The sequence below is a fragment of the Pseudomonas sp. Sample_10 genome (genome assembly GCF_004321495.1).
In the GTDB taxonomy this organism is placed as follows: Bacteria; Pseudomonadota; Gammaproteobacteria; order Pseudomonadales; family Pseudomonadaceae; genus Aquipseudomonas.
Map to the genome: position 1 here is coordinate 1 of NZ_RCOE01000120.1, position 56,359 is coordinate 56,359.

Consider the following 56,359-nt stretch of genomic DNA (forward strand, 5'->3'; position numbering starts at 1 on the left):
ATGAAAGGGCACTTTGTTGTTGCGCACAGTTGAGCCAGGGTTCAGCGCGAACGAAAAGTTGGGGGCAGGCGATTGGCGTGGCATATGCGCTGAGTCCAATCGAAATCGACCTATTGCGGTCAATCCATCTGAGGCGATGAGTTGGAGGGTGTATACCAGTGAACTCTAGAGACGACATGAACGTGTTTTTGCTTCTGAGGCGTGAAGGGGGTGTCGAGTGTGCCCAGTGCTATCGAAACCCAATCGGAAGATTCGCCTTGAGAGCGTGACCAAAACAAAGTTGAACCACATTGCGCGCAGAACTCGCGTAGCACCGATTCTGATGAAGAATACTTAGTGATGTGGCCAGCGCCGTTGAGTATCCGTAGTGCGCTACGGGGCACGCTACCATACGAAGCGAATGCTGCACCGTGACCTTTGCGGCATTGATTACAGTGACAATGGCTCACTGCTTTTGGCGTAGTCAGTAGCTCATAACTGATTGCTGTGCAAAGGCAGCTTCCCTGATAGGCCACTGTCATGCGTTCGTCCCTGTCGCTGGAAAAGACACCAGCTTAACCACCTTGATCTGATCAGTCGAACGTCCGCTTTTTGGCCGATAGTTGCCAGTCACGGCTACCTGCGGTATGCCGCTCAATTACCTGCTATCACTCTCGCTTGCCCATGGATTCTGCTCGCATCCTGCGAGGGGGGAAGCCCAAACACCTTTGCATAATCCCGGCTGAACTGCGTCGCGCTTTCATAACCAACTTCGAAAGCAGCAGCCATGACACTCTTCGCATTCGCCACCATCAGTGTTCTGGCCTGGAGCAGGCGCACGCGCTTTTGGTACTGCAACGGGCTCAGGTTGGTCACGGCCTTGAAGTGGCGGTGAAACGCCGAGACGCTCATCGACGCTCGCTCGGCCAGGCGCTCGACCCCTATAGGCTGGGCGAAGTCCTGGCGGATCCACTGCACCGCAAGGTTCACACGGGCCATCGCGCTGTCGGGCGCTGCGATCTCTCGCAGCATCCAGCCAAGGGGGCCCTGGAGCACACGGAAAATGATTTCCCGCTCGTAAACCGGGGCCAGCGCGGCGATGGCATCGGCGTCACCCATGAGTCTCAACATTCGAACCCAGGCGTCCATGAGTTCAGTGGTCATCGATGCGACCGAAAACCCTGAGTAGGCGTCGACTCGATTGGCAGGTTTGGGCAGGTCGGCGAACAGGTTGGATAACACCGTCGGGTCGAGCGTCAGGCTGACGGCAAGATACGGCTCCCCGGTTTCGGCGGGGTGCACCGAGCCGACGGCGGGCAGGTTGATGGACATCACGAAGTAAGTCGCGGGGTCATACCGCAGCGTGCGGTCGCCCACGGTCATGCTTTTGCTGCCTTGCAGAATCACGTTGATCATCGGGTCATAGACCGCCGCGAGCATGTGCTCGGGAATCTTGCCCTTGACCATGGCCACGCGGGGAATACCGGTTTCGGTGCGCCGGTTTTCAGCCTTGGCCGCGAGAGACCTGAGTTCGTTCAGTTGATTGTCCATGCCGGCCATGCTGAGGGCAGAAGCTGATGCGCTGCAAGTAAAAAGCAGAAACAGGCAGGTTTCGAGCAGGAACGGGTGCGTTCTGCACTGGGGAGATCAGTACGCTGGGTCCTCATTCCAAGCACTGAGGAACAGCACATGAGCGTCATCGTCACTACGGGCGGGAGTCGCGGCATTGGTGCCTGTGCCGCCGAGCATATTGCTCGGCGGGGCATGGGCGTCATCCTGACCTACAACCGTCATCCAGAGGAGGCGGCTCGCGTCGTGGAGGGCATCGAGCATGCGGGAGGCAAGGCGGTTGCGCTCAAGCTCGATGTGTCTGATGTCGCAAGCTTCTCCGAGTTTCGCGAGTCAGTGACACTTGCCTTGCGCGAGACCTGGGGCCTCACCACCCTCAGTGGCTTGGTCAACAATGCCGGATATGGTCTGTTCAACCCTTTGGCCACCGTCAGCGAAGCGCAGTTTGATGGCTTGTTCAACGTTCATCTCAAAGGCCCGTTCTTCCTCACACAGACATTGCTGCCGTTGCTGGCGGACGGTGCGAGTATCGTCAACCTTACCAGCGCGACCACTCGCGTCGCCACGGCGGGTGTCGCGCCTTACGCAGCGTTCAAGGGCGGGCTCGAAGTGCTCACGCGTTACATGGCCAAGGAGTTTGGCGAACGACGGATTCGGGCCAACGCCGTGTCACCCGGCGCGATCCGTACCGAACTTGGCGGCGGCCTGAACAAAGAATTCGAGGCTTTGCTGGCGGCGCAGACTGCGCTGGGCAGAGTAGGCGAAGCGGAGGACGTTGCGCGAGTGATTGCCACGTTGCTGTCGCAGGACGGCGGCTGGATCAATGCCCAGACCATCGAGGTCGCTGGCGGCTACAACATCTGAGGATTACTCCATGCTGGATCATGTCTTTTTGTCGGTAAGCGACATCACCCGTTCCATCCGTTTCTACGAAGTGGCGTTGACCCCGTTGGACATCACTGCGCGACTGGACTACGACGGCAAGGATGGCCCGCCGGGGCATCCCGACCTCAAAGGCTTCGGCGCAAATGGCCGGGTGTTTTTCTGGCTACGCGAAGGGATCGTTGAAGGCCGTGCCGCCCATGTGGGGTTCGTCGCCAAAAGTAAGGCTGCGGTGGACGCCGCCTACGCCGCAGCCATGAAAGAGGGCGCTGTCGACAACGGCGCGCCAGGCGCACGTCTGCACTACGACCCGGATTACTACGCCGCCAACGTGCTGGACCCGGACGGATACAGCCTCGAATTCGTTTATAAAAAATGGCAGCACGTCCAATGAGCACACTGCTGATATACGGCGCCACCGGCTATACCGGTCGCATGGCCGCTGAACGGGCGAAGGCGCTGGACCTGCGCTTCGAAATTGCCGGGCGTAATCACCTGCGTCTGGCGGCCCTCGCAACGCAACTGGATGTGCCGTTTCGGGTGTTCGATGCCGACGCGGACGCGGCGGGCTCGCTGTCTGGTATCTCTGTCCTGCTCAATTTCGCCGGACCCTTTGCGCACACCGCAGAGGCGTTGATGCGCGCCTGCATCAAGGCCGGGGTCGACTATCTGGACATCACGGCGGAGATCAACGTCTATCGGCTGGCCGAGCGTCTGGGCGCAGATGCCGTTTCGCATCACGTCATGCTCTTGCCGGGTGTGGGGTGGGACGTCGTACCGACCGACTCACTGGCGGTGCATGTCGCCAGGCGTGTCGAACAGCCCTTTGCGCTGAGCATCGCGCTTCAGGTCCCAGGTTCGATGTCCCGTGGCTCGGCCCTGAGCGTCAGCGAAATCATGGGGGCGGGGATAATGGCGAGGGTCGACGGAGAACTGGTCGCGACACCTGATGCAACGCCGCGTCACTTCGATTTCGGTGATGGCCCGGTCCTGTGTGCGCCTCTGTCGTTTGGTGATCTGGTGACAGGTTGGCACTCGACAGGCGTCCCGAACATCGCGATGTTCGTGCACATTTCAGGCGACGCGTTTCCAGAAGGCGATCTGTCGCAACTGCCCGATGGCCCGACGCCCGAGGAAAGGGAGGCGTATCGCGCCCGAGCAGTGGTTGAGGTCATTGGCGTTGACGGCGTAATCGCCCGCTCTGTAATCGAAACCGTGAACGGCTATTCCTACACGCCACTGGCCGCAGTGGAAGCGGCGCGGCGGGTATTGGAAGGTGAACGTCTGTCGGGATTCGCTACCCCCGCCAACGTCTTTGGTAGCGGGTTTGCCGAGAGTATCGAAGGGACGTCGATCTCGGATTTTTGAGGCGACTCACCCGAGTGCCATCAGCCTGCGGCGGGGAGGGGAGACTTGAATCTCGCCGCATCCCGCGCAGGAGGCAGGCCAAACAATCTTGCATATTCACGGTTGAATTGCGAAGCGCTTTCATATCCAACGGCATAGGCGATTGATGTCGCGTCCAGCGTGTCGAACAGCAGCAACCACCGCGCCCGGAGCAAGCGCAGGCGTTTCTGATACTGGATCGGTGTCATGGCCGTTACTGATTTGAAGTGCCGGTAGAAGGCGGCAACGCTCATGTCCGCCATGCGTGCCAGCGGCTCTACCCGAAACGGCTCGGTGTAGTGGTCTCGAATCCACTGGGTGACGCGGCGGATCTGCGTCAACCGCCCATCCGGCCGCGCGACGTCACGCAGAATGCCACCCAACGGTCCCTGCAAGGCGCGGAACAGAATCTCCCGTTCGATCATCGGCGCCAGGATCGCCGCTTCGTGAGGGTGATCCATGAGCCGCATCATGCGCAGCCACGCATCGATCATTTGCGCAGGCGCGAGAACGCCTTCAAAACAGGCATCCTGCAATGGCCTTGGCGTTTTGCCTTCGTCCATCAAAAGCGTGGCGATCACATCCGGATCCAGCGTCAGGCTGACCGCCAGATAGGGCTGCTCAACTGTGTCTGCGTGAACCTGTCCTGTGGCGGGCACGTCCAAAGGCACCAGAAAATACCGGCCTGCAGAATACCTGGAAACTTTTTCCCCAATCGACAAGGTCTTAGTGCCCTGCAGAACCAGGTGCAGCATCGGTTGATAGACCTGACTCGCACAGGCCTCGGCACGCACCATCGCCACGCGGGGTAACCCGGTCTCGGTCCACTTGTCTTGCGCACGCATCACGATGCAGCGCAGTTCTGCCATTGATTGTTCCATGCTGTCCACCGTGAGCCATATCCCGGGCCATGGCAAGCCCAGTGAGAAGAATAGGCAAGCATGTGCGATTAACCGGCAAACGTCGGCGTCCTCGCTGCCTGAATACTGATGGCAAGCGGCGCGTTGCCTTGCAGTCTTTCATGACCCAAGCGCGACGCAGCCACCTGTCACGTAACTTCAAAAGGGCAAGTCATGAAACTCGAAGGAAAAATAGCGGTTGTCACCGGCGCATCCAAGGGCATCGGCGCCGGGATTGCCAAGGCTTTGGCGGCGCAGGGCGCAACGGTCATCATCAATTACGCCACCAGCCAGGCGGATGCCGATGCTGTGGTTGCCGGGATTGAGGCTAATGGCGGAGCAGCGCTAGCCGTGCAGGCAGACATGAGTCAGGCGACCGATGTGGTGCGCCTGTTTGAAACGGTCCGTGAGAACTACGGCACTCTGGATATCCTGGTCAACAATGCCGGTGTGGCTGTGTTCGAGATGATCGATGACCTGACCGAAGATGCCTTCCATAAGCAATTCAACCTGAATGTGCTGGGCTATCTGCTGGCAGTGCGTGAGGCCGTCAAACTGCTGGGGTCGAACGGTAGCATCATCAATATCAGCTCGATCCTCAGTACCGACCCCTATCTGGCATCGAGCGTCTACTCGGCTACTAAAGGTGCAATCGATACCTTGACCTTCGCACTGGCCAGGGAGTTGGGCGCACGCGGTATCAGGGTCAACTCGATTCTGCCAGGCCATACGAACACCCCGGCTACCGATGGCAACTTTGCAGGAGAGTTCGGAGAAAAGCTGTTGGCTGGAACACCGTTGGGACGCTTTGGGGAACCTGAGGACATCGCACCATTGGCCGTGTTTCTGGCATCTGAAGATTCGCGTTGGGTGACGGGCGAATCCATCCGTGCTTCGGGCGGTGTTCGTGGTGTGGGGTACTGACTTGCCTGGCTAAATCTCCATCGTTGCGGCGTTGTTCGGTGCCTTGGGCACGTCGATACCACTCATTCTGTCAGCAATCCCCGAGTGACCTTCGAGGGTGACAGGGCACACCTGGATGCGGTTATGAAGGCGCAGCCTGTGCTGAAGAACGACCCGGCACGCCATTGCCTCATGAATACCGCTACGCCGTTGAGTTGGTCAGGCTCGGCGCGGGATAGGGCATCCAGCGGGTGACGGTCGACAACGTCTGGCGGGCAGGCGACTCTGGTGTGCTAATAGGCGCTTAATCGCGAAGGGGACCTGACGTGTCCGGGCGTGACTTGTACGTCGCGCTCGGTTTCAAGAGGCTGCTTTCGCCCCATAACTGCCGCTCAGCAGCGGCAGAATTCGGCCATTATCAGCAATTTGGGTGCGGCTACATTGGAGGTCGTTGCAGCTTGATCCACTCTTGCACTGTCGGGCGCTGCCATTGGCGCTGGGCGTAATCCTCCAGTTGAGCCGGTACGGTGTCCCCATTAAGAATCAATCGGTTCAGCATCAATGCGAGATCAACATCGGCGATCGACCATTCGCCAAAGATGTAGTTCGGGCTATCGGTAAGCAGCGATTGAGCGACATCAAGCAACTTTTGCTTGGCAGATTCAGCCGATGCGGACAAAGGTCCGTATTTTTGGCCATAGAATATAACCAGCGTTGAGCGCTCCTGGCGGATGGGTAGCAAATCACTGCGTAGCCACGCTTGAATTTGTCTCGCCGCGGCACGCTGTTGCGGGGGCTGTGGGTAAACAGATGTTTGGGGGAACACATCTTCCAGGTACTCAGTGATTGCCGATGATTCCGACAATGCAAAATCACCATGCACGAGGGTGGGCACTCTCTGAGTCAACGAAAGACGGGCATAATCACTGGTCTGGTTCTCCAGTGTTGCCAGGTTCAAGGTACTCATTTCGAACTCAATTCCCTTTTCTCTAAGTGCCACAAAGCATGACAGCGCGTAGGGACTGGTGAATTGAGAATCAACGTAAAGGCGCAGTCTCGGGTCATTCATAGCGACATCTCCATATGCAGAATGGAACACGCTAAAACATCCGACGCTTTAAATAAAATGCGTGTTTTTTATGGGGGCATTCCTGTCAGGAATGCGGTATTGCCGCGAATCACCTCTAATTTTCTAGACTCTTTCGAAGGTTTCCTCTTGGCCGCTTTCTGCCCATCCCGGAGGATCAAAACGATGCCAGTCACGCAGGTGGTTGAAGATACGTTTCATCGTGTGATTATGAGTATCTTGGGGGCTTGGGTGCGAGGGTACCTTCTTCAGTGATTGGCTGCTATGAGGCGGCGTTCTTCAACCAGTCGCACATGGGCACTCGGTTGATCCGCCAGAATCAGAAATTATGAAGAACTATCGGATGGACTTTTAAAATTACTCGAGCGGCAGCTCCTGGCCGTTTCTGTTGAAGATCATCCTTGAGCCTGACTTGGAGCCTTGCATGAAAGTTGGCGTTATTTCCGATACCCACGGCCTGCTCCGTCCAGAAGCTCTGATGGCTTTGCAGGGCAGTGGGTTGATCATTCACGCGGGCGACATCGGCAAGCCGGAAATTCTTGAGCAACTGGCAGCCATTGCGCCGTTGCATGTGGTGCGCGGGAACAATGACTTGGGCGCACCGTGGGCGGAGCAACTCGTTGATCACCTGGGTTTCGACGTCGAGGGCTGGCAGACCTTGCTGGTCCACGACATTGCCGATGTACCGGCCTTGCTTGATGAAGGCACGAGGCTGGTGATTACCGGGCATTCTCATAAACCACTCATCGAATGGCGCAATGAACGGCTGTACCTCAATCCAGGCAGCGCGGGGCCGCGGCGGTTCAGGTTGCCGGTGACGTTGGCGTTGCTTGAGGTGGAAAAGGGGTCGATTGAACCGCGATTGGTTGCGTTGTTGGAGTGAGCTGACGAATAACCCTATTTTGATCCTGCGAAAAGTCGGGCGCTGAGAGCGCCCGATTTCATTCATTTCGCCGCTTGCGCCCGCAATCGTCGCCCAACCACATCCATCAAATCACAACCATCGCGCAACGGAATGGCCAGCAGTTTGGAAAAGTCCGACAACACCACCGTGTCGCAACCAATCTCGGCGCGAAAGGCGATGTTCTCCAATACCTGAGTGACTGTGCGAATGCGGTAATCCGCCATGGCTTGCAGGACGTCGAGCGGGGCTTCGGTATCAATGAGCAGGGAGGCCGGAATCAGGTCGAGTCCGGTAAGGGGCATGTATCGATTCATTTTCAATGTTCTCTGTTTGATTTGGCTGAAGGCCGTCACTTATCGTCGCCAAACGAATGGGTGGCAGCTGTGCGCAGGTTGGCGAACCGGAAACAGAAAAACCGGCAGACCCTGAGGTCTCCCGCGCACAGCCGCCATTACAGCGGCTTTGCGGGTGCGATGATACCTGCAATGAAGCCGATAGCCTTCGCATTTTCTGTTATCAGGTCGCCAAACCCGAATCGCCATTTGGGGCGACGGCACCGACTATAAGCCTCACGAGATCGGTAGGGTAGGTGAGGCATTCCGAACTTCATGTAGGACCAGAGTCGCCGCATTCTCGGATCTTTCACATCACTTCCCTACAAAACTAAACACGTCCCCCAAAATGTACGTTGCCCCTCGCTCATAACTCACCGAAGCTATCCTTCATCAGCCCTCACGCCGTCGAGATGGACCTCCACCCCATGCAAACTGCCACTGCCGCCCAACATCCCCTCTGGAAAACCTACCTGCTTTTCCTCGCGCCCATGGTGCTGTCGAATTTCCTGCAATCCATGTCCGGCACCGTCAACAGCATCTACATCGGCCAGATGCTCGGCACGCAGGCGCTGGCGGCGGTGTCGGGGATGTTTCCCATCGTGTTCTTCTTTATTGCCCTGGTCATTGGTTTGGGCGCGGGTGCAGGGGTTTTGATCGGGCAGGCGTGGGGCGCGCGTGAGGTGCATCTGGTCAAGGCCATCGCCGGGGCGACGTTGATGTTGGGGGTGTTGATCGGCTTGGTGGCGGCGGTGGTCGGGAGTGTGTTTGCGCGGTCTTCGCTGGTGGGGTTGGGGACGCCGGCGGACGTGCTGGACGATGCGGTGGCGTATGCCCATGTGATGTTGTGGTTCATGCCGACGCTGCTGGTGTTTGTGTTGTTCACGCAGTTGTTGCGCGGGGTGAGCGATACGATGTCGCCGTTGTTGGCGCTGGTGGTGTCGACCGTTATTGGCCTGGCGCTGACGCCGGCGTTGATTCGCGGTTGGCTTGGGTTGCCGCCGCTGGGGATTCAAAGTGCGGCGTTTGCCGGGTTGGCGGGTAACCTGGCGGCGATGGGGTGGCTGGCGTGGCGCTTGATTCGTCGGGGCCATCCGTTGGCGCCGGACCGCGAGTTTTTTGCGTCGATGAAGCTCGATTGGGGGATTCTCGGCAAGGTGTTGCGCATCGGTTTGCCCACCGGGTTGCAGATGGTGGTGTTGTCGCTGTCGGAGCTGGTGATCCTGGCGCTGGTGAACCAGCACGGTTCCCAGGCGACGGCGGCTTATGGCGCGGTGACGCAGATCGTCAATTACGTGCAGTTCCCGGCGCTGTCGATTGCGATCACGGCGTCGATCCTTGGCGCGCAGGCGATCGGGGCAGGGCGCATCGAACGCATCGGGCCAATTCTGAAGACCGGATTGATGATCAATGTATGCCTGACGGGTGGCTTGATCGTGCTCGGGTACGTGTTGTCGAGTTGGTTGCTGGCGTCGTTCCTCACCGAAGAAACGACGCTGAATATGGCTGAACACCTGTTGCACATCATGCTCTGGAGCCTGTTGGTGTTCGGCTTCCAGGCGATCATCGGCGGCATCATGCGCGCCAGCGGCACGGTAATGGTGCCGGTGGCGATTTCGATTGTGTGCGTGTTGGGCGTGCAACTGCCGGTGGCGTATTTGCTGGACGCGCGGTTCGGCTTGCCAGGGGTTTGGATGGCGTTTCCGGTGGCGTATCTGGGGATGCTGGCGTTGCAAACGCTGTACTACAAATTGGTGTGGCAGCATCAGAAGATTGAGCGGTTGGTGTAGCAGGGCGGCAGGGCTTGTGTATCGCTATGTAAGATCGGCGGTGAAAATACAGGTCATTACAAATCCGGTACGGGGTGGATACATCGAGGTGGCACTGTTTACCCAGGTCACTTTTGCACCTTGAATCGGAGTTTTCCCATGAATAAATGGCTGCCTGCCCTGGCCCTCGGTTGTGCCATGGGCCTGTCGCTTTCCAATGTCGCCCACGCTGCCGAACCGGCCAGCCCTTCGGTGGAGCATATGACGGTTGCCTACCGCAGTATCAAGGTTGATGACCTGTCGATTTTCTATCGTGAAGCCGGGCGGCCGGATGCGCCAACTTTGTTGCTGCTGCACGGCTTTCCCAGTTCTTCGCGTATGTATGACCCGCTGCTGTCACGGTTGGCGCAGCACTACCACCTGGTGGCGCCGGACTATCCTGGGTTTGGTCACAGCGATGCCCCGGATGCGAAGTTGTTTGTTTATACCTTCGATCATCTGGCCAGTGTTATGGAGCATTTCACCGAAGCACTGGGCCTGAACAAATATGCGCTGTATGTGCAGGACTACGGCGGCCCGGTTGGATTCCGAATGATGCTCGCCCATCCCGAACGCCTGCAGGCACTGATTATCCAGAATGCGGTTGCGCACGAGGATGGGCTCGGGCCGCTGTGGCAGAAACGGCGTGAGTTCTGGGCCAATCGAGCCCCGAACGAGGCGGGGTTGCGAGCGAGCTTTTTCTCGTTGGCGACCACTCGGCAGCGGCACGTCGGTGCCAATCCTGCGATAGAAGTTTTCAACCCGGATTTGTGGACCGACGAATACAACTTCCTGAATCAGCCAGGACAAGCGGATATCCAAAGTGATCTGTTCTATGACTACCGCAACAATGTGGCCAGCTATCCGAAGTGGCAAGCCTGGCTACGCGAGCACCAACCACCGACGCTGGTAGTGTGGGGCAAGTTCGATCCGTCTTTTGACGTTGCCGAAACCGAGGCTTATCGACGGGATCTCCCGGCCGCGGACATTCATGTGCTGGAGGCCGGTCATTTTGCACTGGATGAAAAACCCGGGGAAATTGCGCGGTTGGTCGGGGATTTTCTTGCCAGGCATGTAGGGAAATAACCCTCAAGCGTCACGGTTGACTGGGCTGGCCCCATCGTGAGGAGGCTCGCCTGCAGGGGATCGGCGGTACGCAGGGAGGTCTTGATGACGGCCACCATCGCACCGACAATCAGGGGTGGGGGAAGTCACCGGCAGGCGCGATCGCCTGGGGAGGTTTTCCAATGAACCCCTTGTCCCATTCCATCCTGCAGGATCGAGCAGCCGCAGGGCGGCGGTTGGTGGAGCCGTTGCTGCATTACGCCCATCGGCCTGATGTCATCATTCTCGCCTTGCCCCGTGGCGGTGTGCCGGTGGCCTATGAAGTGGCCAGGGCACTGGGTGTTCGCCTCGACTTGATGCTGGTGCGCAAACTCGGCGTGCCGTCCCGTCCGGAGTACGCCATGGGCGCGATTGCCAGTGGCGGCATTCAGATTCGCAATGAAGAAGCACTGCACTTTCATCCCATCGACAGGGCTGCTTTCCAGGCCGTGGTCGACCGCGAGAGCCGCGAGCTAAGGCGTCGAGAACAGGTCTATCGGGGATCGCGTGCGCCGGTGCAACTCAAGGACCAGGTGGTGATCCTGATCGACGACGGCCTGGCGACCGGCGCTTCGATGCGGGCGGCGGTGCAGGCGGTTCGATTGCAGGCGCCGTCGCGCATTGTGGTGGCCGTTCCGGTGGCGCCGGTTGAAACGGCCGAGGCGCTGCGCAGGGAAGTGGATGAACTGGTGTGCCCATTGTTTCCGGACTGGTTCACATCGATTGGGCACTGGTACGTGGATTTTTCCCAGACGTCGGACGCGGAGGTCATCGAGTTGTTGCAACGGGCGTGGGTGCAGGAGGCCGACTCGCCTGACGCCAAAGGTTGATCACCACGTCGCTTGCTCTGGTGAAGATTTGCTGTCATCGTTCGCGCTATTGGTAATCTTTCTTATTTGAGAAATTTTTTCGTATGCGCGATTTTTCCGTGGCCGGCGACGATCTTGCGCGTCGTCAGCAGACTTTCACTGAGCTCTACAGCAATCATCATTCATGGTTGCATGGCTGGCTGCGGAAAAAACTGGGCTGCTCGCAACGGGCGGCGGACCTCGCGCACGATGCCTTCATTCGGGTGCTGACCCTTGCCGAACCGCAGTCCATCAAGGAACCCCGGGCCTTTCTGGCGACGATGGCGGGGCGCTTGCTGATCGATGGCGCGCGGCGCCGACGGATCGAGCAGGCGTACCTTGAGGCGTTGGCGTTGCAGGCACAAGACGCCGGCATGCCCGATCCGGCGGCGGTGCACGCGGCGCTTGATGCGCTGGAAAAAATTTCCGCCATGCTCGCCGGGTTGCCGACCAAGACCCGCGAAGCTTTTCTGCTTAGCCGCCTGGACGGCCTGACCTACAGCGAAATCGCCATCGAACTGAAGGTGTCGGCCAGTACCGTGAAAAATTACGTCGCGAGTGTGTTGGTGCATTGCTACAACGCCTTGTACACCGAGGATTCGCCCGCGTGACGAGCCTCGATAAACCTACCGAGAAAATGATCGCCGAGGCCGCGCACTGGCTTGCGTTGCTGCACGACGAAGCGGTCACTGATCGCGACTGCGAGGCGTTCGATGCCTGGTGCAAGGCCGACCCGCGCCACGAACTGGCGCACACACGCATGCGGGCATTGTGGTCGAGCCTGGATGAGTTGCCGGCGGCACCGGCGCGGGTTGCACTCAAGCAGGCCTTTGCGCAACCGCGTCCGAAAGCCACAACCCGTGGCGCTCAGGTGTTCGGTCTGTTGAGCGTGCTGTTCTGTGGGTGGTTCAGCCTGGAGAACTGGCCCCTGTGGTTTGCCGACCAGCGCACCGACGTAGGTGAACGGCGGGAGGTGGCGTTGGCCGACGGCAGCCGGGTGCAACTCAACAGCCATTCGGCGCTGGACGTGAAATTCGACGGCCAGCAACGGGTGGTCGAGTTGCTCACCGGGGAGATGTGGGTGGAGGTGGCCAAGGACGCCAAGCGGCCGTTCGTGGTGCGCACCGAACAAGGCACGGCGACCGCGCTGGGTACGCGTTACCTGGTTCGTCGCACGGACGATGGCGCCACCGTGGTCACGGTTCTGGAGTCGGTGGTCGCAGCCAAAGCCAATGGTGCCGAGGCGATCAAGGTCATGGCGGGGCAGCAGACGCGGCTCAAGGACGGGCAGGCGCAAGCACCACAAGCCATTGGCAACGCTGAGCCGGATGCCTGGACTCGCGGTTTGCTCAAGGTCGACGATCGGCCGGTGAGCGAGGTGCTTCAGGCCCTCGCCGGCTACCGTCGCGGACTGGTGCGTTTCGATACGCAAGCGTTGCAGGGCATGCGCGTTTCCGGGGTGTTCCGCCTCGACGATACCGACGCGGCACTGGCGACATTGGCGGACAACCTGCCGATCAAGGTGGAGTACTTCACGGATCTGTTAGTGGTGGTCAAGCCGCTGTAGTTCGCCAAAATCAATGCAGGAGCGAGCCTGCTCGCGATTGTGGAGTGTCAGCAATCATCCTTTTGGCTGACACGGCTCTCATCGCGAGCAGGCTCGCTCTTACATTTTTAATGCAAATCACTCGTATTCGTTGTCCGTTTTCTCGACATGGCCGTCATGGATAGTAACGCTCCCCATTTCACAGGACTTTCCATGTCACGCTTTGCTCGTCCCTTGCATCCCTTGGCGCTGTCGGTCGCGATGGCTGTTGTCGCGGTGCCCCTGCACGCCGCTGAACCAACATCGCCCGAAACCGCAACCAGCGCAGTGCGCAGTTTCGCCATCCCGGCCGGGGATTTGGGCCAGGCGCTGAACAGTTTCGCCGAGCAAGCCGACCTGACGCTGGCGTTCGACCCGGCGTTGACGCGCGGTAAAACCAGCGCTGGCCTGAGCGGTCAATTCAGTGCGCCGCAGGCGCTTAGCCGATTGCTGCAGGGCAGCGGCCTGAGCGCCATCGCGTTGTCGGCCACGCGTTATCGCATCGAGCCGACCCCCGAGCCAGTGGCCGGTACGCTGATGTTGGGCGCCACCGATATCAACGGTGCCTGGCAAAGTGAAAGCCCTACCGGCCCGGTGGCAGGCTACGTCGCAACCCGCGCGCTGTCAGGGACCAAAACCGACACGGCGTTGATCGAGACACCGCAATCGATTTCCGTGGTGACCAAGGATCAAATGCGCGCGCAAGGCGCCGAGAGCCTCAATCAGATTTTGCGCTACACCGCTGCGGTGGTGCCGGAAACCCGCGGCTCCACGGCTTCGCGTCTGGATCAGATGACCATTCGTGGCTTCTCCCCGGCCACTTATCTGGACGGCTTGCGCATGCCCGGTAGCCGGGATGCTTCACCGCAAAAGGATGCCTTCGATCTGGAGCGGGTAGAGGTGCTGCGCGGTCCTTCTTCGGTGCTCTATGGGCAGGCCAGCCCCAGCGGCGTGCTCAACATGGTGAGCAAGCGTCCGCTGGATACGCCGTTCCACGAGATCGGCATCGAGTACGGCACCTTCAACAAAAAACGTACGACCTTCGACACCACCGGCCCGCTGGATGATCAGGGCGTTTACTCCTATCGCGTTGCCGGCCTGTACGACGAGGCCGACGGCCAGCTCGAACACACTGAGACCCAGCGTCAGGCGCTGTCGTCGGCTTTCACCTGGCGTCCAAGCGATGACACTTCGCTGACGTTGCTCGGGCACTTCCAGAAAGATCCGAAAGCCGCCTCGTACGGCTCGGTGCCGGCCTGGGGCTCGGTGTTGCACAGCCCGTTGGGGCGCAGCATCGACGTCGATTTCTACGACGGTGAAGAGGATTTCGAGAAGAGTGACCGGGAGTATTTCTCTCTTGGCTACCTGTTCGAACACCACATCAACGACATCTGGACCGTGCGCCAGAATCTGCGTTACCTGCAAAGCGAAGGCGATTACCGCAGCATCTACAACAGCAATCTGCGGGCCGATTACCGCACGTCCAATCGCTCGACCATTGCTACAGATGTGAACCTTGATTCCTGGACCGTGGACAACCAGTTGCAGGCCAGATTCGACACCGGCGCGGTGCAGCACACGGTGCTGTTCGGCGCCGATTACCAGAACACCAGCACCCACACCAAGTCCGGTTTCGGCACCGGGCCGACCCTGGATATTTTTGACCCGGTGTACGGTGCGCCAGTCACCACACCGGCGTTCACCTCTGACGCCACGCAACGCAACGAGCAAAAAGGCCTGTACCTGCAAGAGCAATTGAAGTGGGAAAAATGGGTGTTGCTGTTGGGCGGTCGCTACGACTGGGCCGACAATAACAACAGCACCACCAACCTGCGTACCAACGGCAAGACCAAGACATCGCTGCAGAGCGAAGCCTTCACCGGTCGCCTGGGCGTGGTGTACCTGTTCGACAACGGCATCTCGCCATATGCCAGCTACTCGGAATCGTTCGAGCCGCAATCAGGCACCGGCTACGGCGGTTCGGTGTTCGAACCCACCGAAGGCAAGCAGTACGAAGTGGGCATCAAGTACCAGCCGCCGGGCAGCAACAGTTTCATCACCGCTTCGGTCTTCGACCTGCGCCAGAGCAACGTGCCGACACTTGACCCGGACCCGACCCACATCTGCGGAACCGGTCGCTGTCAGGAACAGACCGGTGAAGTGCGCTCCCGTGGTTTCGAACTCGAAGGCAAGGCCAGCCTCAACGACAACCTGGACATCACGGCCGCCTACGCCTATCTGGATAACCGGATTACCCAGTCCAACAGTACCGTCAGCTACGCACCGTTGACCGACATCGCCGTCGGCCCGGCCGTGCCCGCCAAAGGCACCACGACCTATGGCGTACCGCGTCACACGGCTTCGGCCTGGGCTGATTACACCTTCCACGATGGCGTCGCCAAAGGTTTCGGCGTCGGCGCCGGTGCCCGTTACGTCGGTTCATCCTGGGGTGACACGGCCAACACCTTGAAGGTGCCGGGCTACACGCTGTTCGATGCTTCGTTGCACTACGACATCCCGCACCTCAACAGCCTCAAGGACAATCTGCGCCTGGCCTTGAACGCCAGTAACCTTGCCAACAAAGAGTATGTGGCGTCCTGCTATTCCTACTCCTGGTGCTGGTATGGGGCACAACGCACAGTGCAGGCGAGCGCGACTTATCAGTGGTAAACGTTTAACTGGCACACTGAAACGGGCTGCCCATGAGGCAGCCCGTTTTTTGCGGTGGCATAAACGGTGGTTCTTTGCTTTAGTCCACCTACTGTCAGCTTACCCGCACACCGGAGAGTCCCATGAACTCTCGAGCATCACGTTTTATTGCATTGGCCTCCGTGCTTTTGTTCGGTGCGTTTCCTTGCGCCTATGCAGTCGAATACACCGACGTGAATCCCACGGCCAGTACCCTCAGTTTCACTTACAACCAAATGGGGTCACGGGTGTATGGCACCTTCAGCAAGTTCGTTGGGGTCCTCGATTTCGATACAACTCATCCCCAGGATGCACATGCGAAGTTGACCATTGACCTCGACAGTATTGAAGTGGATGACAGTGATGCCAGGACTGAACTTCCAAAGCCTGCCTGGTTCGACACGGCGACTTATCCGAAGGCAATCTTTGAGTCGACTCGGGTCAAAGACCTCGGCAGCAACCGTTATTTGATCACCGGCAGACTTACTCTCCGGGGGCTCACTCGGGAGGTGGAAGTGCCGGTGCTGCTGAAAGCGGGAAGTGCCGTTGGCATTTTTGATGGCGAGTTAACGCTCAAACGCAGTGACTTCAAGATCGGTGCGGGTGAATGGGCAGACAGCGTTGTTTCCAATGACATTTACATTCGTTTCCGGATAGTTGCCCCCGAGCGCTGAAGTGGGGTGAGTTTCACCAAACGTGGGAGGTCTTGCCAAAGCGTGTCGGCCTGGAAGAAAATGAGAGTCATTATCAAATAAATCTGTATCGGGCCTTTTTCATGTCCTCCGCCGACCACTCGCTGCAACACGCCGTGCATACGCTTTATGAGGATCACCACAGTTGGTTGTGTGGCTGGTTGCGCAAGCGGCTCGGCTGCAACCACAGCGCGGCAGATCTGGCCCAGGACACCTTCATTCGTGTGCTCACCCAACGCAAGACCCAGGAGCTACGCGAGCCGCGCGCCTACCTGAGCACCATCGCCCGTAGTCTGATGATCGACATGTTCCGTCGCCGGGCGCTGGAGCAGGCATATCTTGAAACCCTGGCCAACATCCCGGAGCCGGTGGCGGTTTCCCCGGAAACCCGTTCGCTGATCATCGAAACCCTGATGGAAATCGACCGTTTGCTCGACGGTCTGGGTGAGCGCACTCGAGAGATTTTCCTGCTGGCCCAGCTCGATGGCCTGAGCTATGTCGAGATCGGTCGACGTCTTAATGTCTCGGTGACCACGGTGAAGAAACACGCAGTCCGCGCCCTGACGCATTGCCTGTTGCTGATCGAGGACTGAACCGTGGCCCGTGCACAACCGCTGGATTTCGCCACCCTCGAAGCCGCTGCGCGCTGGTATGTCGACTTGCGCGGCGAGGGGCCGGACGATGGCTTGCGCGAAGCGCATCGGCGCTGGCTCGAGCGTGATCCTCGTCATGTGCAGGCGTGGGAGCGCCTCGCACGTTTGCAGGACAAGCTTGGGCAGCTATCTCCCGCCGTCGCTCGCCCGACCCTGGCCAGCGCCCGGGCCAAACGCCGGGACGTGCTCAAGGTGTTGTCGATTCTGTTGATGGCGGGCGCCGCCGGGACACTGGCCTGGAATACCACGCCGCTGCCAACCTTGATGGCCGACCAGCGCACCGGTACCGGTGAACGTCGTCGGGTGCGACTGGACGATGGCAGCCAGCTGCAACTCAACACGGCGACGGCCGTGGACATCCGCTACAGCGCCCACTTGCGTGAAGTCCGTTTGCTGCAAGGCGAAATCCAGATCGAGACAGCGCGTGACGCATCGGCGCGGCCTTTTGTGGTTCATACCGCCGAAGGCAGCATCCGCGCACTGGGCACCCGTTTTGTCGTGCGGCATGACACAGAGCAAACACTGGTCAGTGTGCAGGAACATGCGGTCGAAGTGCGCAGCGCGGTTTTGTCCGGCCCGGCGGTACGCGTCGACGCCGGTCAGCAGGTGAGCTTTCGCCGCGATGCCGTCGACGCCGTGCAGCGAGCTAGCGCGCAATCCGATGCCTGGACCCGCGACATGCTGGTCGTCAATGACTGGCGCCTGGAAGACTTCGTCCGCGAACTGCAGCGCTATCGTCCGGGCCACTTGGGATGTGATCCGGCGGTGGCGGCACTGCGTATCTCTGGCGCTTTTCATCTGACCAGTACCGATACCATTCTGGACAACCTGACGTCGACCTTGCCCGTGCGCATTCGCCGGTACAGCCGTTACTGGGCCAGTGTGGAGCCGGTCTGAGTGATTAACCGAAAAAAACTTGCCGGAGGGGTTATTGATTTTGATTCTCGTTCGACTTGGTAGTTAGAGGCGCATTTAGACGCTGCCATTGACTGCCACACGGGCGAAAGGAAACTGCATGACCCCTCGCAATTCCCCATTGAGCATTTCTGCAATTGAGCCAACTGTCAGACCCTTGAGTCGCGCCGTGCATGCCGCATTGCTCGGTATGGCGCTGGTCGTCCCGTTGGGCATGGCGATCGTGGCACAACCAGCGTGGGCGCAAACCAGCACTGAAGCCGAATTCGATATCCCGCCAGGTCCGCTGGGCGCGGCATTGACCCAGTTTGCCGGCACCGCCGGGGTGACCGTGTCGTTCGAGCCGGCCTCTGCCAATGGTCAGAGCACCGCGGGGCTGCAAGGGCGTTATTCGGTGGAGGCGGGGCTGCGTCAGTTGCTCGCCGGGAGCAAATTGCAGGCTGTGCGTCACGACAACGGCAGCTATTCGCTATTGCCGTTGGTGGGTGATGGCGCAGCGCTGCAACTGGGGGCCACCAGCATTTCCGGCGCTGTGGTGGAGTCCGCTTACGGCCCGGTGGACGGCTTCGTCGCGACCCGCAGTGCCACGGGCACCAAGACGGACACGCCGATTCTGGAAATCCCGCAGACCATCAACGTGGTCACCGCCGACCAGGTCGAAGCCCAGGGCGCCCGCAACCTGACCCAGGCCTTGCGCTACACGCCAGGGGTGAACACGGGCGGTTACACCGACCGCAATTCGATCGCCGATGAAATCACCAGCCGGGGTTTCGCACCGACGCCGCTGTACTTCGATGGCGCATACATCCCTTACGCCGGCAGCCTCGGCGGCGCGCCGCAAATCGATCCCTATACCCTGGAGCGCATCGAAGTGCTCAAGGGGCCGTCGTCGGTACTCTATGGGCAGAACCAGCCCGGCGGGCTGATCAACATGGTCTCCAAGCGTCCGACCACCGAGCAGCGCAGCCAGGTCAAACTGGGCGCAGGCAGCTACGACCGGGTCAACGGTGCCTTCGACACCAGCGGCCCGATCGACGAACAGAAGCAGTTCACTTATCGCCTGATCGGTGTCGCCAACAAGGGTGGCGAACAAGTCGAGCACAACAGCAGTGAACGTATGCTGCTGGCGCCGAGCCTGACCTGGGCGCCGACCGAGGACACCTTCCTGACGGTGCTGGCGCAGGTCCAGCGCGATGACGGCGTGCCCGATTATCAGTCGCTGCCACGGATCGGTTCGCTCAACCGCGGCCCTGACGGCGAGAAAATCAATCGCGACTTTTTCTCCGGTGACACTGACTTCAACGATTACAAACGTGACCAGTACATCTTCGGATATGACTTCAGCCACAACTTCAGCGAAGACCTGAAATACCGCTCCACGGCGCGTTACACCGACGTGCGCGACCGCTACAAGGGCTTTTACCTGCGCAGTTTCGTCACTGATGCCGGCGTGACCGATTACACCCGGGCCAACCGCGCCAAGGTCGACTGGCACCAGCACAACATCGCCTGGACCGTCGATAACAACCTCGAATACACATTCAACACCGGTGCCCTGGAGCACACTACGCTGGCGGGGGTGGACTATCGGCATTTCACCCGCAAGTACGACGGCTACAACGCCAACAACGTGTTGCCGGTCAACCTGTATGGCAAGAACAACTACGACACCAGCAGCGTGACGCCAACGCTCACCACCCAATGGGACAACACCTTGCGCCAGACGGGTGTGTATCTGCAGGACCAGATCAAACTGGACCAGTGGATCCTGACCATCGGTGGCCGCCAGGACTGGGCGGAAATCGACAACAAGGATTTGCTGGCGTCGACCCGTGAATCCAAACGCGACAACAAGTTCACCGGGCGTGTCGGCCTGACCTATGTCACTGATTTCGGCCTGGCGCCCTATGTCAGCTATTCCGAGTCGTTCCTGCCGACAATAGGCACCGGGGCGCCTGAGCGTGGCGGCAAGGCCTTCGAGCCGACCGAGGGTCAGCAATACGAAGTGGGTGTGAAGTACCAGCCGTTCGAGAAGACCCTGATCACCGCTTCGGTGTATGAGATCAAACAGAAGAACGTGCTGACCGGCGATGATGACTATCCGGAGTACATGTCCCAGGGCGGAGAGATGCGTTCGCGCGGTGTCGAGCTGGAAGTCAAATCCAGCATCGACAACGTCGATATCCTGGCCGCCGTCAGCTACATGGACTCGTTCTACACCAAGGACACCTGGGGCAACGAAGGCCACCGCAACGAAGCCCAATCGCCGGTTTCAGCGTCGATGTGGATCGACTATCACTTCACCCAGGCCACCCTCAATGGCCTGACCTTTGGCGCCGGCGCGCGCTACACCGGACGCAAGCCGGGGGATGCGGCCAACTCGTTCGACGTACCGTCCTGGGTCGTCTATGACGCTACCGTCAGCTATGACATGGGCAAACTCGACCCAAGCCTGCGTGGTTTGCAAACTCGCCTGAACGTGCAGAACATCTTCGACCGCGAGTACGTGTCGGACTGCAACTACTCGTTCGGTTGCTATTACGGGCAGGAGCGGGTGGCGTCGGTGGAGATGACTTACGACTTCTGATGTTCTTCGCTGCAACTGACTGTGGGAGTGTAGGAGCCGGCTTGCTGGCGATGGCGGTGTATCAGTCAACACAGATGTTGAATGTCAAGCCGCTATCGCCAGCAAGCCGGCTCCTACAGGAAAGGTGACCGCTGCGTTATTGTAAAAATGCAGCGCTCAAATCATCGGCGGCAGTTTGTCGAGCATCTTGTCGAGGGTGATCGGGTAGTCCCGGACGCGAATCCCCGTCGCGTTGTACACCGCATTGGCGATGGCTGCGCTGACTCCGCAGATGCCCAGTTCACCCACGCCCTTGGCTTTCATCGGCGATGAAACCGGATCGTCCTCCTCGAGGAAAATCACTTCCTGATGCGGGATGTCGGCGTGCACCGGCACTTCGTATCCGGCCAGGTCATGGTTGACGAAAAAGCCCAGGCGCTTGTCGACCGCCAGTTCTTCCATCAATGCCGCACCGACGCCCATGGTCATCGCACCGATCACCTGGCTGCGTGCCGAAGTCGGGTTGAGGATGCGCCCGGCAGCACAGACCGCGAGCATTCTCCGCACGCGGGTTTCGCCGGTGGCACTGTCGACGGCGACCTCAACGAAGTGCGCGCCGAACGTCGACTGCTGGAATATTTTACTCAGCTCGGCAAACTCGATCGAATCCTCGGCCACCAGTTCTCCGCCTCGCGCGGCCTCTTGAAGCGGCACACGTCTATCGCCGGTACTGACTTCGCCATCGGCGAATGTCGCCTCGTCCGGTTTCATGCCCAGGCGTTGCGCAACGGCTGCGCGAAGTTTTACGCACGCCGCGTAGACCCCGGACGTCGAACAGTTGCCACCGAACTGGCCACCGGAACCGGCCGACACCGGAAAGCTCGAATCGCCGAGGCGCACCAGCACTTTGTCGAGGGTGACACCCATCATTTCTGCCGCGGTCTGGGCAATGATCGTGTAGCTGCCGGTGCCGATATCGGTCATGTCGGTTTCGACGGTGACGATGCCTTGATCATTCAGGCGAACCCGGGCTCCGGACTTCACCAGCAGGTTGTTGCGAAAGGCGACGGCCATGCCCTGGCCGATCAACCAACGGCCCTCGCGTTGCGCGCCCGGCTGCGCCTGACGACTGCTCCAGCCGAAACGCTCGGTCCCCGTACGCAGGCATTCGATCAAGCGGCGCTGCGAGAAGGACCGTTGCGTGTTCACCGGGTCGACCTGGGTATCATTGAAAATGCGAAACTCGACCGGGTCGATCTTGAGCTTTTCCGCCATTTCGTCCATGGCGATTTCCAGCGCCATCATTCCCGGCGCTTCGCCGGGTGCGCGCATGGCGTTGCCCTCCGGCAGGTTGAGGGTCGACAAACGCATGGACACCCGGCGGTTTTCCCCGGCATACAGCAATTGACTCGGCTGCGAAGCGCGCTCGACCTTGCCACCCGGCAGGTCACCGGACCAGCCTTCGTGGGCCATGGCCGTGATCTTGCCGTCAGCCGTGGCGCCAATGCGGATGCGCTGAATGGTGGCGGGGCGGTGCGTGGAATTGTTGAACATCAGTGGCCGCGCGAGCGCGACCTTCACCGGCCGGCCGGCCAGTCGCGCACCGAGCGCCGCCAACACCGCGTCGCAGCGGATAAACAGCTTGCCGCCGAAACCGCCGCCGATGTACGGCGAGATCAACCGTACATTTTTTTTCGGTATGCCGAGGGTGGTGGCCAGATCGGTCACGGACCAGTCAATCATCTGATTGGAGGTCCATACGGTCAGTTTGTCGCCGTCCCACGCAGCCATCGAGGCGAAAGGTTCCATCATGGCGTGGGCCTGATCGGGGGTGGTGTAAGTGGCGTCCAGTTGCACCGGCGCGGCGGCGAAAGCCCCCTCGAAATCGCCATGCACGGTATCGGGCATTTCCTTGGTCTGTTTGGCCGAATCGCGGGTTGCCGCAAGATCGAACACGCCCTTGGCTCGTACATAGTTGACCTTGACCAGTTCAGCGGCAGCCCGGGCCTGTTCAAAGGTCTGCGCTACGACCAACGCGACGGCCTGGTGGTAGTGCTCGATTTCAGGCCCGCCGAGTAATTTGGCAGTGTTGTATTTGCCTTTGCCGAGCTTGCCGGCGTTGGCCGCCGTGACAATGGCCAACACCCCCGGCGCTGCTTGGGCAACCTCGAGGTCCATCGAGGCGATACGGCCCTTGGCGATGGCCGAACCGACCACCACGCCATACGCCTGATTCGGCACGGCGGTGTGATGCTCATAGGCGTAGGGTGCCTGGCCGGTGGTTTTCAGTGGGCCTTCGATGCGCGTAGTGGCTTTGCCGATGACCTTCATCTGGTCGATCGGGTTGCTGGTGGCGGGCGTGTCGAATTTCATGCGTGCTCCTTCGCTTGGGCCATCACCGCAGCGAGCGTGCGCTCGACCAGGGTCAGCTTGAAGGCGTTTTCGTGGGTGGGTGTGGCGCCGGCGAGCAGCTTTTCGGTGAATGCTTTCGCACCTTGGGGCATGACCGACTCCGCGCTCTCGACACGCCACGGCTTGTGCGCCACGCCACCCAGGGCGACGCGTCCGCTGCCGTTGCTCTGGATGATCGCGCCAACAGAAACGAGCGCAAACGCGTAGGACGACCGGTCCCTTACCTTGTGATAAATGTGGGTGCCGCCGATCGGCGCTGGCAGGGTGACAGCGGTGATCAATTCATTGGCCATCAGCGTGGTTTCGATGTTCGGTGTGGTGCCGGGCAATCGATGCAAATCGGCCAGGGGAATGACGCGGATAGTGCCGTCGGGTCTCACCGTCTCGACCTCGGCATCGAGCGCGCGCATGGCCACGGCCATGTCGCTGGGATGGGTGGCGATGCAGGCCTTGCTGACTCCAATGATGCCCAGTTGCCGGCTGAAGCCGTCGATGGCCGAGCAGCCGCTGCCGGGCTGGCGCTTGTTGCAGGCCTGATGCGTGTCGTAGAAGTACGGACAGCGTGTGCGTTGCAACAGGTTGCCGCCAGTGGTGGCGACATTGCGCAGTTGCCCCGAGGCGCCGGCGAGCAGGGCGCGGGCAAGCAAGCCGTAATCTTCGCGCACCCGCGGATGGGCGGCGAGATCGGTGTTCCTCACCAGTGCTCCGATGCGCAAGCCACCCTCTGCCGTGACTTCGATGCGGTCGAGGCCGACATCGTTGACGTCGATCAGATGCGCGGGGGTTTCGATGTCCAGTTTCATCAGATCCAGCAGATTGGTGCCACCGGCGATGAACCGCGCGTTGCTGACCTGGGCTGCCAGCAACGCCGCTTGAGCCGGGGATTTGGCGCGCAAGTAGGTAAAGGGTCTCATGCGCTGGCCTCCGCGACTTCCGTGATCGCCTCGATGATGTTGGAGTACGCCCCGCAACGACAGATGTTGCCGCTCATGCGTTCCTGAATTTCACTGGCGATCAGCTGGGGAGGTTTGGTGAGGCTGGGGCTGGCGTGACTGGGAATGCCGTCACGAATCTCTCCCAGCACCGCGACGGCGGAACAGATCTGCCCCGGCGTGCAGTATCCGCATTGGTAGCCGTCGTGCTTGATGAACGCGGCTTGCATGGGGTGCAGCTTTTGCGGCGTGCCGAGGCCTTCGATGGTGGTGATCTTCGAGCCTTCGTGCATGACAGCCAATGTCAGGCACGAATTGATCCGCCGGCCATCGGCGATCACCGTGCAGGCGCCACATTGGCCGTGGTCGCAGCCTTTTTTGCTGCCGGTCAGATGCAGGTTTTCCCGCAGGGCATCGAGCAGGGTCGTACGGGTGTCCAGGTCGAGGTTGCGTTGTTGGTCATTGACCCAGAACTTCACGGAGGCTTTGACCGGCCGCGCGGCATTGGCGGCGGATGCCTGCGCAGAAATGAACGGCGGCAGTGCCACGCTCGCCGCCGTCACTGCACCCACAATCAGAAATGTACGTCGGGAAATCGTCATCAGGTCTATTCCTTTGCGTAATTTGCGAGTGCAGTGCACTGCGGTACTTTTGCAGTTCACATCAACAAGAGTGACCATCGGATTCAGGAAAAGGTTTATGCGGTTTTCGGCTATAGACTCATGCGCTTAGTTCATGAATCCAGAAATGGCGCGGAACGGGTTAAGATGTCCGCCCGCATCGAACGCTGCACACCGCCCCGGAGCCACCCCCCGCAATGCCCCAGATCAAGCACTTCAAAACGTCGTGCCCCGAGCACATCAACAGCCAGATCCTGCAGATGGTGGTCGACAACCTGACCGACATCAGCATGGTCGCGATACCGCCGAGCAACCTGCTGTACAACGTCTATCAGTACGCGATTGGCTACGAGGTGCACCTTTATCTGGAAGCGTTGAACGGCGCGAAGGGCATTGATGTGGAGTTGATCGTCGCCACCGATCCTGACGATCCAGACCAAGTCATCGGCTTCTTGCTGTACTTGCCGGTCAAGGATGATCCCGACGCCTGCGGCGTGGCGTACATGGCGGTCCAGGCCGAATATCGGCGCCAGGGCATTGCGCGCCGGATGCTGCGGGAAATGGTCGGCCGTTATCCGCACGCCGAACTAACCTGCGCGGTGGCCAAGGTGCCGTACTTCGAAGCGATGGGTTTTCAGGTGATAGGCGTGCGCGCGACCCAGGTACTGATGAACACCCGTGACCATGGCAGCGACGGCTTGATGGCGCTGCTGGATGTGGCACCGATCTACAGCTCGCTGGAGGTGCGGCAGATTCATACGTATTTGCTGCAAAAACACGGCAAGCGGGCGATGGTCGATGCGGAAAAACAACGCGACCGGCACCTCGATCAGTTGACGTTCAAGGCCCATGCGTTCGTGCGTGAGCGGTTGGGCGACGACGCAGTGCCGACCAGCGGTCCACGACTGCGTCTGGTCTGATCGAGCTCTCCAGGCATGACACAGCACTCTGTGGGAGCTGGCTTGCCAGCGATGGCGTCCTGACGGCCGACCAATCTCTGTCAGTTGCACTCCAACACCTGTAGGAGCACGGCTTGCCGGCGATGGCGTCCTTGAGATCGCCATCGCGAGCAAGCTTTGCTCCTACAGGGGATCTTTATTGGTCAAAAATCCCGATCACACCGGGATCCACAGTGGGAGCTGGCTTGCCAGCGATGACTGAGTATCGGCCGACACATTGATTGACTGACTCACCGCCATCGCTGGCAAGCCAGCTCCCACAGGGTAAAGTGGTGATTCTGGAGGTAAAAAAAGAGCCTCAAAGCTCTTTGATGGGGAGGAAGTAGAGCCATTGAGGCTCAAGATGCGCATGAAGCAAGCGGTGAGCTTGTAGGGGTTCAGTGCACTCACCGCTTACGCAACGGCTTGTTGAGCAAACAAGCGGCTGCGTAAGTTCATCCTAGAAAGACCAAGTGTTTCACTCAAGTACCACTAGTCGCGTCCCCCGGCCACCCGGCCCGACGCAGTGCTTGCAGCAACGTTTCGGCATCCAGCCCCGGCACCGCGTGACCATTGCCTTCGGCGGTTTCAGCGGCCAGTACGGCATTGATGATGGCCTCTTCCACGGCTTCGGTCGCGGCCAGGAACAGCTCGCTGATGTGGTCGTTGTTGACCATGCACAGACCATCAGTGGTGGCGGCTTTTTTACGCTCGTACGCCGCCGGGGGCACGTGCTGGTTGCCGGTGGCGAAGGCGATGAAGATGTCGCCACTGTGGTCTTCATTGCCGCCACCGGTGCGGGCAAGGCCGAGGCTGGCACGCTGCGCCAGCCGAGTGCACTGGTGCGGCAGCAACGGCGCATCGGTGGCCAGGCAGACGACGATGGAACCCATGCCCGGATGCGGCAACGCGGCCTTGAGAAACGGCGAGTCGACCTGATCCATGTAGCGCCCGACCGGGTAGCCATCGACGCGCAATTCCTGCCGGATGCCGTGGTTGGCCTGCACGATGGCACCCACCGTCCAGCCACCCTGGGCATCGCTCAAGCGCCGCGAGGCGGTGCCGATGCCCCCCTTGAATTCGTGGCAGATCATGCCGCTGCCACCGCCGACATTGCCTTCTGTCACAGGGCCGCTCTTGGCACTGCGCACGGCTTCGGCGACGTGCTCGGGTTTCACGTGAAAGCCGTTGATGTCGTTGAGCAAACCGTCATAGGTTTCCAGCACCACCGGCATGTTCCAGTAGAGCCTGCCGTCGTCTGGTTGCTGCTCACGGTCCACGGCGATCAGCGCATCGCGCACCACGCCCAGGCTATGGGTGTTGGTGAAGGCGATCGGGCTGGTCAGCAAACCGGCCTCGCGGATCCATTCAAGCCCCGTGGCGTCGCCATTGCCATTGAGCACATGGACCCCGGCGAAACACGGTTGCTGGCTGGTGGAACCGGCACGCGGTTCAATCACGGTTACCCCGGTGAGGATGTCGCGACCCTTGGCGGTGCGTCCTCGCACATTGCTGTGGCCGACCCGTACACCGGGCACGTCGGTAATGGCGTTGAGCGGGCCGGGTTGCAGTTGGCCGAATCGAATGTTCAGGTCGCGGGCACGTGGTTTCATCGGTTTTCTCATCTTCAGAAGTCGCGGGTGGAAAGGTGGGGCGTGGGTTATTGACCGTTCTTGACCTTGCTCCAGATCCGCGTCCGTACCCGTTCGGTAGCCGGCGGCAAAGGTTGCAGAGTGAACAAAGTGGCCAGGGCTGCGGCTGACGGGTAGACCGCAGGGTTGTTGCGGGTCGCCTCAGCCACCAGCGCCGTGGCATTGCGGTTGCCATTGGGGTAGTTGAGGTGATTGCTGACCGGGGCGATGACCTCGGCGCGCATCAGGTAATCGATGAAAGCCAACCCTTGTTGGGGATGCGGCGCGTCCTTGAGCAACACCAGCGTGTCGAACCACACCGGCGCGCCTTCCTTGGGCAAGCTGTAGGCGATCTTCACGCCGTTGCCGGCTTGCTCGGCGGTCGCCTTGGCTTCCAGCATCGCGCCGGACCAACCGACCGCCACACAGATGTTGCCGTTGGACAGATCACTGATGAATTTCGACGAGTTGAAATAGGCGATATGCGGGCGCAGCTTAAGCAGCAGCGCTTCGGCCTTCTTGTAATCCTCGGGGTTGGTGCTGTTGGGCGGCAGGCCAAGGTAGTGCAGGGCGACCGGGAGCATTTCCGACGGCGAGTCGAGCATCGCCACGCCGCATTCGCCGAGTTTGGCCAGGTTTTCTTCCTTGAACACCAGGTCCCAGGAATCCACCGGCGCTTTGTCGCCAAGTACCGCCCGCACTTTGTCGATGTTGTAGCCGATGCCGTTGGTGCCCCACAGATACGGCACGGCGTACTGGTTACCCGGATCGTTGTGGGCCAGTTTCGCCAGCAGGTCGCTGTCCATGTTCTTGAAATCAGGCATATCAGCGCGGGGCAGCGGCGCCAGGGCACCGGCCTTGATCAGCGTCGGCAGGCTGAAGTTGCTGGCCACCACCACGTCGTAGCCACTGCGGCTGGTCAACAGTTTGCCTTCGAGCACTTCGGCGCTGTCGAAGGTGTCGTAGACGGGCTGGATACCGGTGTCACGCTTGAAGTCATGCAGGGTGTTCGGGCCGATGTAGTCATACCAGTTGTAGACGTGAACGGTTGGGACCTCGGCCGCCACCGCCGACAGCGAAACCGCCAGACAGGCGCCAAACCCCAGATTGAAATACGAGCGATGACCACTCATGATGCGGCACTCCTGGCCTGCTGCGGCCGGTGATGTTCAGGAGCTTGCAGGGTATCGACGGGGCTGGCCGTTACCCATTCCCATCATGGGTTACTCGAAAGGGGTAGGGCGTGGACGCGTTGTTGAAAGAGTTGCCGCTGCACCAAGGGCTGGCGCGCGTGTTTGCCACGTTGGGCGAGGAAGGGTTCTGGCGTGCGCTGGTCGACACCCTGCGCCTGCTGGTGCCGCTGGACAACGCCCTGGTCGCGGTGATGAGGCCGGGTCGGGTACCGCGCCTGCTCATTGATTTCGACGCCAAAGGCAGCGGCGAGGAGCACGAAGACCTGGCAGATTACAGCGCCGGCATGTACTTGCTCGACCCGTTCTATCAAGCGGCCTGTGCCGGCATTGCCGACGGCTTGCACAGCCTCGAATCGGTGGCCCCGGACCAGTTCCAGCACAGCGAGTATTACTTGAGCTACTTCCGCTCGGTGGTCGGCGGCGACGAGTTGCAGTTCATGGTCAACGTCGATGGCGCGGTGCTGGGCCTTTCTCTCGGGCGCTCGACACGCTTCAGCCTCGAAGAGCAGGGCCGTCTGTTGTGCGTGCGCGACTGGGTGCTGGCCGCCATGCGCCGACACCTGCGATTGCTGCCGCCGGAAGGGCCAGTCGCCGAGGCCGTGGCCGGAGATCTGGCAACGCTGCTCGATCGCTTCGATGCTCGCTTGTCAGTGCGCGAAGTCGAAACCGCGCGGCTGATCCTCCAGGGCTTCTCCAGCAAGGCCATCGCCCAGCAGATGGGCATTTCACCCGAGACAGTGAAGGTGCATCGGCGCAACCTTTATCACAAACTCAATGTGAACGGGCATGGGGAGTTGTTCGCTTTGGTGCTAAATCCGCGATAGCGATTTACACGCGCTTACCTGTTACTTTTTACAGTATCGATCTAATCAAAAAAGGCTCAGTATTTCCTCGACCAGTGCGAAGGACTTTCGACGCTGTGAACGCTCATCACCACTTCGCCACGCCGACCCTGTCGGTCATCGATCCGCGCACGCTGGCAATTCGCAGCGTGGGTTTTTGCCGTCATCCCGACAGCCCAGTCAGCGATCCACGTATCACCCGGCAACGCTTCGATGTAGCGGGGCGCTTGGTTGAATCATGGGACCCGCGTTTGTGGGACGCGGCGCCAAAGCCGAACCTGGCGACGATCTATGGTTTGAGCGGTCGGCCATTGCTGGCGGACAGCGTCGATGCGGGGTGGCAGTTGAGCTTGTTGGATCAGGGCGGTTCACTCTGTTCATTCTGGGATGCACGGGGCAGTCAGCGTCACACTGAGTTTGATGATCAGCGACGCCCGATTTGCGTCACTGAGCAAGCTGCCGGCGACGATTCGCGTGTGGTGGAACGCTTGAGCTATGGCGGCGCAGAACTCGGATACGCCGTGCAAAACCAGTGCGGTCAGTTGATTCGCCATGACCATCCGGCAGGCACACAACGGTTGGCGGGCTACGGGCTTGCCGGTGCAGTGCTGATTGAAGAGCAACGCTTGCTCCTTGAACTGGAACTCCCCGACTGGCCGTTGGAGCTTGATGCCCGGGACGAATATCTGGAAGCGCAATCGTTCATCACTCGTCAGGCTTTCAATCCGGCAGGTGAACTCAAGCGACAGGTCGATGCGATGGGCAACGTTCGCAGTTTTACTTACGACGTGGCTGGCCAGTTGAGTGAGGTCTGGTTGCAAATGGCCGGCGAAGCGAGTGCAGCGCAATGTCTGGTCAGTGGCATCCGCTACAACGCCCAGGATCAGGTCGAAAGCGAAATCGCCGGTAACGGGGTGGTGACTCACGCCGAGTACGCGGCCGATGATGGACGGTTGGTCAGGTTGGTGGCGGGGATCGCCAATCAAAAACCGCTGCAGGACCTGAACTATCGCCACGATGCGGGAAACAATATTGTCGAACTGGAAGACAGATCCCGGCCGGTGAGCCATTTCAACAGTCAGCGTATCGAGCCGATCAGTCGCTACCGTTACGATACTCTGTATCAACTGGTCGAAGCCCGAGGCTGGGAAGTCAGCCAGCCCAGCCATGGACCTGCGTTGCCAGCGCTGTTGCCTACACCACTGGATCCCACTCAACGACGCAACTACTGCCAGCGTTTCGACTACGACCGCGGCGGCAACTTGATCACCCGCCACCACAGCGACGCCCCCGGGTTCTCGATGTTTACCTCGGCGCGCAGCAACCGCAGTATCGCGCAACGGGACGACGGTTCATTGCCGGGCGAGCCGGACATCGCTTTGGGTTTCGATGCCGGTGGTAATCAACATGAGCTGCAACGCGGCCAGGCGATGGTTTGGGGCAGTCGCAACCAACTGAGCCGCGTGACGTTGGTCAAACGCGAAGCCGAACCTGATGACTACGAATGCTACGACTATGACCGCCCGGGTCATCGTGTGCGCAAAACCGGATTCGCGCGCCGCAGTGGCCGCACCCAACGCTGCGAGGTGCGTTACCTTCCCGGCCTGGAAATCCACCGCCAAGCCGAGGGTGAAGAGCATCACGTGATCAGCGTCGAAGCTGGACGCAGCAATGTACGGGTGCTGCACTGGCCCGAAGGCGCGCACAGAGACCAGTTGCGATACAGCGTCAGCGATCACCTCGGCTCCAGCACTTTGGAGCTGGATGAACAGGCAGGATTGCTGACCCAGGAACACTATTACCCCTTTGGCGGTACGGCGTGCTGGGCGGGGAGAAGTGCGCTAGTGGCGAAGTACAAGACTATTCGTTATTCGGGCAAGGAGCGGGATGCGACAGGGTTGTATTACTACGGGCATCGGTATTACGCCCCGTGGTTGCAGCGGTGGCTAAGTCCGGATCCAGCGGGGACGGTGGATGGCCTCAATGTTTATAAGATAGTCGGAAATAATCCTCTCGGCTTTTACGACTGGCAAGGCACGATAAAAATTCCGGTGGGCATTTTTATTACCGACATCGTCAACGCTCTCGCGAAGAGCATTGGTACGGGGTGGTTCGAAGAGCTAACGTGGGATGAGCACAAAAGTGAGTTCAAGAGTACCGGGGCGGTTTATGGTCGAGGGCTGAAAGTATACGAGCAGGAACGTTCCGTGTTTACACCCTCCACGGACGGGCACGCGATTGCCATGTTTCGTGATCAGGACCGTAAGCTTCGTCTTTTTGCGAACATGTATTTTCAGCACATGGGTATTCAACCCGGCATGGGGTTGCCAGAGTTTGCCGGTTTGTTGAAGATTGACGAGCAGGACCCTTCAAAACTCATCATTAACAACCACTCCGGCCACTATAAACCCGAATCTTCAATTGACGCGGAAGCGATGATTCGTGAGATTGCCCCGCGACAAAGCTCAGTGAGCTATGTCCCTATTCCTGAAAGCCCGTCTTTCGATTCGACGCTCAGGATAGGTTCAATTAGCTCGCCCGAGGAGTACTCGCAGCTTGTAAACACCTACAAATCGAACTTCAAAGGCTTGATTGTCTATTTGAAAGAACAAGGTGTCTGGGAAGCTGCCAAAGGCCTTTTGGGTGACAATGAAGGCGTCAATATCATCTTCAAAATGGAGGCTTCAGGGTTGGAGGCCCACGAAATCCGTGCAAAAGAAGCTCATGACAAAGAAGCCCAATTGAAGAGTAAGCAACAGTCGAGCCCAACTCGACGAGCCTTCCGGGGCGCTGTCGCTGCGGCGCTGCCACCGACTCACAGAGAGAACAAGAAGCCGTCGTTTGTAAAAAGGCTGTTTGGCAAGTAATGAAAGAGAAGCGGTGTCGCAGTACCGCGTTTATTCATCCAACTTAAACACTAACGCCTTCAACCCAGCCTCAACATCCGCATCGGGAAACTCCGGCGGGTTCTCCAGGCGTTGTTCAAAGCGCAGGCTCGGCGCCTCGCGCGTCACGCCGTCGATGAGGAAATCGGCACCGAATGCCGGGTCGTTCATGCAGGCCAGCACCGTGCCGTTTTCAGTCAGCAGTTCCGGCAATCGGCGCAGCACCCGCTGATAATCCTTGGTCAGCAGGAAACTGCCTTTCTGGAACGACGGCGGGTCGATGATCACCAGGTCGTACGGGCCTTTGCCGATCACCTTGCCCCAGGACTTGAACAGGTCGTGGCCGAGGAACGTCACCTGGCTCAGGTCATGGCCATTGAGCCGGTGATTGTCGCGGCCACGGCTCAGCGCCGGGCTGGACATGTCGAGGTTGACCACGTGCGTCGCACCGCCTTCGATGGCCGCCACCGAGAAGCCGCAAGTGTAGGCGAACAGGTTCAGTATGCGTTTGCCGCCGGCATTGGCCCGTACCCAATCGCGGCCATAGCGCATGTCGAGGAACAGCCCGGTGTTCTGCTTGCGGCCCAGGTCCACCCGGTACTTCAAGCCACCTTCGGTGATGGTCATTTCTTCGATGACATCGCCCAGTAGCCATTCGGTGGTGCTTTGCAGCAGGTAGCGGTGCTGCAGCAACAACGTGTGCGCGCCGGATTGTGTCCACTGCGGTGATTGGGTGATTGCCATCAGCCGTTGCTTCAAGTCCTCCAGTTGCGCCGCTTCCGGCTCCTTGAACAGTGCCACCAGCACCACGCCTTGCAGCCAGTCCACGGTCACTTGCTCCAGCCCCGGCCAGCAGCGGCCACGGCCGTGGAACAGCCGCCGGGTTTCGGCGGGAGGCGTGGCCAGTGCCGTCAGCAAGTGGTCGTGGAGGATGGAGAGGGCGTCTGCGTTCATGGGTCTGGGTCGGCAAGTTGCGGGGGGCGGCATTTAACCATAGTTGCGCGTTCGGCGGGCTACCACCGCCCCCTGTAGGAGCGAGCCTGCTCGCGATAACGGTTTCAGATTCAACATCAATGTCGGCTGACTTGATGCCATCGCGAGCAGGCTCGCTCCTACAGGGTTTTGGGTGGCTGTGAGTGAGCAGTTATCACATTAAATTTAACTTTGCGTGAGGATTTGGCGATCTTCCGGCTCCCATACTCGGCTCCAACGAACAACCACATCGGGAGCCGGACATGTCGCAGTCATCTGCCTCACCCAAGGCCAGTCATCCACGCTGGCTGCGCCTGACCCATTGGCTCAACGCCCTGGCGGTGTTGGTGATGGTCACCAGTGGTTGGCGCATCTACAACGCCTCGCCGCTCTACGATTTCAGTTTTCCCACGTCGATCACCCTCGGCGGCTGGCTCGGTGGGGCGCTTCAGTGGCACTTCGCGGCGATGTGGTTCCTGGCGATCAACGGCCTCGTCTACCTGCTCATCAATGTCTTCAGTGGTCGCTTGAAACGGCGCTTTTTCCCGGTTTCGCCCAATGGTGTGCTGCGCGACTTGTCGGCGGCACTGCGCGGAAAACTCGGGCATGCCGACCTCAGTCATTACAACCAGGTGCAACGGTTTGCGTATTTGTTCGTGATTATCGACATCACTTTGCTGGTGCTCTCCGGGCTGGTGTTGTGGAAGTCGGTGCAGTTCCCGCTGCTGCGTGAATTGCTGTGGGGTTACGAAGGGGCGCGCCGTGTGCACTTCTTTGCCATGGCGCTGTTAGTGGCATTCGTTGCGGTGCATCTGGTGATGGTCGCGCTGGTACCTAAAACGCTGTTGGCCATGATCGTTGGCCGCAAGGAGCACGTATGAAAAAGCGTATTCAGGTCCCCGGGCTGGATGAAGCTTCGATCCTCGCGGATGCCCGCAAAATCCTTGCACCACAGATTGAAGACCGCTCGCGTCGCTCGTTCCTCTTGCGTGGCCTGACCCTTGGTGGCGTGGCGATGTTGTCGGGTTGCAACATCACCGACAACGACGGCGTCGAGACGGCGTTGTCATCGATGTCGCGCTTCAACGACCGGGTGCAGGGCTGGCTGTTCAACCCCAACGCCATGGCCCCGACCTATCCGGCGTCGATGATCACCCGGCCATTTCCGTTCAATGCGTTCTACGGCATCGACGAAGCACCGACGGTGGAGGAGGAGAGCTATCGCCTGGAAGTCACCGGACGGGTCGCCGACAAGCGCAGCTGGCGCCTCGAAGAGCTGCGCGCCATGGCCCAGACCGAGCAGATCACCCGGCACATCTGCGTTGAAGGCTGGAGCGCGATCGGCCGTTGGGGTGGCGTACGCTTCAGCGACTTCCTCAAGCGCATCGGCGCCGACACCGACGCCAAATACGTCGGCTTCAAATGCGCCGACGACTACTACACCAGCATCGACATGGCCACCGCACTGCATGCGCAAACCCTGTTGGCGCTGACGTACGACGGCGCGGTGCTGCCGCGCGAATACGGCTTCCCGATGAAGCTGCGCATGCCCACCAAGCTTGGCTACAAGAACCCCAAACACATTCAGGCGATTTTCGTCAGCAACACCTACAGCGGCGGCTACTGGGAAGACCAGGGCTACAACTGGTTCGGTGGCAGCTGATGAACCCCCGCAACCTACCCATCAAACCTGTGCTTCAAGGAGTTTCATCATGAAAAAGCTGACCACCGTTGTTCTGTCTTTGTGCCTGGCCGTCGGCGCCGCCAGTGTTTTTGCTGCTGACACCATGAGCAAAGACAGCATGAGCAAGGATTCGATGTCCAAGGATGCAATGTCCAAAGACGCGATGAAGAAAGATTCGATGTCCAAGGACGCGATGAAGAAAGACACGATGTCCAGGGATTCCATGAGCAAGGACGGCATGAAAAAAGACGCCATGTCCAAAGACGCCATGAAAAAGGACGCCATGTCACAGTAATCCCAAAAATCCCGTGCCCCTGTAGGAGCTGAGCTTGCTCGCGGTGGCGGTGTATCAGTCAACCTGTAATGGCTGACACAGCGCCATCGCGAGCGGGCTCAGCGCCTGCAGGAAGCATGAATTCGTCGCCTGACTGTATCAAAAATGAATTTCCGCCGAGTCCGCTGCTCCTACTTGTAGGTAGCGGATTCAAGCCCGCGAAATCATAGGTGCAATCAGGGAGCAGCAAGGTCATGAGTCGAGTAACGACAGCGGGCGGATATCTTCCTGAGGGGTTGATCCTGGTGGTTGAGGACGACCCGTTGATCCTGGAATTTCTCTGCGAAATTCTGCAGGACGAAGGCTTTGTGGTGGAACCGCAGATCAGTGCCGATGCGGCTGCGGCGTATCTGGAGCAGCATGCCGCGCAGGTCAGGTTGTTGCTCACGGACATCACCATGCCCGGCAAACTCAATGGTGCAGACCTGGCCAATCAGTTTGGCGATCGCTGGCCAGACAAACCGATCATGATCATGTCCGGCTATGAAACCCCGGAAAGCTCCGGCGTCCGGCATGAGGTGACATTCATCAAGAAACCCTGGGCGTTGGGGCAACTGCTCGATTGTGTGCAAGGGGCCTTGAAATCACGCCCTGCCTTGTAGGGGCTGGGGCAGGCTGCGATCTTTTGATTCTGCTTTTTCAGGATCAAAAGATCGCAGCCTGCGCCAGTTCCTGTGGGGATCGTGTAAATTGGCGCAAATGTCCGCTGAGATAGGAAGGACCCTTTGCCCGTGCCCACGTCTGTTTTCAACGTCCCTTACCGTGCCTTCCTGTTCGACATGGACGGCACCATCCTCACCTCGATTGCCGCCGCCGAACGCGTCTGGACCACTTGGGCCTTGCGCCATGGTGTCGATGTCGAAACCTTCCTGCCGACCATTCACGGTGCCCGAGCCATCGACACCATCACGCGTCTGGGATTGCCCGGTGTGGATGCCGAGGCTGAAGCGGCGTGGATTACCCAGGCGGAAATCGAAGATGTCGAAGGGGTTGCCGAGGTGCCTGGCGCGGCGGCGTTCCTCAAATCGCTGCCGGCTCATCAATGGGCCATCGTCACCTCGGCGCCGAGGACGCTGGCGTTGCGGCGAATGGCAGCGGCAGGGATTCCCGAGCCGGACGTGATGATCACCGCCGAAGACGTCAGCCTCGGCAAACCCGACCCGAGCGGTTATCGACTCGCGGCGACACGGCTGGGGGTGGACATCACTCAATGCCTGGTGTTCGAAGATGCCACGGTGGGGATTCTCGCCGCGCAGGCGGCGGGGGCGGGTTTGTTGATTGTGACGGCGACGCATGACGTGCCGATCGAAACGCATCATGCGACGTTGCCCGGGTATGATTCGGTCAAGGCTCAATTAGCGGCGGACGGTCTCAGCCTGCGCGCAATCTAATGTAGGAGCGAGCCTGCTCGCGATGGCGTCCTTCCAATCGATATTGATGTTGGCTGGAAGTGCCTCATCGCGAGCAGGCTCGCTCCTACAGGGATCATGATTGCCCGGATCGCGCGCTGCGCCGTATCACCTGCGGCGGCTGCCCGAATGTTCGCAAGAACGCTTCGCGCATGCGGCGGCGGTCGCTGAAGCCGGTTGCCAGGGCGATCTGGTCAAGGCTCAGGCGCCCGCGTTCGAGCATCTGCCGTGCCGTTTCCAGACGCAGGTTTTCGATGGCCTTGGCCGGTGACTGGCCGGTTTCCGCGCGAAATGCCCGGCTGAACTGCCGTGGGCTCAGGCGTGCCACCTCCGCCAGTTGCTCTACCGAAAGCACTTGGTCGAGGTGTTCCCGGGCATAGGTCAAAACGCTCTGAATGCGATCGGATTTCGGCTCCAGTTCCAGCAGCGCCGAATGTTGCGACTGGCCACCCGCGCGACGGTGGTACATCACCAGTTTTTGCGCCACTGAACGGGCGAGGTCGGCGCCGTGATCTTTTTCGACCATGGCCAGCGCCAGGTCGATACCGGCGGTCATGCCGGCTGAAGTCCAGATCGAACCGTCGATCACGTAGATCCGGTCAGCCTCGACGTTGATCCCCGCAAAACGCTCTTGCAATTGTCGCGCATAGGCCCAATGAGTGGTTGCCCGCTTTCCCTCCAGCAAACCGGCCTGGGCCAGGACGAAAGCCCCGGAACAGATCGACGCCGTGCGTCGCGCGGTCTTGACGCCAGCTCGCAGGTAATCGAGCACCGCTTCGGGCGCCTGTTCGAGAATCGCATCGCCTCCGACCACGATCACCGTATCGAACACACGCTCATCGAATGCCTCGGTGCCGACACACAAGCCGCCGGAGGCCCGCAACAAGCGACCCCCTTCGGACAGCACACGCACGTCGTACAGCGTTTCGCCGGCGCTGAAGTTGGCGTATTCGAACACCGGCATCGCCGCCAGCGCCATGGACTGGAAGCCGTCGAAAACCACAAACGCCACGGTAATCATTGATCTGCCCTCAAACGGCGATGTCCGAAAAACGTACTTTAAACGTCATTTGCGACACCGGCGAGCGGATTTATAACGGTACACAACCGGCGAACGTCTCGCCCAACCGTGAAGGAAACCGATTATGGCGCTCTCATCCAAAGGTACTGCATTGATCACCGGTGCATCGTCGGGCATTGGCGCTGTGTACGCCGACCGCCTCGCTCGCCAGGGTTATGACTTGATTCTGGTGGCCCGTAGCCAGGGCAAACTCAACGCCCTGGCCCGGCATTTGAGCGACCAGACCGGTCGCACCATGGAAGTGGTCGCCGCCGACCTCAAGGACAAGGCCGATGTGCGACGGGTAGAAGACATCCTGCGCAACGATGCCAGCATCACCTTGCTGGTCAACAATGCCGGCGTCGGCGCGGTCATGCCGCTGCTCGCCAGCCCGGTGGATGAGATGGAAGACATGATCTCCCTCAATGTCACCGCGTTGATGCGCCTGGCTTATGCCGTGGTGCCTGGCTTCGTCGCGCGCGGCACCGGCACCGTGATCAACATTTCTTCGATCGTTGCCATCGCCCCGGAAATTCTCAATGGCGTTTACGGCGGGACCAAGGCGTTCGTGCTGAGTTTGAGCCAGTCGATGCATCGGGAACTGGCCGACAAAGGCGTGCGCATCCAGGCCGTGCTGCCGGGCGCCACTGCAACCGAGTTCTGGAGTGACGCGGGCAACCCGGTGGAAAACCTGCCGCAGGAAATCGTCATGTCTGCCGAGGACATGGTTGATGCAGCACTGGTTGGGTTGGCGAATGGAGAAGTGGTGACCATCCCGGGCCTGCACGACGGGGCGCAGTGGGACCGTCATGAAACTCAACGCCAGGTGTTGAGCGGGCTGTTCGGAAATTCAGAATCGGCGCCGCGCTATCGCTGATCACTGCCCGTTCAAGTGGAGCAGGTGGCGGTCAACCGACAGCAAGGCAGGGCTGGAAACGCAATCCGGGTGTCACGAGCCCCACCGCTGAGGTTGGTCGTCTTCAGTGATCGGCAGCAACGCCTTGCTGGACAAGAATGGCTCGCGCCAAGTCTTCATCGCTGGCATTGAGACCGGGGTTTTCCTGGCGGATCCGCTGCAACACCTGCTCCAGATAAACGCCACGAATCGCACCGCCACTGGCGACGAAGCTGGACGCGTCGTCACGGGCGGGAATCATCATTTTGTCATCCTTGAACGTCGAGTACAGCGAAGCGGAAACACCGGCCGAAGTGGCAACATCACCTGCATCCACTTTGGCCATGGCTGAACCGAAGGGCAAACAAAGTACCAGGGAAGAAATGATCAACAAACGTCGCATGACGGTGTCCTCCGAAAGCGTGGAGCATAAAGAAAGTACCACACCATTTAGGATGCACGACGGCCCTCTGGAGTTCCCTGCGGATGCAATTGGCCGTTGATTCAACGGGAAAACCGGTTGCGATAGTCCCGTGGCGAAACCCCCAGGTTGCGCTGGAAAGTCAGGCGCATGCGTTCTTCGTCACCAAAGCCGCACAGTCGGGAAATCTGATCGATGTTGCGCTCGGATTCTTCCAGCAGGCGCCTGGCGGCTTCGACCCGCAGCACTTCCACGGCTTTGGCCGGGGTGCGGCCGGTCTTGAGTTTGTAGACCCGGGCGAAGTTGCGCGGACTCATCTGCACTTGTTGGGCGAGCCGGTCGATGGTGAGGTTTTCACCGGCCAGGTTTTGCGTGATCCACAGGTGCAGGTCGTCGAAGGCGGCGCCTTCGCTGGTTTGCGATTGCAGCAGTTGGCTGTACTGGGCCTGACCACCAGGGCGCTTGAGGAACACCACCATTTCCCGCGCCACCAGCAACGCCAGTTCGCGGCCGCAATCTTCTTCGACCAGCGCCAGGGCCAGGTCGATGCCGGCACTGACCCCGGCAGAAGTCCAGACTGAACCCTGCTGGACAAAGATCGCATCGTTGTCGACTTCGATCGACGGGTGTCGCTCCTTGAGCATGCCGCACATCGCCCAATGGGTGGCGGCACGACGACCGTCGAGCAATCCGGCTTCGGCCAGCAGGAACGTGCCACTGCACACCGAGGCGGTGCGCCTGACTTTGGTCGAGGCGACCTTGAGCCACTCGACGACCTCCAGTGAATTGTTCATGGCCGTGATAATCACCGGCGCGCCAGGCACGATCAGCGTGTCGATCGAGTGCTCGGTGAAAGCGCTCAATGGCACAGTGTCGACGGCCAGGCCTTCGGCAGTCTGGATCAGGCCACCGGTGAGGCTGGCGGTTTGCAGTTTGTAACCCGGCAAGTTGCTGCTGTTGAGATAGCGCGAGGCCGCCCAAAATACGGTTTGTGCGCCGGTCAGGTCCAGCAGGCCCATTTCGGGGTAGGCGAGGAAGACGATCAAACGCGGTGAATCGGATTGGATTTCGCGGGCGGCTGGAGGGTTTGCGATGTTCATAGGTTTCTGTATCAGCGAGATGGAATAATCATAATTCGCAAACGTTCTAAGCGTTATCGCAATTGGTCGACTGTCAGGATTTCAGGGTTTTATGTCAGTTGACCCACCGGTTCCACTCTAGCACTGCCGACTGTTTGTGCAGATATCGATGCAAGCACTCGTGAAAATCCAGAACAAATGTATTGTCGAGGGCTGGCTGTTTCTGCACAAAACCGCTGAGTACCGTGGGGTCCATCAAAAACAGACAAGGACTCCAACATGCTCAAGCGCCTGGCTTTGCCATTTGCCCTCCTGTTCACTCTCAACGCCGCTCACGCCGCCGAGGGCGAAAAATGGTATCCGTCCAAGTTTGGTGCCAACGATGAAATCGGTGCACTGAACCTGCTTGACGCCGATTCGGTGCTCAACGCTGCCAAGTTGATCAAGACAGGCAAGACTTATCCGCTGGCCGTGCCCATCGACAAGAACCTGCCGGCGTTCCGTCACCGCAGTTTCCACCTGACCAATGTCCAGCCGGGCGAAGCGGGCGGCACCACCATGGGGCCGAACAAATTCACCTTCAACGATGAATTGGTGGTGGGCTGGACCGGTGTCGGCACCCAGCTCAACGGCATCGGCCACATTGGCATCGACAACGTCTACTACAACGGCAATCGCGCGGCGGACTTCGTGACCGTGGAAGGGGTGCAGAAACTCGGTATCGAGAAAGTCCCGCCGATTGTCACCCGTGGTGTGGTGCTGGACATGACCGCAGTCTACGGCCGCGCCATCGTGCCGGAAAAAACCGAATTCACCGTTGCCGATATTCAGAAGGCCCTGCACCGGCAAGGCATCAGCATCGAGAAGGGTGACGTGGTGCTGTTCAACACCGGTTGGCTGGAACTGCTGGGCAAGGACAACGAAAAATTCCTCGCAGTGGAACCGGGCATCGGCATGGCCGCGGCGAAATGGCTGGCGGACAAACAGATCGTCGCTTTCGGTGGTGACACCTGGGCTTCGGAAATCTACCCCGGCACTGATGGCCAGGAGTTCCCGGTCAACCAGTTCATGCTGGCCAAGAATGGCATCTACAACCTGGAACTGATCGACAGCCGTGCGCTGGTCCGGGACAAGGCCTGGACGTTCATGTTCGTGCTCGGCCAGCCGCTCTACAAAGGCTCGACCCAGGTCAACATCAACCCGGTAGCGATTCGCTGAGGCGACTGACGGGCCGGGGGATGACAAATGCTCATCCCCCGGCCCGTTGTTGTCATTTGTTCGCCCCTGATCCCGACCCCTAGAGTGGGCACTGCGCCGTCGGCGCATTCCTTCAATTCGAGTGGTCGCCTGCCGAAACCAGGCGAGGGAGTTTTTGATGTCCGATATTCTCGGCCAGCAGTTCATTGACGGGCAACGCAGTGCCCTGGGCCGCGAGACGCTGCACAGTGTCGACGCCAGCAGTGGTCAGGTATTGCCTTATGTTTTTCATCAGGCCTCTGACCAGGAAGTCGCCCTGGCCGTTGCTGCCGCGACCCGTGCCTTTGCTCCGTTTCGTCAATTGCCGCCGGGGCGTCGTGCGGATTTTCTTGAGGCGATCGCCGACGAGATCGATGGGCTGGGCGAGGAGTTCATTGCACTGGTCTGCCGGGAAACGGCGCTGCCCGAAGGCCGGATTCGGGGTGAGCGCGGCCGCACCAGCGGTCAGTTGCGACTGTTTGCACAAGTGCTCAAGCGAGGGGATTTCCTCGGTGCGCGGATTGATCAGGCGTTGCCTGAACGGCTACCTCTGCCGCGAGCGGATATTCGCCAATACCGCATCGGTGTCGGCCCCGTCGCAGTGTTCGGTGCCAGCAATTTCCCCCTGGCCTTTTCCACTGCCGGTGGTGATACCGCGTCGGCGCTGGCCGCCGGGTGCCCGGTCGTGTTCAAGGCCCACAGCGGGCACATGGCAACCGCCGATTGCGTGGCCAGCGCCATCGTTCGCGCGGCGCAGCGCACGGGTATGCCGTCGGGGGTATTCAACATGATTTACGGCGCCGGTGTCGGACAGGCGCTGGTCAAGGCTGAAGGAATCAAGGCCGTGGGGTTTACCGGGTCGCTGAAGGGTGGCCGGGCGTTGTCCGATCTGGCGGCCGCGCGGCCGCAGCCGATACCGGTGTTCGCCGAGATGTCGAGCATCAATCCGGTGATCCTGCTGCCGCACGCCTTGAGCACTCGGGGCGACAAAATCGCCGCAGAGCTGACGGCTTCGGTCAATCTGGGCTGTGGTCAATTCTGCACCAGCCCCGGTCTGATCATTGGCCTGCGTTCAGCGCAGTTCAGCGAGTTTCAGCAACACTTTGCCCAGCACATGGGCGATCAACCGGCCCAGACCATGCTCAATGCCGGAGCGCTGAACAGCTACAGTGCCGGGCTCAAACACCTCGACAGGCATGCCCAGGTCGATCACCTGGCCGGTCAACCGCAAGGCGACCGCCAGGCGCAACCGCAGTTGTTCAAGGCCGATGTGCAACTGTTGCTCGAGGGCGATCCGTTGTTGCAGGAAGAGATCTTCGGCCCGGCGACGGTGCTGGTGGAGGTGGACGATTCGCAGCAACTGCGCGCTGTACTCGACAGCCTGCACGGTCAGCTGACCGCCACCCTGATCGCCGAGCCGGCGGACCTTGAGCGCTATAGCGACCTGTTGCCCTTGCTCGAAGACAAGGTCGGACGCTTGCTGCTCAATGGCTACCCGACCGGCGTCGAAGTCAGCGATGCGATGGTCCATGGCGGACCGTACCCGGCGACTTCCGATGCACGCGGAACCTCCGTCGGCAGCCTGGCCATCGATCGCTTCCTGCGCCCGGTCTGCTACCAGAACTATCCTGATGAGTACCTGCCCGAGGCGTTGCAAAACCATAACCCGTTGGGCCTCAATCGACTGGTCAATGGCCAGTGGAGCAGGGCTTCGCTGATTTGAATACCGGCCCGCGCCGGTATTCGCCGGCGCGGCACTTCACGGATCCGGCCCTTGAAACGAGCACCTACCGACATGGTTCCCTCCCTTGGCAGCATCGCTTCACGTCTGCGTCTGAAACAACTGCGGTTGCTGATCGCGCTGGATGATCGCGGCTCCCTGCACAAGGCCGCCGAGCAGATCTCCATTTCCCAGTCCGGCGCCACCAAGGCCTTGCATGAGGTCGAATCGTTGCTTGGAATGCCGTTGTTCGAGCGTCAGCCCAAAGGTCTTGTGGCCAATGAAATGGGGCGCTGCATGATTCGTTATGCGCGGCTGATCTACAGCGATGTCGAACACTTGCGGGAGGAAATGCTCAGCATCATGCAGGGGCAGGGCGGGCGACTCTCGGTCGGGGTGATCATGGGCGCGGTGCCATTGCTGACCCGAGCCTTGACCGAGCTGCGCCTCAAACAACCGGAGTTGTCCGTTGAACTGGTGGAAAACACCAGTGCGACCTTGCTCGGATTGCTCGATCAGGGGCGGTTGGACCTGGCGATCTGCCGCACCAGTGTCGGCCAGCGCTCGGACGCTTACGACTGCATCGAACTCAGCGAAGAGCCCCTGGCAGTGGTTGCCAGCCAGCGTCATCCATTGGCCAGTGCCCAATCCCTGCAATTATCGCAGCTCAGCGATTACCGCTGGGTGGTCTACCCCAAGGACATGCCGATGCGCCAGGCCCTGGAGCGTGAACTCAATGAGGCGGGGCTGGAAATTCCCCGTTACCCACTGGAGACTTCGTCCACCTTCGCCACCATTTTGCTGGTGCAACAAGATCCAACCTTGCTCGCGGTGATCCCGGTGGAAGTGGCCGAGTTCTGCGAACAGTTCGAGTTGCTGGTGAAACTGCCGGTATCGTTGCGCGCCCTGATCGAACCCTATGGGGTGATCAGCCGGGCCGGCGCCGATTTGTCTCCGGCGGCGACCCTGCTGATCAATGAACTCAAGCAGGATCTGGTTACTTGATCACGATCGGGTTCACCGGCGCCCCGGTGCCACCGACGATTTTCAACGGTGCAGCGGTGTAGAGAAACTGCCACTGGCCGTCTGCCGCGCAATCGTCGGCCAGCGCATCGAGCATCGCCACTTCGGTAAAGGTCACGCCTAGGTTGCGCATCAAGGCGTTGTGCAGCGGAATCAACACACCTGAAGTCGGTTCGACCGCCACTTCGTTGGCCATGGTATCGGTGACCAGGTTGGGGATTTCCATCTGGTGAAACCATTCCACCAGCTCGCGGCTGAAGGTCAGGCCCGGCTCGGCGAAATCCTTGTAAAACTCTTGCGGCTCGCGCGCGTAAAACGATCCGATCCAGCCAGTACGGATGATCAGGATGTCGCGCTTGTGGATCTCGATGCCCTGAGCTTTCGCGGCGGCCAGCAGGTCGTGGTGATTGAAGGTTTCACCCTTGTCCAGCACCGCTTTGCCGCGATGGCGGGCCATGTCGATCAACACCGCACGGCCGACGATGCCGCGCTCGGCAATCGGCAGGATGCTGGCCTTGTCCATGCCGCCGATGGTGCTCATGGCGTCGTAGCCGTTCCACAGTTTGTTGTCATGCCAGACATGGCCCAGCGCGTCGTATTGGGTCGAGCCTTGCAGGTGCATGAAGATCACGTCGTCGGCATATTCGACGTGACCGTCGAAGTGAGTTTTACCCGCGAGAAAGTGCCCCTTGTCGAGCACGTTGACCCGCATCGATGGACGACGTCCGGGCCACAGCGGCTCACCTTTGGGGTGACCGATTTGCACTTGCAGGGTGAAGGTCTTGCCTTGGCGCACAGTGGCGATGCCACGGAGGATCTCGGCGCTTTGCAGGTAGTTCAGGGCGCCGACTTCATCGTCCGGGCCCCACTTGCCCCAGTTGGTCGGCAGGCCTTCGAGCAGGGCTTTAATGTCGGGAGAACGGTCGGCGGCGGTGTTGTTGGTGTTGTGGTCGCACATGGGGTTGTCCTTGGGTTTGGGCAGTTCAACAGTCCACCAAAGTCCCCTGTGGGAGCTGGCTTGCCAGCGATAGCGGTGTGTCAGACAACAACGATGTCGACTGATACTCCCTCATCGCTGGCAAGCCAGCTCCCACAGGTTGTTTGATTGTCTGTCGGGCTCGAACAGGGATTATTTGATCGGTGAGAACTGCGCTGGCATCAGCAGTTTCGATTCCATCTTTTCCAGCATCGGGAAGGCGATCGGCACGAAACCTTCGAGCCAGTCCGGGTCCTGGTACAGCGCGGCGCGTTTCTTGATGCGCTCATCCAGGCTCTCGTAGGCCCAGATGTGGATCACCTGGTTCAGCTCGCCGATTTCGGTGTACCACCAGCCCACCAGCGTGGTGTAGCGGGAGATCACCGGCAGGCCGTTGTCCTCGAAGTGTTTGAGGTAGGTCTGCATTTTTCCGATTTGGATCGTGTAGGTGCGCATTTCATAAAACATGCTGTTCGTCTCTCAGGTATGAAGGCCGTGGAAGGCATTGCTGATGATTCGCTCGACGTCGGCAGCGGTCGTCAAACGTGGATTGACCAGCACGTTGCCGCTGCGCATCGAATCGCTGACCATTTGCGGCATGTAGTCCAGGTCCACGCCCAGGTCCTTGATGTTGTCGGGAATGCCGATGGCCTTGTTCAGTGCCATCACGTGTTCCACGACTTTGTGCCCGGCGCGGGCAGGGCTCAGGCCGTCGACGTTTTCGCCCATGGCCAGGGCGATTTCGCGGAACAATTCAGGGCAGGCTGGCAGGTTGTATTCGATGACATAGGGCAACAGCGTGGCGTTGGCGATGCCATGGGGAATGTTGAACACGCCGCCGAAGGTGTGGGAGATCGCATGCACGTTGCCGAGTTTCGATTGGGCGAACGCCACGCCGGCGAGAAAAGAACCGAGCAACATCTGCTCCCGGGCGTGCAGGTCGGAGCCTGTGAAAAACGCTTTCGGCAGATACGTGCAGATCATCTTGATCGCTTGCAGCGCCAAAGCCTGGCTGATCGGGTTGGCCTGCTTCGACACGTAGGATTCGATGGCGTGGGTCAGGGCGTCCATGCCGGTGGCGGCGGTGATCGACGGCGGCAGCTTGAGGGTCAGTTCGGCATCGAGAATCGCCAGTTTCGGGAACAGTGCGGGGCTGATGATCACCGTTTTGAACAGGGTCCGGGTGTTGGTGAACACCGTCGATGCCGTGCATTCGCTACCGGTGCCTGAGGTGGTGGGGATGGCGAAAATCGGCAGCGGCGGGTGCAGCAGTTTGTCGTAGCCCTCGTAGTCGAGGATGTTGCCGGGGTTGGTGGCCATGGCCGCGACACCCTTGGCGGTGTCAATGCTGCTGCCGCCACCCACGCCGATCACCGCATCGCACTCGTGGTTCTTCAGGAACCCTACGGCGCGCTCGAGCACATCGGTAGTGGGGTTGGGTTCGACGCCGGCAAACACTTCATAGGCGATTTCACTGTCCGTCAGCGAAGCAAAAAACGCATCCAGCACGCCCGACGCCATCAGTCCGTTGTCGGTGACCACCAGCAGTTTCTCTCGGACATGGGGTTTGAGCAGCGCACCGGCCTGACGCACCAGGCCGTTGCCGCTTTTCAAGGTCGTGGGGAAGTAAAACTGGAACGGGTTCATGGGTGTCTCCGGTTTCTTGTTGGTTGCGCAACAGTAATCAGCCGCGTGGGCAGCCGATAATGAAAAGGCTTGATACTGCGATCACCCTTTGTCATCCCCCGGATAGCCGCTGGGCGGTGGTAACTTAGGGCTTTTGAATCGCGAGGAGCATCGACATGGATTTGGGTATTTCGGGGCGCTGGGCGATTGTCTGCGCCGCCAGCAAAGGCTTGGGTCTGGCAGGTGCACGGGCCTTGGCAAAGGAAGGCGTGAACCTGGTGATCAACGCCCGGGGAGATGAAACCTTGCAGGCGGCGGCCGTGCACTTGCGCCAATTGGCACCGGCCATCGAAGTCCGCACCGTGGCCGGGGACATCAGCCAGCCGGGCGTGCGGGCGCAAGTGCTGGCGGCCTGTCCGCAGGTGGATATTCTGGTCAACAACGCCGGTGGCCCACCGCCCGGTGACTTCCGCGACTGGCAGCGCGAAGACTGGCTCAAGGCGCTGGATGCCAACATGCTCACGCCCATCGAGCTGATCAAGGCCTGCGTCGATGGCATGGCCGAGCGCGGTTTCGGGCGCATCGTCAACATCACCTCCGGCGCGGTGAAGGCGCCGATTGATGTGCTGGGGCTGTCCAACGGTGCCCGTAGCGGCCTCACCGGTTTTATCGCCGGGCTGGCGCGTCAGGCGCGATTGGCGGGCAACAACGTCACCGTCAACAATCTGCTGCCCGGGCCATTCGAGACCGAGCGCTTGCACAAGACCCTCAATGCCGCCGCCGAGGCCAACGGCACCAGTGTCGAAAGCATTGCCGAGCAACGGCGCAAAAACGTTCCCGCCCAGCGCTTCGGCCAACCTGATGAATTCGGCGCGTATTGCGCATTCATTTGCGGTGCGCAATCCGGTTTTCTGACCGGGCAGAACCTGTTACTGGACGGCGGCAGCTATCCGGGGACTTTCTGATCGCTGCTGGGGGATGACATTCGGTGATCCCCCAATCAGATCCCATCATTATTCAGCACGCGGGGGCGTGATTAGAGTGGGGCCGCTTGCCTGAAACCGTCAGTCAAAACGCAATACCTGCAGGAGTGAGCCTGCTCGCGATAGCGCAAGTGCAATCAACATTGATGTTGGCTCGTACTGCGCCATCGCGAGCAGGCTCGCTCCTACAGGGAGGGTTGACTGGCAGGCATCAGGCCGCTTGTTTCCACAACAATAAGAGCCCCCACATGAACAATCCAAGTGCCGAAAGCCTGGCGTTGCCAGCCGCGAACGCAACCGAACGCGCCACAAACGTCCGTTGGCGAATCTTCCTCATCATGTTGTTGTTGACCGCCATCAACTACATCGACCGTGCCTCGCTGTCGGTGGCCTTGCCGCTGATTTCCAGTGAATTCCAGATCCCGCCGGCCCTTGAAGGCCTGATGCTCAGTGCGTTTTTCTGGTCCTACGCGTTGATGCAAATTCCCGGCGGCATGCTGCTCGACCGCTTTCACACCCGTCGTGTGATCGTCGTCGCGACCGTTGCCTGGGGCGCATTCCAGGCCCTGGCGGCCGGTGCGCACAACTGGATCACCCTGATGATCACCCGCATGGGTCTCGGTGTCGCCGAGTCGCCAATCATGCCCGCCGGGGCCAAGCTCAACGGCGCCTGGCTGACCCCCAACGAACGCGGGCGCGGCGCAGTGCTGGTCGACGGCGGCGCGCCTTTGGGCAGTGCTTTCGGCGCAATCATCATTGCCGGGCTGATCGGCTGGTTCGATTCCTGGCGCATCGCCTTCGTGATTGCCGGCGTCGGCACCATGCTCGCCGGTGTGCTGGCCTGGAAGTACATCCGCAACCATCCCAGCGAACACCCCGGTGTCAACGCCGCCGAGCTCAAGCACATCACCGAGGGCAACGCCACGGTCAGCCAGCCCGGCGCGGTCACCAGCATCGGCTTCAAGGAACTGCTCAAGGACCGCTCGGTGCTGGCGATGTTCGCCGGTTACTGCTGCATTCTCAGCGTGTTCTATGGTCTGCTGACCTGGATGCCGAGCTATCTGCACCAGACCCACGGCCTGAACATTTCCGGCATGGGCGGCGCGACCTTCCTGATCTTCATGTGCGGTTTTGTCGGCGAACTGGTTGGCGGTTACCTGGGGGATAAATGGAAATCCAGCGGCGCGTCGCCGAACCTGGTGATGCGCAGCATGTTCAGCGGCTCGGCGCTGGTCGCAGCCCTGTGCATGCTCGGCACCGCTTACACCGCTGACGCGACTCAAGCCATTGGCCTGCTCTGTGTGGCGATGTTTTTCATTCGCTGGTGCGGCATGTACTGGTGCATTCCGTCGATCCTCGGCGGCACGTCGAAAACCGGTGTGCTGGCCGGCACCATGAATTTCTGCGGCAACATGGCCGGGGTGATCGTGCCGATCTTGATCGGCTTGATCGTGCAGTTCACCGGCTCGTATTTCCTGGTGCTGATCTTCTTCGTGGTCATGGCCATGCTCCTGGCGATATTCTCCAGCCTGATCGATTACCGCGAGCGAGGGTTGGTTTGACATGAGCGCAGGGCAGGGCAGCGTCGATATCGATTGTGTGGTGGTCGGGGCCGGGGTGGTCGGGCTGGCAGTGGCCAGGGCACTGGCTTTGAGCGGGCGCGAGGTGATCGTGCTCGAGGCTGGCGAGGGCATCGGTACGGGCATCAGTTCGCGCAACTCCGAAGTGATCCACGCCGGCATCTACTACCCCAGCGGCAGCCTCAAGGCGCAGTTGTGCGTGGAGGGCAAGCATCGCCTCTACGCCTATTGCGATGAACGCGGCATCAGCCATCAGCGCCTCGGCAAACTGATCGTCGCCACCGATGACGCGCAGCGTTCGGCCTTGCAGGGGTTACTGGAGCAGGGGCTGCGCAACGGTGTTGATGATCTGCAATGGCTGGACGCCGCTCAGGCGCAGCAGCTTGAGCCAGCTCTGTCCTGCGTCGCCGCGCTGTGGTCGCCGTCCACCGGGATTATCGATTCCCATGGGTTGATGCTGGCATTGCAGGGCGATCTCGAAGCCTGCGGCGGGTCGCTGGCCTTGCACTCGCCGCTGCTGTCGGCACGCTTTATCGACCAGGGGTTTGAACTGCACGTCGGTGGTAGCGAGCCGATGACCCTGAGCTGCCGCGAGTTGATCAATTGCGCCGGTTTGTCTGCGCCTGAAGTGGCGAGCCGTATTGCCGGCCTGCCTGCGCAGCACGTTCCGACAGCCCGGTTGTGCAAGGGCAGCTATTTCAGCTTCAGCGGCCGCGCACCATTTCGGCATCTGGTGTATCCGGCACCGGAGAGCGCCGGGTTGGGGGTGCACATGACCCTCGACCTGGGCGGCCAGGCGCGATTCGGGCCGGATGTGGAATGGGTCGATGCGCAGGATTACCGTGTCGACCCCGCACGGGCCGACGGTTTTTATGCGGCAATTCGGCGTTATTGGCCGGGCTTGCCGGATAACAGCCTGCAACCGGCCTACAGCGGCATTCGCCCGAAAATCAGTGGCCCGGGCGAGCCGGCCGCCGACTTTCGCATCAGCGGTCCGGTCGAGCATGGGGTGGCCGGTCTGGTCAATCTGTTCGGCATTGAATCACCGGGCCTCACCAGTTGCCTGGCACTGGCCGAGCGGGTGCTGGATGCGCTGACGCGATAACGGCCGTACCGATGATCAGCGCCTGCATCATTGCGCGTGGTTAGCGCTATCCTTTGGAGATGCGCTATTCGCCATCGGAGAATTTCGATGATCAATGTACGCACTGCCCGCATGCTTGCCGATTACAAACAATGGGCCAACCAACGACTGTTCGACAATCTGGCGCAACTGCCCCCGGGCGAAGTCGAAAAGGAACGCGCCGGAATCTTCAAGAACATGATTGGCACGCTCAACCACATTTATGTGGTGGATTGTCTTTGGCAGGCTCATCTGGAAGGCCGAGGGCACAGCTTCAAGACGTCCCATGATCTGGTCTATCCGGCATTGCCCGACCTGCGTCTGGCACAACAAAACGTTGATCACTGGTACTGCGACTGGAGCGCCCGACAGTCCGATGCCTCGCTGGACAAACCCATGCGGTTCACCTTTCTTTCCGGTGAAAGCGGCACGATGAGTGCCGGCGCGATGCTCATGCACGTGGTCAACCACGCCAGCTATCATCGGGGCTGGGTGATCCAGATGTACTTTGAAATTCCCGCCATGCCGCCGATGACCGACCTGCCGATTTACCTGCGCGAGACTGACCCGAACTTCAATTCGCTCAATGCGTCGACGGTGGAGCCGACATGTGTTGCGCAATACGCGAGCGCAACCAACGTTCTGCCGGATCGTTATCGCTGACGCCGTTCCAGACCATCGACAGTTCCGACAAGTTGATATCGAACGGCGGGTCATCGGCCCGCAACTGGTCGCTGCCTTCAATCAGCGCCGCCGCCGCATAATCGGGCACCGAAGCCAGCATGTCGGTGCCTGCCAGCAAGGCCCGCAGGCCGGAAAACTGCGGCACCGCCAATACCACTCGACGCGAACGGCCGATACGCGCCAGGTCATTGTCGATGGCACCGCTCAAGTCCCCGGAAAACGACACCAGCGCATGGGGACGCTCGCAGAATTCATCCAGTGTCAGCGGGCCGGGTCGATTGTCACCACGCAAAACCTTGACGCTCAGGTCGCGCAATTTCTTGCGTTTGGCATTGGCCGGCAACTCGGTGGTGTAACTGATGCCCACGGAGATTTCACCGCTGGCCAGCATCGACGACATCAACAGATAATTGACCCGCCGCACCACCACCACAACGTTCTGCGCTTCCTCGCGGATCTGCTTGAGCAGCGGCGGAAACAGGCCAAATTCGGCATCATCGGACAGGCCGATGCGAAACACATCGCGGCTGATGGACGGATCAAAATCCTTGGCCCGGCTCACCGCGCCGGAAATGGTATCCATCGCCGGCTGCAACTCCTTGAGAATCGCCAACGCCCGTGGCGTCGCCTCGAGGATCCGCCCGTTGCGCACCAGCAACGGGTCATCAAACAAATCCCGCAACCGCGCCAGCGCCGCACTGACAGCAGGTTGGCCGAGAAACAGCTTCTCCCCGGCCCGGGTCAGGTTCTTCTCGAACATCAGCGTTTCGAAGATCACTAGCAGATTCATGTCCACGCGGCGCAGGTCGTTGCGGTTCATTAGAGCAGGCTCAGAGGTTTCGGATCCTTTTAGTAAAGCAGCAAAGCGCTAGCGATGTGCGGGTGAATCAGGAGCGCTGAAACTTCGGATCTTGCTGCGCTCCAGCTGCTACTGCCTGAACTATTATTCAGTCTGTCACTATCCTGAAAATGAGATGGTGCGAAATGTTCCTGAGTTTGATTTGTCGTTAAGGCTTTTTCATTTTCTTAAGTTAACAGATTTGTTGTATTTCTCTTTTAGGGCTTCTGCTTTGGCGATATTTCTATAGTGTTTAGGGTTTTTGATTGATTGTAATTTTTTTAGGTAAGCATCGATATTCATGAAGTTGATTCCACGAATTTCTTCAGGAAGCTGGGTTTTTTCTTTTATTGCTTTGTTTACAATACCAAAGCTTCTGTGACTGAGTGTGATCGTGTTCGAGTATTGGGGGGCTGATGAAAGATACTCGTATAGAGGAAGTAGCTCTCGGGCTTTTTTACTATATACAACTCCTTGCAAGTAGGGCGGAAGAGAATCAAGTTGATCTATGGTTAAATTAGCAGCTATGTCCGAAGGTTTTTTAATTTCATAGCGTGGAAGGGGTGGGGTGTTTAGAGCGGTTCGGTAGTCCCTGAGGAAAGTTTTATTCATTAACTCGTGATTAAGGTTGTCATTTTTTTTGATTATTTTATCCGCTTCATCCAAATAATCTGGAGTGTTAAATTTCCGGGACAGTATTTTTGGAAACTTAGGTATATGTCCCGACGGGTCATGGCCGTTGATTGGGTCTCCAAGACAATATCCATAGGCGTTTAAGCCACCCTTGCCAAACGGGCTGAAACTATCCGGGCTATTAAAGCGCATTAGTGCTGGATTAAAAGTTCGATACCCATTCCCCAACAAATAGTGCCCGGTCACCGGATCCTGCCGTTCGCCATTGAATCCCAGTAAACTCAATAGTCCATTTTCAATAGCACGGTATCCATAAGGGGAATACGCCATGGCTTTGCGCTGTTGATTGTCTTTGCAGGTGTGCAGTACTGACCGTTGCTGGTCGGTCGCCAATAACGAGGTGTCGATTGCGACGTCGCTACTTCGCTGTTGTGCCAGCAGCAGGTCGCCCTGTTGGAAGATGGAATGGCGCATCGTTCCTTGAATTTCGGTTGCAAGGCGGCTTTGGTTGTAGAAACGCTGGTGCTCTGGTGTAGTCGCGGGAATTTGGCCGACTAAGCGATCGAGGGCATCGTAGCGATACTGGCAGAGTACGGTTTCGTGGGGTAACGTCATGTGAGGAACTCCGAAGGCCTGCAGTGCTGGCATTCAGTATTGCTGGTATCGCAACTATTGGGAACTATCAGAACTGATAGGTGAAATTGTAGGGATGTGGGAAGAACTGCCGAAGAATATGTGGGAGCAAACACAAGTCTTGCATACGACACCCATCACCTGTAGGAGTGAGCCTGCTCGCAATGGCGGTGAGCCAGGCACCGGGGATACTCAATATGCTGGGCGTTTCACCGGTCCAGCCGGAGCAGGTTCATTCAATGCGATCCACAGCGGACTTTCGAGGAGTCTTGAGTCAGTGACCATTCCCAAGATCAAGGAATGTCACGAATCTCGCGAAGAATTCTATCTGGACGGTTTTCCCGTAGCGCTCTTCCCTCCATTTGCTGATGGGTGCGCCTATGCGTTTCGAAGGCAGGGGTATGTCGATTGGAGTTGCCACTTAACGCTATTGTTCGAGCGGCTTCTTCAGTCGGCGTTGGAAGACGGACCGCGGTTAACGACGACTCGCCCATATTGCCAAGTGCAACTCTCATCGCTGGATTCAGTTGAGCACGCCTATCCGGCGATCGGGAAGCGGATTCGAGAGCCCCTATAAACTCACGTCCATTATCGACTGTGTGCAGTTGAAGGGTATTCGTCACGTTGAGAGATGCAACTTCTGAAACTGGGGGAACAGCTAGTATGGGCTCTACTGCCGCCACGGCACGATTCAATCGCGGGGGAGGTGCATCCGGCAACATCGTTGGATCAAATCCGGGCCAGGGAGTTGGGCGGGGCACTCGCCTGACGATGCTATTGCGTACCCACCCCCATCCAAGTGAAGTGGCATGTCCTGTCGGATCTGTCTGGTTCACAGGAGCGCCTTGGCAATATGCGTATGGATTCACTCCACCTTCCCGAAACGGACTCAAACTGTCCGGACTGTTAAACCGCATCAGCACCGGATTGAATGCCCGATACCCATTACCCAAAAGATAATGCCCGGTCACTGGGTTACGCCGCTCACCGTTGAAACCCAACAAACTCAGCAATCCATTTTCAGCAGGACGGTGCCCATAAGGCGAATAAGCAATGGGATTTCGTTGTTGATTGACTTTGCAGGTGTGCAGTACTGACCGCTGCTGGTCGGTTGCCAATAACGAGGTGTCGATTACACCGACGCTATTTCGCTGTTGCGCCAGCAGCAGGTCGCCCTGTTGGAAGATGGAATGGCGCATCGCTCCTTGAATTTCGGTTGCAAGGCGGCTTTGGTTGTAGAAACGCTGGTGCTCTGGTGTGGCCGCGGGAGTTTGGCCGACTAAGCGGTCGAGGGCATCGTAGCGATACTGGCAGAGTACGGTTTCGTGGGGCAACGCCATGTGAGGAACTCCGAAGGCCTGCATTGCTGGCATTCAGTATTGGTGGTATTGCGACCATTGGGAACTATCAGAACTGATAGGTAAAACTGTAGGGATGTGGGGAGGACTACCGAGGAATTGTAGGAGCAAACACAAGTGTTACGTACGACACCCATCACCTGTAGGAGTGAGCCTGCTCGCGATAGCGGTGTGTCAGTCACAGGAATGCTCAATGTGTTGACCGCATCGCGAGCAGGCTCGCTCCTGCCGGCTCATCGTTTACTCAGGCGGATCGAGTCGATCCAGTGCCCGATTCACCGCCAACTCGCCCAGCATGATGACCTGAGCAATGCCCAGCAGCGTGTTGCGATGCGAGCCTTCCAGAAAACCAGCCAGATCGTTGGTCATGACGCTGGCCGAGGCCAGTGATTCGCAGGCGTGGGCCAGCAGGGTTTCGGTGTCGATGTCGGGGTTGATGGTGAACATCGTGGTGGGTGTGCGGGGCGTGGCCATGATGTTGGCGGCCGCTTCGTGGAATTGCTTGGAATCAGGGCTTTCGTAGGGCGAGGCCGGGTCTGATTCTGGCGGGTTGGGGGTTGGTTTGATCATGATGGAACTCCTGGGTTGTAGATTAGGAGCCATCACCCTTCGCTACCAAACGATGGGTGGCAGCCATACGCAGATTGGTAGACCGGTAACACCCAGGAACCCGGCGCGTCCGAAGACGCCCTGCGCATGGCCGCCATAAAAATGCAGTGCGGAGAAATACCCTGCAAATGATGGCGCAGTGCGACTGGATATACCGGGCTACCAAACCCGATCGCTGTTTTTTTCAGCGACCGGCAAACGATAGAGTCCTGCCCCAAGGCGCACAAGCCGGCGGATTCTGGCGTACCCGTAGGCAATGACGCAAGGTGTTGTAGCTTTCATCAAGTTTCGCTGACAACCATTAAACATGTGCCTGAACAGGCACCGTTATCGCGAGCAGGCTCGCTCCCACACGGATCTTCAACACGACATCAATCAATTGTAGGAGCACAGCTTGCTGGCGATGGCGCCTTTGAAATCGCCATCGCCAGCAAGCTGTGCTCCTACAGGACGGGTGTGTGATCAGTCGGCCGGGTGTGTCAGGACTTTCCTGAATGTCTCCACCAACGGCCGCAAATTGATCCGGTGCCATGCGGCCCACAGCGGTGTGGTGTAGGCGATCCACGGCACATCCCGCAGCACCACGCCCGGCGGTGCGTTGCGGCTCAAGCCTTTCTGAATCATCGCGATGCCCAGCCCCGAGGCCACCAAACCCAATGCGGTGAACGGCTCGGTCGCTTGCATGCGAATGTCCGGGGTGAAACCGGCGCGGATGCAGGCGCTGACGAAGTCGTCGTGGCCATTGGCATTCTGTCGATGTTGAACGCCGATCCATTCCTTATCGGCGAGGTCGGCGGCCGTCAGTGTCGATTGCTGCGCCAGCGGATGATCTTCGGGCAAGGCCAGCAGCATCGGATCGTCCAGAACCTGAAAACCCAGCAAGTCCGGGTCGTCATCGGTCGGCGGTTCGCTGACCAGGGCGATATCCAGACTACGCTGACGCAGGCCTTCGAGTTGTTCGGCGGAACTCAGGTTGTACAGCGCGACATGTACGTTCGGCCGGTCGACCCGCAGCACGCGCAGGGCATTGGGCAGCACACCGGCGTGCATGGCGTTTTCGATGTAGCCGATGCACAAGCCGCCTTCTTCGCCGCGCCCCAGGCGCTTGCCCAGGGATTCCAAGCGATTGGCGTGGGTCAGCAGGGCGCGGGTTTCGGCGAGGAACGTCTGGCCGTCGCGGGTCAGGCGGATGCGTTGCTGGCTACGCTCGAACAAGGTCAGGCCCAGGCG

At 59.5% G+C, this 56,359-nt stretch carries 53 protein-coding genes (1 of these 53 cut by a window edge); 31 read left to right on the top strand and 22 right to left on the bottom strand.

Features of this window, described 5'->3' with window-relative positions; translation table 11 throughout:
• Positions 1 to 119 precede the first annotated feature (119 nt).
• Positions 120 to 521 (bottom strand): GFA family protein, encoded by a 402-nt coding sequence (locus D8U18_RS11530; protein ID WP_082557676.1) that lies wholly within the window; start codon positions 519 to 521, stop codon positions 120 to 122.
• 112 nt (positions 522 to 633) lie between these two features.
• Positions 634 to 1,530 carry an AraC family transcriptional regulator gene (locus D8U18_RS11535; RefSeq protein WP_131107644.1) on the bottom strand — a complete coding sequence of 299 codons (897 nt, stop codon included), beginning with the start codon at positions 1,528 to 1,530 and terminating at the stop codon, positions 634 to 636.
• 138 nt (positions 1,531 to 1,668) lie between these two features.
• Here D8U18_RS11535 and D8U18_RS11540 point away from each other — a divergent pair, with 138 nt between their 5' ends.
• The 3 genes from D8U18_RS11540 to D8U18_RS11550 are packed head-to-tail and all read left to right on the top strand — an operon-like array spanning position 1,669 to position 3,798.
• Positions 1,669 to 2,412 (top strand): SDR family oxidoreductase, encoded by a 744-nt coding sequence (locus tag D8U18_RS11540; protein ID WP_056856777.1) that lies wholly within the window; start codon positions 1,669 to 1,671, stop codon positions 2,410 to 2,412.
• Positions 2,413 to 2,422: 10 nt separating this feature from the next.
• Positions 2,423 to 2,824 (top strand): VOC family protein, encoded by a 402-nt coding sequence (locus D8U18_RS11545; protein ID WP_131107645.1) that lies wholly within the window; start codon positions 2,423 to 2,425, stop codon positions 2,822 to 2,824.
• Positions 2,821 to 3,798 (top strand): saccharopine dehydrogenase NADP-binding domain-containing protein, encoded by a 978-nt coding sequence (locus D8U18_RS11550; protein WP_131107646.1) that lies wholly within the window; start codon positions 2,821 to 2,823, stop codon positions 3,796 to 3,798. The genes D8U18_RS11545 and D8U18_RS11550 overlap by 4 nt, the downstream gene beginning before the upstream one ends.
• A gap of 20 nt (positions 3,799 to 3,818) precedes the next feature.
• Here D8U18_RS11550 and D8U18_RS11555 read toward each other — a convergent pair whose 3' ends face one another.
• Entirely contained in the window at positions 3,819 to 4,685 is an 867-nt protein-coding gene (locus D8U18_RS11555) for an AraC family transcriptional regulator (RefSeq protein WP_082557675.1), read from the bottom strand.
• Positions 4,686 to 4,889: 204 nt separating this feature from the next.
• Between D8U18_RS11555 and D8U18_RS11560 the strand changes: the two genes are divergently transcribed.
• Positions 4,890 to 5,639, top strand: coding sequence for a glucose 1-dehydrogenase (locus D8U18_RS11560; RefSeq protein ID WP_056856773.1), 750 nt, complete (start codon positions 4,890 to 4,892; stop codon positions 5,637 to 5,639).
• Positions 5,640 to 6,054: 415 nt separating this feature from the next.
• Here the strand turns inward: D8U18_RS11560 and yfcF are convergent, their stop codons facing one another.
• A complete protein-coding gene (gene yfcF, locus D8U18_RS11565) occupies positions 6,055 to 6,687 on the bottom strand; it encodes a glutathione transferase (protein ID WP_131107647.1) in 633 nt (210 codons plus the stop codon).
• A gap of 442 nt (positions 6,688 to 7,129) precedes the next feature.
• Between yfcF and D8U18_RS11570 the strand changes: the two genes are divergently transcribed.
• Positions 7,130 to 7,588 (top strand): metallophosphoesterase family protein, encoded by a 459-nt coding sequence (locus D8U18_RS11570; protein WP_131107648.1) that lies wholly within the window; start codon positions 7,130 to 7,132, stop codon positions 7,586 to 7,588.
• A gap of 62 nt (positions 7,589 to 7,650) precedes the next feature.
• On the opposite strand, the gene D8U18_RS11575 is transcribed toward D8U18_RS11570, so the two are convergent.
• The gene (locus D8U18_RS11575) at positions 7,651 to 7,923 is read right to left on the bottom strand and encodes a hypothetical protein (RefSeq protein WP_131107649.1); all 273 of its coding nucleotides are present in this window, start codon (positions 7,921 to 7,923) and stop codon (positions 7,651 to 7,653) included.
• Positions 7,924 to 8,369: 446 nt separating this feature from the next.
• Here D8U18_RS11575 and D8U18_RS11585 point away from each other — a divergent pair, with 446 nt between their 5' ends.
• The 10 genes from D8U18_RS11585 (at position 8,370) to D8U18_RS11630 (ending at position 20,821) form a co-directional block, all read left to right on the top strand.
• The gene (locus D8U18_RS11585; RefSeq protein ID WP_131107651.1) at positions 8,370 to 9,731 is read left to right on the top strand and encodes an MATE family efflux transporter; all 1,362 of its coding nucleotides are present in this window, start codon (positions 8,370 to 8,372) and stop codon (positions 9,729 to 9,731) included.
• 138 nt (positions 9,732 to 9,869) lie between these two features.
• On the top strand, positions 9,870 to 10,835 hold the full coding sequence (locus tag D8U18_RS11590) for an alpha/beta hydrolase (protein ID WP_056856768.1): 966 nt from the start codon (positions 9,870 to 9,872) through the stop codon (positions 10,833 to 10,835).
• 161 nt (positions 10,836 to 10,996) lie between these two features.
• Positions 10,997 to 11,683 carry a phosphoribosyltransferase family protein gene (locus tag D8U18_RS11595; protein ID WP_131107652.1) on the top strand — a complete coding sequence of 229 codons (687 nt, stop codon included), beginning with the start codon at positions 10,997 to 10,999 and terminating at the stop codon, positions 11,681 to 11,683.
• Positions 11,684 to 11,766: 83 nt separating this feature from the next.
• Positions 11,767 to 12,312 carry a sigma-70 family RNA polymerase sigma factor gene (locus D8U18_RS11600; RefSeq protein WP_056856766.1) on the top strand — a complete coding sequence of 182 codons (546 nt, stop codon included), beginning with the start codon at positions 11,767 to 11,769 and terminating at the stop codon, positions 12,310 to 12,312.
• Positions 12,309 to 13,268 (top strand): FecR family protein, encoded by a 960-nt coding sequence (locus D8U18_RS11605; RefSeq protein ID WP_131107653.1) that lies wholly within the window; start codon positions 12,309 to 12,311, stop codon positions 13,266 to 13,268. Before D8U18_RS11600 ends, D8U18_RS11605 begins: the two co-directional genes overlap by 4 nt.
• A gap of 192 nt (positions 13,269 to 13,460) precedes the next feature.
• Entirely contained in the window at positions 13,461 to 15,956 is a 2,496-nt protein-coding gene (locus D8U18_RS11610; RefSeq protein WP_131107654.1) for a TonB-dependent siderophore receptor, read from the top strand.
• Between the two features lie 122 nt (positions 15,957 to 16,078).
• Positions 16,079 to 16,648, top strand: coding sequence for a YceI family protein (locus D8U18_RS11615; protein ID WP_130906508.1), 570 nt, complete (start codon positions 16,079 to 16,081; stop codon positions 16,646 to 16,648).
• Between the two features lie 101 nt (positions 16,649 to 16,749).
• The gene (locus D8U18_RS11620) at positions 16,750 to 17,259 is read left to right on the top strand and encodes a sigma-70 family RNA polymerase sigma factor (RefSeq protein WP_056856914.1); all 510 of its coding nucleotides are present in this window, start codon (positions 16,750 to 16,752) and stop codon (positions 17,257 to 17,259) included.
• Positions 17,260 to 17,262: 3 nt separating this feature from the next.
• Positions 17,263 to 18,216: a FecR domain-containing protein gene (locus tag D8U18_RS11625; protein WP_131107655.1), complete on the top strand. Its 954-nt coding sequence runs from the start codon at positions 17,263 to 17,265 to the stop codon at positions 18,214 to 18,216.
• A gap of 118 nt (positions 18,217 to 18,334) precedes the next feature.
• Positions 18,335 to 20,821: a TonB-dependent siderophore receptor gene (locus D8U18_RS11630; protein ID WP_131107656.1), complete on the top strand. Its 2,487-nt coding sequence runs from the start codon at positions 18,335 to 18,337 to the stop codon at positions 20,819 to 20,821.
• Positions 20,822 to 20,977: 156 nt separating this feature from the next.
• Here D8U18_RS11630 and paoC read toward each other — a convergent pair whose 3' ends face one another.
• From paoC to paoA, 3 genes are read right to left on the bottom strand one after another with little or no spacing between them, the layout of a single operon-like run.
• Positions 20,978 to 23,173 carry an aldehyde oxidoreductase molybdenum-binding subunit PaoC gene (paoC, locus tag D8U18_RS11635; RefSeq protein ID WP_130931492.1) on the bottom strand — a complete coding sequence of 732 codons (2,196 nt, stop codon included), beginning with the start codon at positions 23,171 to 23,173 and terminating at the stop codon, positions 20,978 to 20,980.
• Complete coding sequence (locus tag D8U18_RS11640; protein ID WP_130904999.1) at positions 23,170 to 24,126, bottom strand: xanthine dehydrogenase family protein subunit M; 957 nt, start codon at positions 24,124 to 24,126, stop codon at positions 23,170 to 23,172. The genes paoC and D8U18_RS11640 overlap by 4 nt, the downstream gene beginning before the upstream one ends.
• Positions 24,123 to 24,746 carry an aldehyde dehydrogenase iron-sulfur subunit PaoA gene (paoA, locus tag D8U18_RS11645; protein WP_056856758.1) on the bottom strand — a complete coding sequence of 208 codons (624 nt, stop codon included), beginning with the start codon at positions 24,744 to 24,746 and terminating at the stop codon, positions 24,123 to 24,125. Before paoA ends, D8U18_RS11640 begins: the two co-directional genes overlap by 4 nt.
• A gap of 215 nt (positions 24,747 to 24,961) precedes the next feature.
• Between paoA and D8U18_RS11650 the strand changes: the two genes are divergently transcribed.
• On the top strand, positions 24,962 to 25,684 hold the full coding sequence (locus D8U18_RS11650; protein ID WP_131107657.1) for a GNAT family N-acetyltransferase: 723 nt from the start codon (positions 24,962 to 24,964) through the stop codon (positions 25,682 to 25,684).
• 500 nt (positions 25,685 to 26,184) lie between these two features.
• Here the strand turns inward: D8U18_RS11650 and D8U18_RS11655 are convergent, their stop codons facing one another.
• Both D8U18_RS11655 and D8U18_RS11660 read right to left on the bottom strand, forming a co-directional pair.
• Complete coding sequence (locus tag D8U18_RS11655; RefSeq protein ID WP_056856756.1) at positions 26,185 to 27,315, bottom strand: P1 family peptidase; 1,131 nt, start codon at positions 27,313 to 27,315, stop codon at positions 26,185 to 26,187.
• Positions 27,316 to 27,362: 47 nt separating this feature from the next.
• Positions 27,363 to 28,466, bottom strand: coding sequence for an extracellular solute-binding protein (locus D8U18_RS11660; RefSeq protein ID WP_130906515.1), 1,104 nt, complete (start codon positions 28,464 to 28,466; stop codon positions 27,363 to 27,365).
• Between the two features lie 110 nt (positions 28,467 to 28,576).
• On the opposite strand from D8U18_RS11660, the gene D8U18_RS11665 reads away from it, so the two are divergent.
• Together D8U18_RS11665 and D8U18_RS11670 are read left to right on the top strand one after the other, a co-directional pair.
• A complete protein-coding gene (locus D8U18_RS11665) occupies positions 28,577 to 29,350 on the top strand; it encodes a helix-turn-helix transcriptional regulator (protein WP_131107658.1) in 774 nt (257 codons plus the stop codon).
• 95 nt (positions 29,351 to 29,445) lie between these two features.
• Positions 29,446 to 32,235: an RHS repeat-associated core domain-containing protein gene (locus D8U18_RS11670; RefSeq protein ID WP_131107659.1), complete on the top strand. Its 2,790-nt coding sequence runs from the start codon at positions 29,446 to 29,448 to the stop codon at positions 32,233 to 32,235.
• Between the two features lie 30 nt (positions 32,236 to 32,265).
• Here D8U18_RS11670 and D8U18_RS11675 read toward each other — a convergent pair whose 3' ends face one another.
• Positions 32,266 to 33,207, bottom strand: coding sequence for a class I SAM-dependent methyltransferase (locus tag D8U18_RS11675; protein ID WP_056856752.1), 942 nt, complete (start codon positions 33,205 to 33,207; stop codon positions 32,266 to 32,268).
• 281 nt (positions 33,208 to 33,488) lie between these two features.
• Here D8U18_RS11675 and D8U18_RS11680 point away from each other — a divergent pair, with 281 nt between their 5' ends.
• The 5 genes from D8U18_RS11680 (at position 33,489) to D8U18_RS11700 (ending at position 36,634) form a co-directional block, all read left to right on the top strand.
• Positions 33,489 to 34,106, top strand: a complete 618-nt coding sequence (locus D8U18_RS11680) for a cytochrome b/b6 domain-containing protein (protein ID WP_056856751.1) — start codon at positions 33,489 to 33,491, stop codon at positions 34,104 to 34,106.
• A complete protein-coding gene (locus tag D8U18_RS11685; RefSeq protein WP_056856750.1) occupies positions 34,103 to 34,888 on the top strand; it encodes a molybdopterin-dependent oxidoreductase in 786 nt (261 codons plus the stop codon). Before D8U18_RS11680 ends, D8U18_RS11685 begins: the two co-directional genes overlap by 4 nt.
• Before the next feature lie 49 nt (positions 34,889 to 34,937).
• The gene (locus D8U18_RS11690) at positions 34,938 to 35,204 is read left to right on the top strand and encodes a pentapeptide MXKDX repeat protein (protein ID WP_130904991.1); all 267 of its coding nucleotides are present in this window, start codon (positions 34,938 to 34,940) and stop codon (positions 35,202 to 35,204) included.
• A gap of 233 nt (positions 35,205 to 35,437) precedes the next feature.
• Entirely contained in the window at positions 35,438 to 35,845 is a 408-nt protein-coding gene (locus D8U18_RS11695) for a response regulator (RefSeq protein ID WP_056856748.1), read from the top strand.
• A 123-nt stretch (positions 35,846 to 35,968) separates the two neighbouring features.
• On the top strand, positions 35,969 to 36,634 hold the full coding sequence (locus tag D8U18_RS11700) for an HAD-IA family hydrolase (RefSeq protein ID WP_131107660.1): 666 nt from the start codon (positions 35,969 to 35,971) through the stop codon (positions 36,632 to 36,634).
• Between the two features lie 94 nt (positions 36,635 to 36,728).
• Here the strand turns inward: D8U18_RS11700 and D8U18_RS11705 are convergent, their stop codons facing one another.
• Positions 36,729 to 37,673 carry a GlxA family transcriptional regulator gene (locus D8U18_RS11705; protein WP_131107661.1) on the bottom strand — a complete coding sequence of 315 codons (945 nt, stop codon included), beginning with the start codon at positions 37,671 to 37,673 and terminating at the stop codon, positions 36,729 to 36,731.
• A 124-nt stretch (positions 37,674 to 37,797) separates the two neighbouring features.
• On the opposite strand from D8U18_RS11705, the gene D8U18_RS11710 reads away from it, so the two are divergent.
• Entirely contained in the window at positions 37,798 to 38,589 is a 792-nt protein-coding gene (locus D8U18_RS11710) for an SDR family oxidoreductase (protein ID WP_131107662.1), read from the top strand.
• 103 nt (positions 38,590 to 38,692) lie between these two features.
• Here the strand turns inward: D8U18_RS11710 and D8U18_RS11715 are convergent, their stop codons facing one another.
• Complete coding sequence (locus tag D8U18_RS11715; protein WP_056856744.1) at positions 38,693 to 39,010, bottom strand: DUF2388 domain-containing protein; 318 nt, start codon at positions 39,008 to 39,010, stop codon at positions 38,693 to 38,695.
• A gap of 101 nt (positions 39,011 to 39,111) precedes the next feature.
• The gene (locus D8U18_RS11720) at positions 39,112 to 40,128 is read right to left on the bottom strand and encodes a helix-turn-helix domain-containing protein (RefSeq protein ID WP_056856743.1); all 1,017 of its coding nucleotides are present in this window, start codon (positions 40,126 to 40,128) and stop codon (positions 39,112 to 39,114) included.
• 258 nt (positions 40,129 to 40,386) lie between these two features.
• Between D8U18_RS11720 and D8U18_RS11725 the strand changes: the two genes are divergently transcribed.
• The 3 genes from D8U18_RS11725 to D8U18_RS11735 all read left to right on the top strand — a co-directional run bounded on the left by D8U18_RS11725 (position 40,387) and on the right by D8U18_RS11735 (position 44,068).
• Entirely contained in the window at positions 40,387 to 41,325 is a 939-nt protein-coding gene (locus D8U18_RS11725) for a cyclase family protein (RefSeq protein ID WP_130904980.1), read from the top strand.
• Between the two features lie 157 nt (positions 41,326 to 41,482).
• Positions 41,483 to 43,066 carry an aldehyde dehydrogenase (NADP(+)) gene (locus D8U18_RS11730; protein WP_131107663.1) on the top strand — a complete coding sequence of 528 codons (1,584 nt, stop codon included), beginning with the start codon at positions 41,483 to 41,485 and terminating at the stop codon, positions 43,064 to 43,066.
• A gap of 72 nt (positions 43,067 to 43,138) precedes the next feature.
• Positions 43,139 to 44,068 (top strand): LysR family transcriptional regulator, encoded by a 930-nt coding sequence (locus D8U18_RS11735; RefSeq protein WP_056856740.1) that lies wholly within the window; start codon positions 43,139 to 43,141, stop codon positions 44,066 to 44,068.
• Here the strand turns inward: D8U18_RS11735 and D8U18_RS11740 are convergent.
• From D8U18_RS11740 to D8U18_RS11750, 3 genes are all read right to left on the bottom strand, one after another.
• Complete coding sequence (locus D8U18_RS11740) at positions 44,061 to 45,044, bottom strand: cyclase family protein (RefSeq protein ID WP_131107664.1); 984 nt, start codon at positions 45,042 to 45,044, stop codon at positions 44,061 to 44,063. The genes D8U18_RS11735 and D8U18_RS11740 overlap by 8 nt on opposite strands.
• Before the next feature lie 171 nt (positions 45,045 to 45,215).
• Complete coding sequence (locus tag D8U18_RS11745; protein ID WP_130904978.1) at positions 45,216 to 45,530, bottom strand: NIPSNAP family protein; 315 nt, start codon at positions 45,528 to 45,530, stop codon at positions 45,216 to 45,218.
• A gap of 12 nt (positions 45,531 to 45,542) precedes the next feature.
• Positions 45,543 to 46,709 carry an iron-containing alcohol dehydrogenase gene (locus D8U18_RS11750; RefSeq protein WP_130904977.1) on the bottom strand — a complete coding sequence of 389 codons (1,167 nt, stop codon included), beginning with the start codon at positions 46,707 to 46,709 and terminating at the stop codon, positions 45,543 to 45,545.
• 155 nt (positions 46,710 to 46,864) lie between these two features.
• Here D8U18_RS11750 and D8U18_RS11755 point away from each other — a divergent pair, with 155 nt between their 5' ends.
• From D8U18_RS11755 to D8U18_RS11775, 4 genes are all read left to right on the top strand, one after another.
• Positions 46,865 to 47,653: an SDR family oxidoreductase gene (locus tag D8U18_RS11755; protein WP_131107665.1), complete on the top strand. Its 789-nt coding sequence runs from the start codon at positions 46,865 to 46,867 to the stop codon at positions 47,651 to 47,653.
• Between the two features lie 266 nt (positions 47,654 to 47,919).
• Positions 47,920 to 49,233 carry an MFS transporter gene (locus D8U18_RS11765; protein ID WP_056856735.1) on the top strand — a complete coding sequence of 438 codons (1,314 nt, stop codon included), beginning with the start codon at positions 47,920 to 47,922 and terminating at the stop codon, positions 49,231 to 49,233.
• A 1-nt stretch (position 49,234) separates the two neighbouring features.
• Positions 49,235 to 50,356, top strand: a complete 1,122-nt coding sequence (locus D8U18_RS11770; RefSeq protein ID WP_131107666.1) for an NAD(P)/FAD-dependent oxidoreductase — start codon at positions 49,235 to 49,237, stop codon at positions 50,354 to 50,356.
• Positions 50,357 to 50,443: 87 nt separating this feature from the next.
• A complete protein-coding gene (locus D8U18_RS11775; RefSeq protein ID WP_130904973.1) occupies positions 50,444 to 51,037 on the top strand; it encodes a DinB family protein in 594 nt (197 codons plus the stop codon).
• Here the strand turns inward: D8U18_RS11775 and D8U18_RS11780 are convergent.
• The 5 genes from D8U18_RS11780 to D8U18_RS11800 all read right to left on the bottom strand — a co-directional run.
• Positions 50,958 to 51,878, bottom strand: coding sequence for a LysR family transcriptional regulator (locus D8U18_RS11780; protein WP_056856732.1), 921 nt, complete (start codon positions 51,876 to 51,878; stop codon positions 50,958 to 50,960). The genes D8U18_RS11775 and D8U18_RS11780 overlap by 80 nt on opposite strands.
• Positions 51,879 to 52,076: 198 nt before the next feature.
• Positions 52,077 to 53,144 (bottom strand): RHS repeat-associated core domain-containing protein, encoded by a 1,068-nt coding sequence (locus D8U18_RS11785; protein WP_056856731.1) that lies wholly within the window; start codon positions 53,142 to 53,144, stop codon positions 52,077 to 52,079.
• Positions 53,145 to 53,455: 311 nt separating this feature from the next.
• Positions 53,456 to 54,502 carry an RHS repeat-associated core domain-containing protein gene (locus D8U18_RS11790; RefSeq protein ID WP_082557684.1) on the bottom strand — a complete coding sequence of 349 codons (1,047 nt, stop codon included), beginning with the start codon at positions 54,500 to 54,502 and terminating at the stop codon, positions 53,456 to 53,458.
• A gap of 258 nt (positions 54,503 to 54,760) precedes the next feature.
• A complete protein-coding gene (locus D8U18_RS11795) occupies positions 54,761 to 55,090 on the bottom strand; it encodes a DUF6124 family protein (RefSeq protein ID WP_056856730.1) in 330 nt (109 codons plus the stop codon).
• A gap of 501 nt (positions 55,091 to 55,591) precedes the next feature.
• On the bottom strand, positions 55,592 to 56,359 hold the 3' portion of the coding sequence (locus D8U18_RS11800; RefSeq protein WP_056856729.1) for a LysR substrate-binding domain-containing protein. 126 nt of this gene lie beyond the right edge of the window; only the last 768 of its 894 coding nucleotides appear in the window; its start codon lies beyond the right edge, outside the window — the gene reads right to left on this strand; the stop codon is at positions 55,592 to 55,594.

Excerpts from the sequence above, each read along its gene's own strand:
- D8U18_RS11725 (WP_130904980.1), top strand. The coding sequence starts at position 40,387 with ATGCTCAAGCGCCTGGCTTTGCCATTTGCCCTCCTGTTCACTCTCAAC.
- D8U18_RS11790 (WP_082557684.1), bottom strand. The coding sequence starts at position 54,502 with ATGGCGTTGCCCCACGAAACCGTACTCTGCCAGTATCGCTACGATGCC.
- D8U18_RS11590 (WP_056856768.1), top strand. The coding sequence starts at position 9,870 with ATGAATAAATGGCTGCCTGCCCTGGCCCTCGGTTGTGCCATGGGCCTG.
- D8U18_RS11690 (WP_130904991.1), top strand. The coding sequence starts at position 34,938 with ATGAAAAAGCTGACCACCGTTGTTCTGTCTTTGTGCCTGGCCGTCGGC.
- D8U18_RS11545 (WP_131107645.1), top strand. The coding sequence starts at position 2,423 with ATGCTGGATCATGTCTTTTTGTCGGTAAGCGACATCACCCGTTCCATC.
- D8U18_RS11575 (WP_131107649.1), bottom strand. The coding sequence starts at position 7,923 with ATGAATCGATACATGCCCCTTACCGGACTCGACCTGATTCCGGCCTCC.
- D8U18_RS11615 (WP_130906508.1), top strand. The coding sequence starts at position 16,079 with ATGAACTCTCGAGCATCACGTTTTATTGCATTGGCCTCCGTGCTTTTG.
- yfcF (WP_131107647.1), bottom strand. The coding sequence starts at position 6,687 with ATGAATGACCCGAGACTGCGCCTTTACGTTGATTCTCAATTCACCAGT.
- D8U18_RS11680 (WP_056856751.1), top strand. The coding sequence starts at position 33,489 with ATGTCGCAGTCATCTGCCTCACCCAAGGCCAGTCATCCACGCTGGCTG.
- D8U18_RS11650 (WP_131107657.1), top strand. The coding sequence starts at position 24,962 with ATGCCCCAGATCAAGCACTTCAAAACGTCGTGCCCCGAGCACATCAAC.
- D8U18_RS11540 (WP_056856777.1), top strand. The coding sequence starts at position 1,669 with ATGAGCGTCATCGTCACTACGGGCGGGAGTCGCGGCATTGGTGCCTGT.
- D8U18_RS11555 (WP_082557675.1), bottom strand. The coding sequence starts at position 4,685 with ATGGCAGAACTGCGCTGCATCGTGATGCGTGCGCAAGACAAGTGGACC.
- D8U18_RS11780 (WP_056856732.1), bottom strand. The coding sequence starts at position 51,878 with ATGAACCGCAACGACCTGCGCCGCGTGGACATGAATCTGCTAGTGATC.
- D8U18_RS11720 (WP_056856743.1), bottom strand. The coding sequence starts at position 40,128 with ATGAACATCGCAAACCCTCCAGCCGCCCGCGAAATCCAATCCGATTCA.
- D8U18_RS11610 (WP_131107654.1), top strand. The coding sequence starts at position 13,461 with ATGTCACGCTTTGCTCGTCCCTTGCATCCCTTGGCGCTGTCGGTCGCG.
- D8U18_RS11755 (WP_131107665.1), top strand. The coding sequence starts at position 46,865 with ATGGATTTGGGTATTTCGGGGCGCTGGGCGATTGTCTGCGCCGCCAGC.
- D8U18_RS11550 (WP_131107646.1), top strand. The coding sequence starts at position 2,821 with ATGAGCACACTGCTGATATACGGCGCCACCGGCTATACCGGTCGCATG.
- D8U18_RS11630 (WP_131107656.1), top strand. The coding sequence starts at position 18,335 with ATGACCCCTCGCAATTCCCCATTGAGCATTTCTGCAATTGAGCCAACT.
- D8U18_RS11745 (WP_130904978.1), bottom strand. The coding sequence starts at position 45,530 with ATGTTTTATGAAATGCGCACCTACACGATCCAAATCGGAAAAATGCAG.
- D8U18_RS11535 (WP_131107644.1), bottom strand. The coding sequence starts at position 1,530 with ATGGACAATCAACTGAACGAACTCAGGTCTCTCGCGGCCAAGGCTGAA.
- D8U18_RS11600 (WP_056856766.1), top strand. The coding sequence starts at position 11,767 with ATGCGCGATTTTTCCGTGGCCGGCGACGATCTTGCGCGTCGTCAGCAG.
- paoC (WP_130931492.1), bottom strand. The coding sequence starts at position 23,173 with ATGAAATTCGACACGCCCGCCACCAGCAACCCGATCGACCAGATGAAG.
- D8U18_RS11640 (WP_130904999.1), bottom strand. The coding sequence starts at position 24,126 with ATGAGACCCTTTACCTACTTGCGCGCCAAATCCCCGGCTCAAGCGGCG.
- D8U18_RS11560 (WP_056856773.1), top strand. The coding sequence starts at position 4,890 with ATGAAACTCGAAGGAAAAATAGCGGTTGTCACCGGCGCATCCAAGGGC.
- D8U18_RS11785 (WP_056856731.1), bottom strand. The coding sequence starts at position 53,144 with ATGACGTTACCCCACGAAACCGTACTCTGCCAGTATCGCTACGATGCC.
- D8U18_RS11530 (WP_082557676.1), bottom strand. The coding sequence starts at position 521 with ATGACAGTGGCCTATCAGGGAAGCTGCCTTTGCACAGCAATCAGTTAT.
- D8U18_RS11620 (WP_056856914.1), top strand. The coding sequence starts at position 16,750 with ATGTCCTCCGCCGACCACTCGCTGCAACACGCCGTGCATACGCTTTAT.
- D8U18_RS11710 (WP_131107662.1), top strand. The coding sequence starts at position 37,798 with ATGGCGCTCTCATCCAAAGGTACTGCATTGATCACCGGTGCATCGTCG.
- D8U18_RS11715 (WP_056856744.1), bottom strand. The coding sequence starts at position 39,010 with ATGCGACGTTTGTTGATCATTTCTTCCCTGGTACTTTGTTTGCCCTTC.
- D8U18_RS11695 (WP_056856748.1), top strand. The coding sequence starts at position 35,438 with ATGAGTCGAGTAACGACAGCGGGCGGATATCTTCCTGAGGGGTTGATC.
- D8U18_RS11770 (WP_131107666.1), top strand. The coding sequence starts at position 49,235 with ATGAGCGCAGGGCAGGGCAGCGTCGATATCGATTGTGTGGTGGTCGGG.
- D8U18_RS11795 (WP_056856730.1), bottom strand. The coding sequence starts at position 55,090 with ATGATCAAACCAACCCCCAACCCGCCAGAATCAGACCCGGCCTCGCCC.
- D8U18_RS11705 (WP_131107661.1), bottom strand. The coding sequence starts at position 37,673 with ATGATTACCGTGGCGTTTGTGGTTTTCGACGGCTTCCAGTCCATGGCG.
- D8U18_RS11750 (WP_130904977.1), bottom strand. The coding sequence starts at position 46,709 with ATGAACCCGTTCCAGTTTTACTTCCCCACGACCTTGAAAAGCGGCAAC.
- D8U18_RS11730 (WP_131107663.1), top strand. The coding sequence starts at position 41,483 with ATGTCCGATATTCTCGGCCAGCAGTTCATTGACGGGCAACGCAGTGCC.
- D8U18_RS11655 (WP_056856756.1), bottom strand. The coding sequence starts at position 27,315 with ATGAAACCACGTGCCCGCGACCTGAACATTCGATTCGGCCAACTGCAA.
- paoA (WP_056856758.1), bottom strand. The coding sequence starts at position 24,746 with ATGACGATTTCCCGACGTACATTTCTGATTGTGGGTGCAGTGACGGCG.
- D8U18_RS11595 (WP_131107652.1), top strand. The coding sequence starts at position 10,997 with ATGAACCCCTTGTCCCATTCCATCCTGCAGGATCGAGCAGCCGCAGGG.
- D8U18_RS11675 (WP_056856752.1), bottom strand. The coding sequence starts at position 33,207 with ATGAACGCAGACGCCCTCTCCATCCTCCACGACCACTTGCTGACGGCA.
- D8U18_RS11570 (WP_131107648.1), top strand. The coding sequence starts at position 7,130 with ATGAAAGTTGGCGTTATTTCCGATACCCACGGCCTGCTCCGTCCAGAA.
- D8U18_RS11775 (WP_130904973.1), top strand. The coding sequence starts at position 50,444 with ATGATCAATGTACGCACTGCCCGCATGCTTGCCGATTACAAACAATGG.
- D8U18_RS11685 (WP_056856750.1), top strand. The coding sequence starts at position 34,103 with ATGAAAAAGCGTATTCAGGTCCCCGGGCTGGATGAAGCTTCGATCCTC.
- D8U18_RS11660 (WP_130906515.1), bottom strand. The coding sequence starts at position 28,466 with ATGAGTGGTCATCGCTCGTATTTCAATCTGGGGTTTGGCGCCTGTCTG.
- D8U18_RS11735 (WP_056856740.1), top strand. The coding sequence starts at position 43,139 with ATGGTTCCCTCCCTTGGCAGCATCGCTTCACGTCTGCGTCTGAAACAA.
- D8U18_RS11585 (WP_131107651.1), top strand. The coding sequence starts at position 8,370 with ATGCAAACTGCCACTGCCGCCCAACATCCCCTCTGGAAAACCTACCTG.
- D8U18_RS11765 (WP_056856735.1), top strand. The coding sequence starts at position 47,920 with ATGAACAATCCAAGTGCCGAAAGCCTGGCGTTGCCAGCCGCGAACGCA.
- D8U18_RS11740 (WP_131107664.1), bottom strand. The coding sequence starts at position 45,044 with ATGTGCGACCACAACACCAACAACACCGCCGCCGACCGTTCTCCCGAC.